The sequence below is a fragment of the Flavobacterium sp. GW821-FHT12A05 genome, assembly GCF_058807735.1.
In genome coordinates, this window is sequence record NZ_JBXAQY010000004.1 from 57,672 (window position 1) to 115,342 (window position 57,671).

General features: G+C 33.5%; 53 protein-coding genes and 1 tRNA gene. 24 read left to right on the top strand and 30 right to left on the bottom strand.

Annotated features, from left to right (window positions below; genetic code table 11):
- Positions 1-9: 9 nt before the first annotated feature.
- The 4 genes from AC1RRQ_RS09900 to AC1RRQ_RS09915 all read left to right on the top strand — a co-directional run bounded on the left by AC1RRQ_RS09900 (position 10) and on the right by AC1RRQ_RS09915 (position 6,526).
- Positions 10-1,041, top strand: a complete 1,032-nt coding sequence (locus AC1RRQ_RS09900; RefSeq protein WP_493022861.1) for a hypothetical protein — start codon at positions 10-12, stop codon at positions 1,039-1,041.
- 4 nt (positions 1,042-1,045) lie between these two features.
- A complete protein-coding gene (locus tag AC1RRQ_RS09905) occupies positions 1,046-2,068 on the top strand; it encodes a coiled-coil domain-containing protein (RefSeq protein ID WP_493022862.1) in 1,023 nt (340 codons plus the stop codon).
- A gap of 4 nt (positions 2,069-2,072) precedes the next feature.
- Complete coding sequence (locus AC1RRQ_RS09910; protein WP_493022863.1) at positions 2,073-3,065, top strand: hypothetical protein; 993 nt, start codon at positions 2,073-2,075, stop codon at positions 3,063-3,065.
- A 260-nt stretch (positions 3,066-3,325) separates the two neighbouring features.
- Positions 3,326-6,526 (top strand): cytochrome c biogenesis protein, encoded by a 3,201-nt coding sequence (locus AC1RRQ_RS09915; protein WP_493022864.1) that lies wholly within the window; start codon positions 3,326-3,328, stop codon positions 6,524-6,526.
- Positions 6,527-6,604: 78 nt separating this feature from the next.
- On the opposite strand, the gene arsB is transcribed toward AC1RRQ_RS09915, so the two are convergent.
- The 8 genes from arsB to AC1RRQ_RS09955 all read right to left on the bottom strand — a co-directional run bounded on the left by arsB (position 6,605) and on the right by AC1RRQ_RS09955 (position 11,752).
- Positions 6,605-7,672 carry an ACR3 family arsenite efflux transporter gene (arsB, locus tag AC1RRQ_RS09920; RefSeq protein ID WP_493022865.1) on the bottom strand — a complete coding sequence of 356 codons (1,068 nt, stop codon included), beginning with the start codon at positions 7,670-7,672 and terminating at the stop codon, positions 6,605-6,607.
- Positions 7,673-7,674: 2 nt separating this feature from the next.
- Complete coding sequence (locus AC1RRQ_RS09925; RefSeq protein ID WP_493022866.1) at positions 7,675-8,295, bottom strand: arsenate-mycothiol transferase ArsC; 621 nt, start codon at positions 8,293-8,295, stop codon at positions 7,675-7,677.
- A gap of 22 nt (positions 8,296-8,317) precedes the next feature.
- The gene (locus tag AC1RRQ_RS09930; protein ID WP_493022867.1) at positions 8,318-8,791 is read right to left on the bottom strand and encodes a DUF6428 family protein; all 474 of its coding nucleotides are present in this window, start codon (positions 8,789-8,791) and stop codon (positions 8,318-8,320) included.
- Between the two features lie 17 nt (positions 8,792-8,808).
- Positions 8,809-9,141: an ArsR/SmtB family transcription factor gene (locus tag AC1RRQ_RS09935; RefSeq protein ID WP_071638035.1), complete on the bottom strand. Its 333-nt coding sequence runs from the start codon at positions 9,139-9,141 to the stop codon at positions 8,809-8,811.
- 86 nt (positions 9,142-9,227) lie between these two features.
- Entirely contained in the window at positions 9,228-9,956 is a 729-nt protein-coding gene (locus AC1RRQ_RS09940; RefSeq protein ID WP_493022868.1) for a DUF3667 domain-containing protein, read from the bottom strand.
- An 18-nt stretch (positions 9,957-9,974) separates the two neighbouring features.
- Entirely contained in the window at positions 9,975-10,358 is a 384-nt protein-coding gene (locus AC1RRQ_RS09945; RefSeq protein ID WP_493022869.1) for a DoxX family protein, read from the bottom strand.
- Between the two features lie 75 nt (positions 10,359-10,433).
- A complete protein-coding gene (locus AC1RRQ_RS09950) occupies positions 10,434-11,222 on the bottom strand; it encodes an anti-sigma factor (RefSeq protein ID WP_493022870.1) in 789 nt (262 codons plus the stop codon).
- The gene (locus AC1RRQ_RS09955; RefSeq protein WP_053473258.1) at positions 11,222-11,752 is read right to left on the bottom strand and encodes an RNA polymerase sigma factor; all 531 of its coding nucleotides are present in this window, start codon (positions 11,750-11,752) and stop codon (positions 11,222-11,224) included. The genes AC1RRQ_RS09950 and AC1RRQ_RS09955 overlap by 1 nt, the downstream gene beginning before the upstream one ends.
- Before the next feature lie 278 nt (positions 11,753-12,030).
- On the opposite strand from AC1RRQ_RS09955, the gene AC1RRQ_RS09960 reads away from it, so the two are divergent.
- Together AC1RRQ_RS09960 and AC1RRQ_RS09965 are read left to right on the top strand one after the other, a co-directional pair.
- Positions 12,031-12,156 carry a hypothetical protein gene (locus AC1RRQ_RS09960; protein ID WP_493022871.1) on the top strand — a complete coding sequence of 42 codons (126 nt, stop codon included), beginning with the start codon at positions 12,031-12,033 and terminating at the stop codon, positions 12,154-12,156.
- A gap of 354 nt (positions 12,157-12,510) precedes the next feature.
- Positions 12,511-13,098, top strand: coding sequence for a glutathione peroxidase (locus tag AC1RRQ_RS09965; protein ID WP_493022872.1), 588 nt, complete (start codon positions 12,511-12,513; stop codon positions 13,096-13,098).
- Positions 13,099-13,356: 258 nt separating this feature from the next.
- On the opposite strand, the gene AC1RRQ_RS09970 is transcribed toward AC1RRQ_RS09965, so the two are convergent.
- Together AC1RRQ_RS09970 and AC1RRQ_RS09975 are read right to left on the bottom strand one after the other, a co-directional pair.
- Positions 13,357-13,854 carry a GNAT family N-acetyltransferase gene (locus AC1RRQ_RS09970; RefSeq protein WP_493022873.1) on the bottom strand — a complete coding sequence of 166 codons (498 nt, stop codon included), beginning with the start codon at positions 13,852-13,854 and terminating at the stop codon, positions 13,357-13,359.
- 72 nt (positions 13,855-13,926) lie between these two features.
- Complete coding sequence (locus tag AC1RRQ_RS09975; RefSeq protein ID WP_493022874.1) at positions 13,927-15,102, bottom strand: thioredoxin family protein; 1,176 nt, start codon at positions 15,100-15,102, stop codon at positions 13,927-13,929.
- A 176-nt stretch (positions 15,103-15,278) separates the two neighbouring features.
- Here AC1RRQ_RS09975 and menD point away from each other — a divergent pair, with 176 nt between their 5' ends.
- From menD to AC1RRQ_RS10015, 8 genes are all read left to right on the top strand, one after another.
- Entirely contained in the window at positions 15,279-16,943 is a 1,665-nt protein-coding gene (menD, locus tag AC1RRQ_RS09980) for a 2-succinyl-5-enolpyruvyl-6-hydroxy-3-cyclohexene-1-carboxylic-acid synthase (RefSeq protein WP_493022875.1), read from the top strand.
- 93 nt (positions 16,944-17,036) lie between these two features.
- Positions 17,037-17,381 carry a DUF2853 family protein gene (locus tag AC1RRQ_RS09985; protein WP_493022876.1) on the top strand — a complete coding sequence of 115 codons (345 nt, stop codon included), beginning with the start codon at positions 17,037-17,039 and terminating at the stop codon, positions 17,379-17,381.
- Between the two features lie 144 nt (positions 17,382-17,525).
- The gene (locus AC1RRQ_RS09990; RefSeq protein WP_493022877.1) at positions 17,526-18,380 is read left to right on the top strand and encodes a CvfB family protein; all 855 of its coding nucleotides are present in this window, start codon (positions 17,526-17,528) and stop codon (positions 18,378-18,380) included.
- A gap of 831 nt (positions 18,381-19,211) precedes the next feature.
- Entirely contained in the window at positions 19,212-20,045 is an 834-nt protein-coding gene (locus AC1RRQ_RS09995; RefSeq protein ID WP_017498510.1) for a 1,4-dihydroxy-2-naphthoyl-CoA synthase, read from the top strand.
- Between the two features lie 165 nt (positions 20,046-20,210).
- Positions 20,211-21,173 (top strand): 1,4-dihydroxy-2-naphthoate octaprenyltransferase, encoded by a 963-nt coding sequence (gene menA / locus AC1RRQ_RS10000; RefSeq protein WP_493022878.1) that lies wholly within the window; start codon positions 20,211-20,213, stop codon positions 21,171-21,173.
- Positions 21,174-21,204: 31 nt separating this feature from the next.
- On the top strand, positions 21,205-21,882 hold the full coding sequence (locus tag AC1RRQ_RS10005; RefSeq protein WP_493022880.1) for a metal-dependent hydrolase: 678 nt from the start codon (positions 21,205-21,207) through the stop codon (positions 21,880-21,882).
- Positions 21,883-22,115: 233 nt separating this feature from the next.
- The gene (locus AC1RRQ_RS10010) at positions 22,116-23,318 is read left to right on the top strand and encodes a tetratricopeptide repeat protein (RefSeq protein ID WP_493022881.1); all 1,203 of its coding nucleotides are present in this window, start codon (positions 22,116-22,118) and stop codon (positions 23,316-23,318) included.
- Between the two features lie 93 nt (positions 23,319-23,411).
- Positions 23,412-24,452 (top strand): o-succinylbenzoate synthase, encoded by a 1,041-nt coding sequence (locus AC1RRQ_RS10015; protein ID WP_493022882.1) that lies wholly within the window; start codon positions 23,412-23,414, stop codon positions 24,450-24,452.
- 470 nt (positions 24,453-24,922) lie between these two features.
- On the opposite strand, the gene AC1RRQ_RS10020 is transcribed toward AC1RRQ_RS10015, so the two are convergent.
- Positions 24,923-25,483, bottom strand: coding sequence for a hypothetical protein (locus AC1RRQ_RS10020; protein WP_493022883.1), 561 nt, complete (start codon positions 25,481-25,483; stop codon positions 24,923-24,925).
- Between the two features lie 16 nt (positions 25,484-25,499).
- On the bottom strand, positions 25,500-26,411 hold the full coding sequence (locus tag AC1RRQ_RS10025) for an OmpA family protein (protein ID WP_493022884.1): 912 nt from the start codon (positions 26,409-26,411) through the stop codon (positions 25,500-25,502).
- Positions 26,412-26,606: 195 nt separating this feature from the next.
- Between AC1RRQ_RS10025 and AC1RRQ_RS10030 the strand changes: the two genes are divergently transcribed.
- The gene (locus AC1RRQ_RS10030; protein WP_493022885.1) at positions 26,607-27,083 is read left to right on the top strand and encodes a CYTH domain-containing protein; all 477 of its coding nucleotides are present in this window, start codon (positions 26,607-26,609) and stop codon (positions 27,081-27,083) included.
- Positions 27,084-27,086: 3 nt separating this feature from the next.
- Positions 27,087-28,058, top strand: a complete 972-nt coding sequence (locus AC1RRQ_RS10035; RefSeq protein WP_493022886.1) for a YpdA family putative bacillithiol disulfide reductase — start codon at positions 27,087-27,089, stop codon at positions 28,056-28,058.
- Between the two features lie 37 nt (positions 28,059-28,095).
- On the opposite strand, the gene AC1RRQ_RS10040 is transcribed toward AC1RRQ_RS10035, so the two are convergent.
- From AC1RRQ_RS10040 to msrA, 4 genes are all read right to left on the bottom strand, one after another.
- Complete coding sequence (locus AC1RRQ_RS10040; RefSeq protein ID WP_493022887.1) at positions 28,096-28,695, bottom strand: hypothetical protein; 600 nt, start codon at positions 28,693-28,695, stop codon at positions 28,096-28,098.
- Between the two features lie 22 nt (positions 28,696-28,717).
- Positions 28,718-29,623: an OmpA family protein gene (locus tag AC1RRQ_RS10045; protein ID WP_493022888.1), complete on the bottom strand. Its 906-nt coding sequence runs from the start codon at positions 29,621-29,623 to the stop codon at positions 28,718-28,720.
- A 234-nt stretch (positions 29,624-29,857) separates the two neighbouring features.
- Positions 29,858-31,426, bottom strand: coding sequence for a protein adenylyltransferase SelO (locus AC1RRQ_RS10050; protein ID WP_493022889.1), 1,569 nt, complete (start codon positions 31,424-31,426; stop codon positions 29,858-29,860).
- Between the two features lie 208 nt (positions 31,427-31,634).
- Positions 31,635-32,168 (bottom strand): peptide-methionine (S)-S-oxide reductase MsrA, encoded by a 534-nt coding sequence (gene msrA / locus AC1RRQ_RS10055; RefSeq protein ID WP_493022890.1) that lies wholly within the window; start codon positions 32,166-32,168, stop codon positions 31,635-31,637.
- Positions 32,169-32,351: 183 nt separating this feature from the next.
- On the opposite strand from msrA, the gene AC1RRQ_RS10060 reads away from it, so the two are divergent.
- Positions 32,352-33,839: an aminotransferase class V-fold PLP-dependent enzyme gene (locus AC1RRQ_RS10060; protein ID WP_493022891.1), complete on the top strand. Its 1,488-nt coding sequence runs from the start codon at positions 32,352-32,354 to the stop codon at positions 33,837-33,839.
- A 564-nt stretch (positions 33,840-34,403) separates the two neighbouring features.
- Here the strand turns inward: AC1RRQ_RS10060 and AC1RRQ_RS10065 are convergent.
- From AC1RRQ_RS10065 to AC1RRQ_RS10090, 6 genes are all read right to left on the bottom strand, one after another.
- On the bottom strand, positions 34,404-36,146 hold the full coding sequence (locus tag AC1RRQ_RS10065; protein ID WP_493022892.1) for an APC family permease: 1,743 nt from the start codon (positions 36,144-36,146) through the stop codon (positions 34,404-34,406).
- A gap of 130 nt (positions 36,147-36,276) precedes the next feature.
- Positions 36,277-36,747 (bottom strand): nuclear transport factor 2 family protein, encoded by a 471-nt coding sequence (locus tag AC1RRQ_RS10070; protein WP_493022893.1) that lies wholly within the window; start codon positions 36,745-36,747, stop codon positions 36,277-36,279.
- Positions 36,748-36,801: 54 nt separating this feature from the next.
- The gene (locus AC1RRQ_RS10075; protein WP_493022894.1) at positions 36,802-37,326 is read right to left on the bottom strand and encodes a hypothetical protein; all 525 of its coding nucleotides are present in this window, start codon (positions 37,324-37,326) and stop codon (positions 36,802-36,804) included.
- A gap of 11 nt (positions 37,327-37,337) precedes the next feature.
- Complete coding sequence (locus tag AC1RRQ_RS10080) at positions 37,338-37,817, bottom strand: hypothetical protein (protein WP_493023340.1); 480 nt, start codon at positions 37,815-37,817, stop codon at positions 37,338-37,340.
- 6 nt (positions 37,818-37,823) lie between these two features.
- Entirely contained in the window at positions 37,824-38,501 is a 678-nt protein-coding gene (locus AC1RRQ_RS10085) for a peptidoglycan DD-metalloendopeptidase family protein (protein WP_493022895.1), read from the bottom strand.
- Positions 38,502-38,505: 4 nt separating this feature from the next.
- Positions 38,506-39,177: a spermidine synthase gene (locus AC1RRQ_RS10090; RefSeq protein WP_493022896.1), complete on the bottom strand. Its 672-nt coding sequence runs from the start codon at positions 39,175-39,177 to the stop codon at positions 38,506-38,508.
- 66 nt (positions 39,178-39,243) lie between these two features.
- On the opposite strand from AC1RRQ_RS10090, the gene AC1RRQ_RS10095 reads away from it, so the two are divergent.
- Positions 39,244-39,795 (top strand): 1-acyl-sn-glycerol-3-phosphate acyltransferase, encoded by a 552-nt coding sequence (locus tag AC1RRQ_RS10095; protein ID WP_493022897.1) that lies wholly within the window; start codon positions 39,244-39,246, stop codon positions 39,793-39,795.
- Positions 39,796-39,878: 83 nt separating this feature from the next.
- Here AC1RRQ_RS10095 and AC1RRQ_RS10100 read toward each other — a convergent pair whose 3' ends face one another.
- Positions 39,879-40,331, bottom strand: a complete 453-nt coding sequence (locus tag AC1RRQ_RS10100) for a helix-turn-helix domain-containing protein (RefSeq protein ID WP_493022898.1) — start codon at positions 40,329-40,331, stop codon at positions 39,879-39,881.
- Between the two features lie 312 nt (positions 40,332-40,643).
- Here AC1RRQ_RS10100 and AC1RRQ_RS10105 point away from each other — a divergent pair, with 312 nt between their 5' ends.
- From AC1RRQ_RS10105 to AC1RRQ_RS10120, 4 genes are all read left to right on the top strand, one after another.
- Positions 40,644-41,798: a M14 family metallopeptidase gene (locus AC1RRQ_RS10105; RefSeq protein WP_493022899.1), complete on the top strand. Its 1,155-nt coding sequence runs from the start codon at positions 40,644-40,646 to the stop codon at positions 41,796-41,798.
- A gap of 77 nt (positions 41,799-41,875) precedes the next feature.
- Positions 41,876-42,355, top strand: a complete 480-nt coding sequence (locus AC1RRQ_RS10110) for an Lrp/AsnC family transcriptional regulator (RefSeq protein ID WP_008468989.1) — start codon at positions 41,876-41,878, stop codon at positions 42,353-42,355.
- 91 nt (positions 42,356-42,446) lie between these two features.
- On the top strand, positions 42,447-45,032 hold the full coding sequence (locus AC1RRQ_RS10115; protein ID WP_493022900.1) for a phosphoenolpyruvate carboxylase: 2,586 nt from the start codon (positions 42,447-42,449) through the stop codon (positions 45,030-45,032).
- Positions 45,033-45,063: 31 nt separating this feature from the next.
- Positions 45,064-45,579 (top strand): DinB family protein, encoded by a 516-nt coding sequence (locus tag AC1RRQ_RS10120; protein ID WP_493022901.1) that lies wholly within the window; start codon positions 45,064-45,066, stop codon positions 45,577-45,579.
- Between the two features lie 331 nt (positions 45,580-45,910).
- On the opposite strand, the gene recQ is transcribed toward AC1RRQ_RS10120, so the two are convergent.
- From recQ to aroB, 5 genes are all read right to left on the bottom strand, one after another.
- Positions 45,911-48,025 (bottom strand): DNA helicase RecQ, encoded by a 2,115-nt coding sequence (gene recQ / locus AC1RRQ_RS10125; RefSeq protein ID WP_493022902.1) that lies wholly within the window; start codon positions 48,023-48,025, stop codon positions 45,911-45,913.
- Between the two features lie 137 nt (positions 48,026-48,162).
- Positions 48,163-48,573, bottom strand: coding sequence for a DNA primase (locus AC1RRQ_RS10130; protein WP_493022903.1), 411 nt, complete (start codon positions 48,571-48,573; stop codon positions 48,163-48,165).
- Positions 48,574-48,582: 9 nt separating this feature from the next.
- Positions 48,583-49,551, bottom strand: coding sequence for a deoxyhypusine synthase family protein (locus tag AC1RRQ_RS10135; RefSeq protein WP_071638004.1), 969 nt, complete (start codon positions 49,549-49,551; stop codon positions 48,583-48,585).
- Positions 49,552-49,658: 107 nt separating this feature from the next.
- A complete protein-coding gene (locus tag AC1RRQ_RS10140; RefSeq protein WP_493022904.1) occupies positions 49,659-51,062 on the bottom strand; it encodes a type III PLP-dependent enzyme domain-containing protein in 1,404 nt (467 codons plus the stop codon).
- A gap of 306 nt (positions 51,063-51,368) precedes the next feature.
- Positions 51,369-52,436: a 3-dehydroquinate synthase gene (gene aroB, locus AC1RRQ_RS10145; RefSeq protein ID WP_493022905.1), complete on the bottom strand. Its 1,068-nt coding sequence runs from the start codon at positions 52,434-52,436 to the stop codon at positions 51,369-51,371.
- A gap of 268 nt (positions 52,437-52,704) precedes the next feature.
- Here aroB and AC1RRQ_RS10150 point away from each other — a divergent pair, with 268 nt between their 5' ends.
- Positions 52,705-53,874, top strand: a complete 1,170-nt coding sequence (locus AC1RRQ_RS10150; protein ID WP_493022906.1) for a proline dehydrogenase family protein — start codon at positions 52,705-52,707, stop codon at positions 53,872-53,874.
- A gap of 106 nt (positions 53,875-53,980) precedes the next feature.
- On the opposite strand, the gene AC1RRQ_RS10155 is transcribed toward AC1RRQ_RS10150, so the two are convergent.
- Both AC1RRQ_RS10155 and AC1RRQ_RS10160 read right to left on the bottom strand, forming a co-directional pair.
- Positions 53,981-55,297 (bottom strand): porin family protein, encoded by a 1,317-nt coding sequence (locus AC1RRQ_RS10155; protein ID WP_493022907.1) that lies wholly within the window; start codon positions 55,295-55,297, stop codon positions 53,981-53,983.
- A 37-nt stretch (positions 55,298-55,334) separates the two neighbouring features.
- Complete coding sequence (locus AC1RRQ_RS10160) at positions 55,335-57,119, bottom strand: ABC transporter ATP-binding protein (protein WP_493022908.1); 1,785 nt, start codon at positions 57,117-57,119, stop codon at positions 55,335-55,337.
- A 265-nt stretch (positions 57,120-57,384) separates the two neighbouring features.
- On the opposite strand from AC1RRQ_RS10160, the gene AC1RRQ_RS10165 reads away from it, so the two are divergent.
- Positions 57,385-57,462 (top strand) — tRNA-Val (locus tag AC1RRQ_RS10165).
- The last annotated feature ends 209 nt before the right edge of the window (positions 57,463-57,671 follow it).

Sequence of the window (57,671 nt, forward strand, 5' to 3'; positions counted from 1 at the left end):
ATTTACCTAATGAAAAAAATAATATTGATTATTTCTTTATTTATCGCAGCAGTTGGTTTTTCGCAGCAAATTGGTGATGGATTTTCACCTATTATAAATGATTTCGCCACACCTTTGAAATCTGGTGTTTACAGTGGTTTAGTTAGCCGTGGGACAATTCCCGATCTAACTCATGATTGGAGTCATTTATTTGTAATTAGACATAGTAATCAAACTAATAACTATCAGTTACAAATAGCTTCTTCTTATACAGAAAACGATAGATTGTTTTTTAGAAAAATTGCAAATAATTGGGATTTGTCTCCAAAAAATACAACTTGGATAGAGCTTGCAACCAGAGGAGCAAATACTTATGCAGGAAACCAAATTATTAATGGTAATGTAGGTGTTTGGACTGTGACACCATCTTCTTACGAACACGGAGGAAATAATAGGTTTTTGGAGTTGAGTAATCCAAGCACAACTCAACATTCTCAAGCACACATTGTTTTATCTACAGGAGCAAATCTTGCTAATAGTTCTATAGGAACCCTAACATGGGCATTACCTAATACAACTTCAAATTTTAAAGGGGCAGGTTTTGTAGCTATGAGAACAGAAGATAGTTCGACAAGTTCAAAACCATCAGCAGCAATGATCTTTGCTACTAGAGGTGGTACTAATGATTTTTGGAGTGAACAAATGCAAATTAATGGTATTGGTAATGTAGGTATTGGTACATCAAATCCAAAAAACAAACTGGATGTAAATGGTACAATTCATTCTAAAGAAGTAAAAGTGGATATGACAGGCTGGTCAGATTTTGTATTTAAAAAAGAATATAACTTACCAACATTGGCAGAAGTCGAAAATCATATAAAAGAAAAAGGACATTTAGAAAACATCCCAAGTGAAGAAGAAGTGCTTAAAAACGGTATCAATTTAGGCGAAATGAATGCTAAACTTTTACAGAAAATTGAAGAGCTGACCTTATACATGATTGAGATGAAAAAGGAAAACATCGAAATGAAAAACAGATTAATAAAACTTGAAAATAAATAAAACCATGAAAAAAAATACATTACTATTTATTACGCTCATCTTAACAATAACGGCATCAGCTCAACAAATTGGCGATGGATTGGCACCTGGTATAAGTAATTATACAGGCGCTATTAATTCAGGTGTATACAGTGGATTTAATCCTATTGGTGGAATTCCGGATACGAGTTATAGCTGGAATCATCTTTTTGTAATTAGACATGGTAATCCTAATAACGTTTTTCAACTGCAAATTTCTTCATCATATACAGAAAATGATCGATTGTTTTTTAGAAAAACCACAGATCAAGGAAATCCTGCCTGGATGGAGTTAGCAACGAGAGGAACCAATACTTTTACGGGAAATCAAATTATTAACGGAAATGTAGGAATTGGAACTATTGCTCCAAGAGCGGTTTTAGATATAACGAAAAATACTGGAAATGGGATTTTATCGACTGTATTTGCTAGATTACCTGAAGGTGATAATATTGGTGATGGAACTTTTCTTGGAGTAAGAGGGTATAATACAACAGTTGTAGATGGGAAATCGTTCTCAATTGAGCACAGCTTTTATAATATTACAAACAGTTCTATTAATTTTTTTAGAGGTGGTAGTACTAGTGGCGGCGGTATATCTTTTAGCACTAATAACAATACAGAGCAAATGAGAATTGATTATTTTGGTAATGTTGGGATTGGTACTTTAAGTCCAAAGAATAAATTAGACGTTAACGGTACTATCCATTCCAAAGAAGTAAAAGTGGATATGACAGGCTGGTCAGATTTTGTATTTAAAAAAGAATATAATCTGCCAACATTAGCAGAAGTCGAAAATCATATTAAAGAAAAAGGGCATTTAGAAAATATCCCAAGCGAAGAAGAAGTTCTTAAAAACGGTATAAATTTAGGCGAAATGAATGCTAAACTTTTGCAGAAAATTGAAGAATTGACCTTGTATATGATTGAAATGAAAAAAGAGAATGCAGCGATGAAAAAAGAAAATGTTGAAATGAAAAACAGACTAACAAAACTTGAAAATAAATAAAATTATGATAAAAAAAATACTATCAATACTACTTTTATGTTTGAATATAACCAATATAAATGCACAAACTGCGAATTCCTTATTAATAAACGATACAAGGGCAGTAAATGATATGCCAAATTTTAGCTTATTAAATATGAGAGCTGATTTTAAGGAAAGAAGTGTTATTAACGTTCCGGGGGAAGGATATTATTCTACTAATTTAACTTTAGCTCCATGGATTGATAATACAGGTAATAAGAACCATCAATTAAATTTTAATGATGGAGGTATTTTTTATAGAAATGCATTTCCAACAGATGGACAATGGGGAGGATGGAAACAATTAATTATTGCAAATGAGAGCGGTAATGTCGGTATTGGCAAATCAAATCCAAATTCAAGATTAGATTTAGGATCTGGGTATGGTGTCAATGGAGCTAAATTTCTTGTTTACAATGATGATTCTACATCGGAACTATCAGGTACAAAAATGGGATTTTATATTGATAATTTTACAAGTAACAATTTAAATTTAGTTTTTCCCGAAGAAATTAATAATCCAGGCTTATTTACTATTACTGCAAAAAATGCTACTAATACCATATTAAAGCCTTATTTTTCAATTGCTGGATTAACTGGTAATGTCGGTATTGGAATTACAAATCCAAAAAACAAACTCGATGTAAATGGTACAATCCATTCCAAAGAAGTAAAAGTGGATATGACAGGCTGGTCGGATTTTGTATTTAAAAAAGAATATAATTTACCAACATTGGCAGAAGTCGAAAATCATATTAAAGAAAAAGGGCATTTAGAAAATATCCCAAGTGAAGAAGAAGTCCTTAAAAACGGTATTAATTTAGGCGAAATGAATGCTAAACTGTTACAGAAAATTGAAGAGCTGACTTTGTATTCTATTCAGCAATCAAAAGAAATTGAGGCATTAAAAGAAGAAAACAAATCGTTTAAAACACTTTCAGAAAGACTTTCAAGAATTGAACAAAAGGTAAAATAATTTTTAGAAATAAGAATACTTATTATAATTAGGCGTAGAAAAGTTTGCCCACAGATATCAAGATTAAACGGATTTATACGTCTTTACTATTTTAGTTCAAATAAATAAAAACTGAATAAAAAATAATCCGTTTAATCGGTGTAATCTGCGGCCTATATCCTACATCGTTATATTTGGTTTTTATTAACAAATTGTGCCTATCTCTAATCAACATTTTTAAGTATTTTTGTGGCACTTTTATACAATGTAATTCCTTAATAATGGATAAAAAAATATTCTCTTTTTTGTTTTCTACACGATTAATGGCCGTTCTTTTTATAGCATTCGCAGTTGCAATGGGTATTGGAACTTTTATCGAAAGTAAATACAATACCGACACAGCCAGAATTTTAATTTACAATACGAAGTGGTTTGAAGCAATAATGTTTGTGTTTATGCTTAATTTCTTCGGAAATATCAAACGTTACCAATTGCTTAAAAAAGAAAAATGGGCCACATTATTACTTCACCTTGCTTTTGTTTTTATCCTTTTAGGAGCATTTATTACACGTTATATGAGTTATGAAGGAATGATGCCAATTCGTGAAGGAGCGGCAGAAAACCAAATTTATTCAGATAAAACTTTTTTAACCGTTTTTGTTGACGGTGAATATAAAGGAGAAATGAAACGTAGAGTTTTTGAAAAAAATCTTTTACTTTCTCCGGTTACAAACAACGATTTTTCTATTTCAGGAAAATTCGACCAAACTCCTTTTGAAGTTACCTATTCTAATTATATAATGGGAGCAAAAGAAGTAGTTAAAGCAGATCCTAACGGAGCTTTATACCTTAAATTAGTGGAAGCCGGTTCTGGCGGACGTGAAGAACATTACCTAAAAGAAGGTGAAGTTCAAAACATTCACAACGTTTTATTTGCTTTAAATAAACCTACCGAAGGCGCGATTAATATCAATACAACGGGAGAAAAATATACAATCCAGACTCCTTTTGAAGGAGAGTTTATGCGAATGGCAGATCAGTTAAAAGGAAAAGTTACGAAAGATAACGTACAGCCTTTAATGATGCGTTCTTTATATAGTATTGGAGACATTAGAATCGTTTTCCCTGATCCTGCAATGAAAGGAAAAATTGATTATGAATCGAATAACGATTTTAAAGCAAAATCGCATACAGACGCTTTAATTGTAAAAGTAAAAGCAGAAGGACAGGAAAAAGAAGTAATGGTTATGGGCTCCAAAGGAAGTGTTGGAGAACCTAAAACTGTTAAAATTGGTAATATTGAATATTCTTTATTCTTTGGAAGTAAAGCTTATGTTTTGCCTTTCAAAGTGAAACTGAATGATTTTATTGCTACAAAATACCCAGGAACAGAAAAAAGTTATTCGGCTTTTGAGAGTAAAGTAACCGTTTTGGATTCTACAGAAACTTTTAATGCCGATATTTATATGAACCACGTTTTAGATCATAAAGGATATCGTTTCTTTCAATCTTCATTTGATCCGGATGAAAAAGGAACTGTATTATCTGTAAACCACGATTTTTGGGGAACTAACATAACGTATTTAGGGTATTTTATGCTGTACATTGGTTTAATGGCAATTATGTTTACAAAACATTCTCGTTTTGGTGATTTAAAAAGAAAATTGGATGTTGTTAAAAAGAAAAAAGAAAAACTAATTACACTTTTGGTTTTACTTTTAAGTTTAAATGGTTTTGCTCAGGCACCACATGTTCATACTCACGATCATGATCACAATCATACGGCAGATCCAGACGATCATGCTAATCACGTTACGGCACCGCCAAGTCAAAAACAATTAGATTCGTTATTGACAATTTATAAAGCTCCGGAATCTCATGCAGCCAAATTTGGACGTTTGATTATTCAGGATGCCGGAGGAAGAATGAAACCTGTTAATACATTTTCTTCTGAATTACTTAGAAAAGTAAGCCAAAGCGATACATACAACGGAATGAACTCTGATCAGGTATTTTTGTCTATGACACAATATGCGCAGGTTTGGATTCAGGTGCCGCTTATACATTTAAGATCTGGAAACGATAGTATTCGTAAAATAATAGGAGTGGATAAAGAGGCTAAGCGTGCTCCATTTGTAAATTTCTTTGATGCTAACGGAAATTATAAACTATCTCCTTATTTAGATGCCGCTTATAAAGCAGCAAACCCAAATCAGTTTGAGAAAGATTTTGTTGAAACAGATAAAAGAGTAAACTTAATGGAATCTGCTTTAAGCGGCAGTATCCTGAAAATTTTCCCTATTCCAAATGATCCAAATCATAAATGGGTTTCGTATTTAGAACGTGATAATAATAGTTTTAAAGGAATGGATTCAACTTATGTAAAACAAATTCTTCCTTTATATTTCAGCGCTTTAAACAACGCTTCTATTTCTAAAAACTGGGATACAGCAGATCAATTAGTAGAAAGTATTAATGGTTTTCAGAAGAAATTTGGAGCTAAAGTTCGTCCAAGCGAGCAAAAAATTGATGCCGAAATTGCCTATAATAAATACGACGTTTTTAAAGTATTGCCATATTGGTACATTACCGCTTCTATCCTGATGTTGATGTTTACCATCATCAATATCTTTTTTGAGAAAAAATGGCTTCGAATTACCGTAAACGGTTTCCATATTATTATAGGACTATTATTTGCCCTTCATACATTAGGATTAGTGGCACGCTGGTACATCTCGGGCCACGCGCCGTGGAGTAATGCTTACGAATCGATTGTATATGTAGCCTGGTCTACAATGTTCTTCGGACTGGCTTTTGATAGAAAATCTAAACTTACCGTTGCATCATCTGCTTTCGTAACGGCTATGATTTTAATGGCAGCGTATATGAACTGGATCGATCCGGAAATTGCAAACTTACAGCCAGTTCTTAATTCGTATTGGTTAATGATTCACGTTGCAGTAATTGTAGCAAGTTACGGTCCAACTGCATTAGGAATGATTTTAGGTTTTGTGGCTTTAGTATTGATTTTCTTTACTACGGAAAAGAACAAAGCTAAAATGAGCTTAAATATAAAAGAGATTACGTATATCAACGAAATGGCTTTAACAATTGGTTTAATTATGCTTACAATTGGTAACTTCCTTGGAGGACAATGGGCCAACGAAAGCTGGGGACGCTACTGGGGATGGGATCCAAAAGAAACTTGGGCTTTAATCTCGATAATGTTTTATGCTTTTGTAATTCACGCTCGTTTTGTTCCTGCTTTGAGAGGAAAATGGTTCTTTAACTTGATGAGTATGTTTGCTTTCGTTTCGATTTTGTTTACTTATTATGGAGTAAACTTCCACTTAGTAGGTTTACACTCGTACGCAAGTGGAGAAGCACATTCATTAAACTGGATTTATTATTCATTAGGAGTAATTACACTAATTGGAGCTGTAACTTATCCTAAATACCGTAAATACTATAAAAACAAATAATCTTTGATTTTAGATACAAAAAAGGTTCAACGTAATTGTTGAACCTTTTTTTATGAATGAATATTTTGTTTTACCTTTCTATGTTTTAGAGAAATATTTTTTCCGAAACCAAAATGCAACGTTTACCAATGCAATTAAAGCAGGAACTTCAACTAACGGGCCAATTACTCCTGCAAATGCCTGTCCGCTGTTGATTCCGAATACTCCAATTGAAACTGCAATAGCCAATTCGAAATTGTTTCCCGTAGCAGTAAAAGCAATTGCGGTGCTTTTAGAATAATCGGCACCAAAATATTTCCCTATGAAAAAGCTCAAAACAAACATAAAAGCAAAATAAATAACGAGAGGAATAGCAATGCGAAAAACATCCAAAGGAATCGTAACAATCAATTCTCCTTTTAAACTGAACATTATGATAATGGTAAACAACAATGCAATTAAAGTAATAGGAGAGATGAACGGAATATATTTTTGTTCAAACCATTCTTTGTCTTTTACTTTTATTAATCCATATCGTGTAATTATACCAAGTGCAAACGGAATTCCCAGATAAATGCCAACACTTTCTGCAATTTGGCCAATACTTATGTTTACATTAAAACCTGTATAACCAAAAACGGGAGGCAAAACAGTTATAAATAAGTATGCATAAAAACTATAAAGAAAAACCTGAAAGATACTGTTCAACGCAATTAATCCTGCGGCATATTCTCTGTTTCCATCGGCTAGATCGTTCCAAACTACAACCATAGCAATGCAGCGCGCTAATCCAATTAAAATGAGCCCAATCATATATTCCGGATATTCGTTCAGAAAAAGCAATGCTAATGCAAACATTAAAACCGGGCCTATTATCCAGTTTAAAAATAAAGAGACCCCCAGAACTTTTACGTTCGTAAAAACAGTTTTAAGGCGTTCGTATTTTACTTTTGCCAAAGGAGGATACATCATCAAAATTAACCCAATGGCCAGCGGAACATTTGTCGTTCCAGAAGAAAAGGAGTTTATGAAGTTTTTGCTCGACGGAATGAAATATCCAATTGAAACCCCAACAGCCATGGCAAGAAAAATCCAAATGGTTAAATAACGATCCAGAAACCCGAGCTTTTTGGGTTTATTTGCCGGAAAACAATTAGCTGCAGACATGATTATTTCTTTATTTGAGAAAAGACGTAAAACATTTCAGCTGCTATCTGCAGACTTCTTTCTGTATATTTTTTGTCTTGTTCTGGTGAATTATCAAATGCTTTTGGATCCTCAAATGTAATTGGAATGCGCTTTTCAGCTCCAGCTATAAACGGACAGCCGCCATCTGCCTGCGAACAAGTCATTATAGCAGCAAAACCAGTTTCAGGATTAAAAGCATCGTCATAAGTTTTAGAAAAACCAATTACCGGATTTTCATTTGATGCAAATTTTATGGCATATACCGGATTTTCTCCTTCAGCTATTTTTTTAATTCTAAATCCTGATTTCGAAAGCGTTTCAGCCACTTTCGGGAATAATGCTGTAGCTTCGGTACCTCCAGAATAGCAGCTTACATTTTTTACATTATAATAATAAGCCGCCGTTTGTGCCCAAACCTGCGATAAATGACTTCTTCTTGAATTATGAGTGCAAATTAGATTTAATCGTATTGCTAAAGCAGCATCACTTTTAGATTGGATAAAATCGATTAGAGGCTGCAGAATGTTTTTACGTTCAATGGTAATGGTTTCAAAATTAAAGAATGAAACTACTTCTTTAATCTCAGGGAATACAGTATTCATAATTAGATTTTAAAATTAGTTATTAGCAGCAAGAACCGCCTGGCGTACAGGAATTACCGCTATCAGGGCTCAATTGTGTTAGATTTAATTTTGTCTTTTCAGTAGGAATCCCGCATTGTTCTTGTGCCAGACAAGCTGTCATTTTATTTAAAAGAAGAAAATCTTTTCCGTTAAAGGCTAAATCGTATTTACCAATTGTAGTGTCTTGGTATTCAACTTCAATTTCAAAATCTTTTATTCCTAAAACCTTTTCAGAAAGTTCAATAATATGAATTAGTTTTTTAGGTTTCAATCTATGTTCAAAATCGTTGGCGTCCCAAAGCTGAAAGTTTACAACTGTTTCATTGCGCACAACACCGCCGCAGTCAATAAAGTTTTTGGTTATTAAACCAACCTCGGTTACATGAAAATGTTCCGGAACAAAATTTCCGTTAGGAAGCTGAAAATTTACGGCTTCAACTGTAGTTAGAATTTCTTTAATTTCTGAAAGTTTCATAATATTCTATTTAATAATTAACAGCATTCGTTATTTCGTTTTTCTAGATGAAGCGATACAACACCCAGAAAACCTTTTATTTTTTCAAAGCCTTTTTCGTTAATGCAATAACAAATGGCATTTCCTTCGACATTACCTTTAATTAATCCTGCATTTTTTAATTCTTTTAAATGCTGTGAAATTGTAGGCTGCGAAAGAGGAAGTTCATTTACGATATCTCCGCAAATACAAGTATTTACTTTTAATAGATATTCTATAATCGCAATTCGGGCAGGATGCCCAAGTGCTTTAGTTAAAACTGCCAATTCATTTTGGCTTTCTGTAAAGTGATCTGATTTAGTTGCTCCCATTGTGTTATTTTTATATTGCAATATTACGATATAAATAAATCCGAATATATTTTTTAACAGTATTTTTTCAAAAAAAATAAGTTATATCATTTTCCGATCAATAGAATAACGAAAATTACAATAAGGTAAAAGAGAATCAAAAAAATAAAATGACTCAATAGAGATAATAAAAATGCCTTACTTTTTTTAATTCGATCAAAAAATTGAATATTGGTCCAAAAAATAAGCACAACGTCAAATGCATATAAAATTTTAACAAGAAGTGAGATTTCGGGCGTTCCATTAAAATAATACAAAAGCGGAAAGGTAAGAATATGAGCAAATAATCGTTGAGAAGCTTTGAACGTATTTAAAACAAAAAACTCAACAAAATTATAGCCTTGTTTTTTAAAGCAGATAAAAGTTCCAACAGTATAAAGAGGTATCGTGCCAATTGTAATCCACGAAAAATGAGTTGATGTCCATTCGTTAAACTTCAAATAATCTATACCGCTCACATCTTTGGTTTCAGAATATAAATTGATATGGAAATAATGGTATAAAAATCCGTACAAGGTGGCCAAAACTACAACCAGCGAAAGCGGTTTAAAATGATTAACTCGTTTGCCTTCAATAAATTCACGAATAGAATGTCCAGGCCTTGTAAATAATTGCTTTAAAGAATACAATATGCCTTTATCAAAATGCAATAACCCATGCTGAATGTCATGCCATAAAAAGTGCACGTTTATTTTATGCGTATCAGCACTTTGACCGCAATTATTGCAATAATTTCCTTTAAAAGAATGCCGACAGTTTTTGCAAATTATTTCCATACTTTAAAGCAATCGTCATCAATTCGTTTTAGCGGTAAAACCATTTGGATACATAATGGCTAATAAAACGAAAATTAATAAAAAATTGTATTCAACACCGTTTCTTCCGCCGCCCACAACAAACCATCCTTCCTGAAAGTGAACCAAGATAATGCCCATAATCAATACAAAAATGGTTACAAAACCAGCTGGCTTAACGTATTTATTTATCAATAATAATACAGCGGCCACAACATGCGAAAGTTTAATAGACCAAGCCAAAAAAACGCCAAAAGGAGCAAAGCCAATTTGATTTAAATACAAATTCCCAAAATCATTTACTCCGTTGTCAAACATTCCAAAAACAGAATGAGTCAGTAAAATTATGGCAGTAGCAATTCTTAAAAGTAAATTTCCGTTCATAGTTTTAGCTGATATAAAAAAAGCGCATATTAAAAGTAGTTAATATGCGCTTTATATTTAATAGTAATTTAGTTTTTAAACTTTTCCTAAAGTATACAGTTGTTCCATTGTAGGTGTTAAACTTCCTCCGGCTGGCTCTAAAGTAATACCAAATGCCTCAGCCGAATCTGTCTGGCTTACAGCGAATATTTTTTGAGTATTTCCTTCAAAGTTATCCAGTAAACCAATACTTGTTGGCGTAAGAACCGGGCTTAATTTTAAAGACCAAACCTGATACACCATTCCTTTTGGAGGCGTTGGTAAACCTGCAGCATCAATATAAGTCGTTTTAGTTTCTTTATTCCAGTACACTTTTGCAAACGATGTTGGAGAAACGGCCTGACCGCCAAGTGTTACACCTGTATTTTTAATATCTCTAACAATGCTAAGGTTTTTCTCGGTTTGTTTATTCTGCTGATCTAAGAATGCATATTCTCTTTGGATTTTATTTTTTTCAGTTCCAACAGTAGAAATAGCTTCTTTTGATTTCGTCAATTCTAAAGTCTGATATCCAAAACCTAACAGTAATAATACCGCAGCTGCCCAGCCCACATATTGGGTCCAGTTTGACTTAGGTTGTAATTCGACAACTTTACCATGTTTAAGTTCTAAACGGGCTTTAATTTTTTCGAAGTTTTCAACAGAGTGGAAAGGAGCAAAGCTTGATGATAATGCTACAATAGCTTTTTCGATCGCAATAATTTCCTTGTCTACTTCTGGATTATTCTTCGCCAGTTCGGCTATTTCTATATTCTCCTTTTCGGTTAATAAACCGTAAACATAAAGTTCTAGAGTTCCTGATTCAATATATTCTTGTGCTTCCATTATATTTTTAGATAATTTCTTAAATCGTTAATACAGTTTCTGTTTTGAGTTTTGATAGTTCCCAGTGGCAATGCCAATTCTTCTGAAGCTTCTTGTTGGGTATATCCTTTAAAAAATAACAAATCAATAATTTCTATACATTTTGGTTTCAACTTCTTAACGAACTCCTGAATTCCAATTGTATCAATTCTATTAATTAATTTATTACTGTCATCTAACAGATTTACGAAATTATCCGAGGAAAGGTTTTTTTGGCTGTTATTAAAATTTTTTGATCTCAGCTTATCAATTGATGTATTCCTAGCTATATTAAGGATCCAGGTATAAAATCGGCCTTTACTTTCGTTATAAGAATCGATGTTTTTCCAGATTTTTACAAAAACTTCCTGCAAAACATCTTCGGCTTCTTCTCGATTTTTTATTAGAACGTTTATCACCGAAAATAAACTCTTTGAGTACATATCGTACAAATGGGTAAAAGCTCTTTCGTCTTTTTTGTAAATTAAAACTAATAATTCTTCTTGACTCATAGATTTGGATTTAAAGCTTAAACAAAAAATTATAAACATTATTTTATAACCTGAGATAAAGATAATTTATTTTTTTGTGAAAAATAATATTTTTTTTAGTAGTCCAAACCTTAGGAAAATAAAGGGTTGACAGAAAAAAGCATAAAAAAGTGCAATTTTTTTTACTTTTTTTAAATCCAAAAGCAAACTGCTTACGTATATAACATTATAAAAGAAAATGAAGAAGCAAAACGCTTTAGAGAATTAATTAAAAAATATTTTTTTAGAATAACGTATTTATGACTGGAATAGAAAAAATAAAAATTTTAATTGTAGGGTTAACCTCCGTTTTGTCACTTATAAATTTTAATGCAAGTGATTTTAAAAAAGAAATAACTCAAAATAAAGTAGAAGTAGTTTTATAAAGAAAGAACAATAAAGAAATTGATTAGTTGATGTCCTCGGACTTCCAATCGAAAATTATTTAATATTATGTTTGATCACGCAGTATAAAAGAACAGAAATTTCCACTTATAAACGCCATTGAAAGATAGAAATAGTGTGATTGAGATGAAGTAAAATTTTCAAATATAACCGGGGCATCAACTATAATTTAAAAAATATAAAAGAAACAAAGATTAATTCATGGTTTGATTTGTTTGTATGGGGGGAAGCCCGGCGTCTGATTAACGCCGGGCTTCATTTATTTAACTTATAATTAATAAAAATAATGAAGCACAGTAAATCAGATTTTAACTAATTTTATAAAAAATTATCCAATGAAAAAATTACTATTTATAGCTTGCAGTGCGGTCTTTTTTCTAAGCGCACAGTCTCAGGCTCAAACAAGCAAAAACAAATTATCTAAATCAGATAAGGCTATGACAAAAGAAACAATTTATCAGTTTAAGGTTGAAGATTTATCAGGTGACACTTTTGATTTTGCGTCTTTAAAAGGCAAAAAAATCCTGATTGTAAACACAGCATCAAAATGCGGTTTAACACCTCAGTACAAAGATCTTGAAGCAGTTTACAAACAATACAAAGACAAAGGATTTGTAATTGTAGGTTTTCCGGCAAACAATTTCGCTTCTCAGGAGCCTGGAACCAATAAAGAAATCGAAACTTTCTGCCAGCAAAATTACGGCGTAACGTTCCCAATGATGAATAAAGTTTCTGTAAAAGGAGATGATATGTGTGATGTTTATAAATTCCTTACACAAAAATCTAAAAACGGTTTACAGGATTCAGAAGTAGAATGGAATTTCCAAAAATACTTAATCAACGAAAAAGGGGAGCTGGTAAAAGTAATCAAACCTAAAACATTAGTAACAGAACCAGAAGTTATTAACTGGATTAAAAGCTAATTAGAACTTTCTAAAAATATAAATCCCCAAATTTGAATTTCAAATTTGGGGATTTTTTTTAGGTTCAAAGAGATAGAGTTGCAGAGGGGCAAAGGTTGTCATTGCGAGGAACGAAGCAATCACACTGTCGTAAGTGCTGGTTATAATTGCAAAATGAGATTGCTTCGTTCCTCGCAATGACAAAATCCGCGTCAATCCGTGTTTTCGCTTTAGCGAATCCGTGTCATCCGTGTGCCAATGCGCATCAGCCAATAAAAGTTAAGTCAAAATAAGCTGCATAAAAACCAGATCAAGCCAGTGATCAAATTTATAACCAACTTCACGGATTGTTCCTGTTGCTGCAAAACCAAACTTTTCATGAAATGCAATACTTCCGGCATTATCAGCGTCTATTGCGCCAATCATAACATGAAATCCCTGCTCTTTTGCCAAGCGGATTAATTCCGTTAATAATTTCGATCCAATACCTTTTCCAATTATATTATCAACCACATAAACAGAATGTTCTACGGTATATTGGTAACCAATTTTTTCCCTGAATTGCCCATAACTTCCAAAACCAACCACTTCACCATCTAAATCGGCAACTACAACTGGTAAGTTTTTTGCTTTTTTATCCTCAAACCATTTTGTTTGTACTTCAAGAGTTTGAATATCATAACTATAATTTGCAGTTGTATGCAGAATAGAATGATTTACAATTTCAAGAATTTTTTCTAAATCATTTACAGTTGCAGGTCTAAGAATAAGGCTCATAGTTTTGTTTTTTGTCACAAATGCACATCACAAAAAAATTAGTGCTAATTCGTGAAATTCGTGTTTTTAGGTTTATTTGGAGTTTAATTCGGCAAGTAAAGTATCGACATCTTTGGTGTTCCAGCCCATTTCTTTACCAATTGCTTTAGCGTCTTTGGCATATTTTAATGCCAGTTTTTTATCTTTTATTTTATTGTAAAGTTTCGAAACGAGTAAATTTCCATCGTAAGAATCATTTAATTCTAAAGAATGTTTCACCCACGAAATAGACTTTTTTAAACTTTCGGTATCATTAATATGTTTTAAATATGTCTGACCGATATCTTTTAAGAAGCTGGCATCATTCCAGACCAATTTTTCAGTGTCTTCAAGGGTTACCTTTTTATAGAAATTCCATTTTTCAGTACGTTCAGCCAGCGTTAAATCAAATTTAAAAACAAGAGAATCCGTTTTTTGCAGTCGGATAGATTTTGCTACTTCTCTCTGTTTATAATAGTTTATGGTATCTAAATTATCAACCAAAGGACGAAGCAATTCGTTTACAATACTTTCTACCTTGCGATCTACACGATTTTGCGAAGCCACGGCAGCAAATTCTTTTTGATGGCTTAAAACATATTGAAACTCTCTCGAATTGATATCAGTAACGCCATTTGCAATAACACGCCAGTTGGTTTCGCTTACCAATTGCGCATCAGATTGTGTCTCCAGATAAATATGCGTTGGAATCGATAATGCCGTTCTGTCTCTTCCTTTCTTTAAAGTATTCAAATAATTAAAATACTTGTTAGAATTACTCGGATCAGCCAAAAATTCTTTTTCTAAATAAGGCAGCTGAAATTTAGGATTCAAAGCATAATTGGCTTCGGCTAAAAAATCAGCCGTTTTCATTTCGCCTTTTAAAGCATATAAAAGCGTTTCATTCGAATCTAAAAACAAAAATGCCGGAAGTGAAGTGGTTTTAAACTTGTCTTTAAGCGCCATTCCTTCTTCTTTTTCAATATTTTTCCAAATACAGATATAATGGCTGTTCAAGAAATCCATCACTTTAGGATCGCTGAAAACTTCTTTTTTCATTAAATTACAATGCGGACACCAATCGGCATAAAGCATAACAAAAACAGGTTTGCCTTGTGTTTTAGCATTTTCCAGTGCAGTTTTGTATGATATTCCGTCAACAGAAAATTGATTTTGAGATTGTACAGCTTGCAGCGAAACGAAAAGAAAAAATAAATATAAGAAACGCATAAACGGTTTATTTTAATAAAGAAAATTCTGTTTTACAAATATATCCCCTTTTTCTAAAAACAGTCTTAATATCTTCCTAATATATAAGTTAAATGAGACGCGAAGTTTGTAACTTTGTAATTGTAAAAGAAAATTTTGAAGTATAAATTTTCTTAGAATATTATACACTATTTAGAATGATTTACCCCAAAATAGCGCTTGCACAAAGCATTATCGAGATTTGTTCAGCAAAAGGAATTCACAATATTATAATTTCTCCAGGTTCACGAAATGCGCCTTTAACTATAGGTTTCGCGCAAAATCCCAATTTTACATGTTATAGTATTGCCGATGAACGCTGCGCCGCTTTTTTTGCGTTGGGAATTGCCCAGCAGACAAAAAAGCCAACTGCCGTCGTGTGTACATCTGGTTCCGCCTTATTAAATTATTATCCGGCTGTAGCCGAGGCTTTTTACAGCCAGATTCCTTTAATTGTTATTTCTGCAGATCGTCCGCAGAGTAAAATTGATATTGGCGACGGACAAACCATTCGTCAGGAAAATGTCTTTTTAAATCATTCTGTTTTTAATGCTAATTTAACCGAAGATGCTTCTGTTGAAAATGATTTAAAAATCAATCAAGCCATTGAAACCGCCATTCTTCAAAAAGGACCAGTTCATATTAATGCACCTTTTGAAGAGCCTTTATACGAAACCGTTTCAGAACTTTCTGTTGAACCAAAAATTACTAATTCAGAGGAAACTCTCGGAACAAAAATCATAGATAACGAAGCCGAAGCTGTTTCTATTTGGAATACTTCAAAAAGAAAATTAATCCTTATTGGCGGCATAAACGAAGCTAATTCTGTTGATCAGGAAATTCTGGAAAACTTCGCCAAAGATCCGTCAATTGTAGTGCTTACAGAGACCACATCAAATTTACATCATCCAAGCTTTATTAATAGTATAGACAGTTTAATTACACCTTTTGACGATTCTGATTTTAAAGAATTAGAACCAGAAGTTTTAATCACTTTTGGAGGTATGATAGTATCGAAACGTATCAAAGCTTTTTTGCGTAAATACAAACCTGTACATCACTGGCATATAGATACTTTACGTGCTTATAACACATTCAATGCTTTAAGTAAACATTTTGTAATGGAGCCTAATGATTTTTTCAAAGAACTGCTTCCAAAAACAGCATTTGTTTCGAGTAAATATTTCTCAAAAATTGATAAAATTTACGATTTAAGAAAAATAAAAAAAGAAGAATATTTACGTAAAATTACTTTCTCAGATTTTAAAGTATTCGAAAAAGTAATAGAATCACTTCCTAAAAACAGTCAGCTGCAAATCAGCAATAGTTCGGCGATTCGTTATGCACAATTAATAGAAATAGATCCTTCAATCGAAGTATATTGCAACCGCGGAACAAGTGGAATTGACGGCAGCACATCAACAGCTGTAGGCGCAGCCGTAGCAAGCGATAAACAAACCATTTTTATTACGGGCGATATCAGCTTTTTATACGACAGCAATGCCTTATGGAACGCTTACATTCCTAAAAATTTCAAAATTGTTTTAATTAACAATGGAGGAGGAGGGATTTTCAGGATTTTACCGGGACATGAAGAGAAACCTGTTTTTAATACCTATTTTGAAACCTCACATCATTTAACAGCAGAACATTTAGCCAAAATGTATCAATGCAATTATTTTAAGGCAGATGATACTAATTCGTTAAATGAAAGCTTAGAATTGCTGTACAACTCAAACGAAGCACCTGGAATCTTAGAAGTTTTTACACCTACTTTAGAGAATGACATTATTCTAAAACAATACTTTAAAGAGCTTGTTTAAATTATTGTAAGTTAAATAGTGTTAAAAATTAGTTTTACCTCATTTTATTATTTAGATTTGGCTGCATAAATAGTAACCAATATTAAATTTATTATGAGTAAAAGAGACGAGTTAATTCAAAAGTATGCAGCAGATTTAAAAGAGAAATGCGGAGTAACTCCAAACATGGATTTGTTGAAAAAAGTAACCATTGGGTGCGGACCATCAATTTATAATGCAGATGCGTCTACAGTAGCAGGAACACAGGATTCAGAGATTCATACCGTTAAAAATAATTTTTTAATTAAGAAATTAGGTTTAGCCGATACTCCAGCTTTACATGATGCTATTCACGAAGTTTTAGAGAAATACGGTAAATCTAATAAACACAAATACAGAGCCGTTGTATATTACCTTTTAACAGTTCATTTTAAAAAAGAAAGTGTTTATAATAAATAACAAAAAACTAAAAGCGTCATAGAAATAGGACGCTTTTTGCTTTTATAGCCCATCTTTAAAACATTTTTCTGTTTACCATTTTCAAACTTCGTACATTTGCGCCTTAGAAACTTAGTTGCTTATCAGCTTAGAACCTTAAAGAATATGCTTGAAATAGGAAAATACAATACACTTACTATATTACGTGATACCAAAGTTGGTCTTTTTTTAGGAAATCCTGAAAAAGATCCAGACGGGATTCACGATGTATTATTACCAAATAAATACGTTCCAAACGAATTTGAAATAGGCGAAGAACTGGTTGTTTTTGTTTACTTAGACCACGAACAACGTCCGGTTGCCACTACGCTTGAACCTTATATCTTATTGAATGAATTTGCACTTTTAAGAGTAAATTACATCAATCAGGTTGGTGCTTTTATGGATTGGGGAATGGAGAAAGACATTCTGGTGCCGTTTAAAGAACAGGCACGCCCAATGGAAAAAGGAAAACGTTATTTAGTTTACCTTTATAAAGACGAAAAAACCAATCGTTTGGTGGCTTCAAGTAAAACCAATCAATTTTTGAGTAATGATCATTTAACTGTAGAAAAAGGCGAAGAAGTCGATTTGATCGTATCGCATATTACAGAAATTGGAATTAATGTGATCATCAACGAGCAGCACAAAGGACTTTTGTACAAAGATGAAGTGTATGACGATGCTATTAGAACCGGAGACAGAATGCGTGGTTATATTAAAACCATTCGTCCTGATAATAAAATAGACGTTGCTTTGCAAATTCAAGGTTACCAGAGTATAGAACCAAATGCCGAAAAAATTTTAGACGAATTAAGAGCTAATAGAGGTTTTTTACGTTTAAATGATAATTCGCATCCTGAAGATATTAAAACAGTATTAAAAATGAGTAAAAAGACCTTTAAAAAGGCTGTAGGAGCCTTGTACAAAGAGAAACTCATTGAGATTAAAGAAGATGGAATATATCTGGTAAAAGAATAATTTTTTTTAAAATCCAATATTCTAAAATCCCAAATTCCAATGTAATGCTTATATATTGGAATTTGGGATTTTAAAACTTTAGAATTTAACCTTTGGAATTTGGTATTTAAATATTGAAAATTCAAACACGTTGTAACAAGAAAGGCTGCTCATTACAAGCAGCCTTTCTCTTTTTATTCTAGTTTTAAAAAAAATTGTAATTAAAAAAAAACAGAAATAAAATAATTCGAATTCATATTGAAAGTAATAGCCTTACGAATTTTTGAAACTACTTTCTTTATGGTATGTCTTTAACAATTGATGCGTTTATCTTAAAATCAAAAATTTGATTTCACGGCTAATCCATTTGGTTTAATAAAATAACTTATAGAAGTTTTAGTTAGCATTTTTTCCTCTTTTCGTAATCATTTTGATACTAATTACTAAACAATTCTAGCGTTTAACCTTAGGTGTTACTATCTCCTCTTTGAAGTCTTGACAAACGAATAAATCATTTGCTCATTCATAGAAGGTTTACTATTTAAAACCTTAAAAAAATGAGCGACAAATTTTTTAAATTTTCTCAAAAAAATCATTTTTTAGGTTAATAAATCAGTGAAAGAAAATCAATCTTAGTATCAACTAAATAACTTGTATCTAATTGATTTCTAGGGTGTAAAATTACTCATTATTTTCTAAAACCAATGTTAAAAAGTGTTATTTTTTGTCAGGGCACCCCATTTGTTAACATTGAAACAAAAATTAGCAGGCACTTAAACAAAAATCAATAGGTAAAAATGTAAAAAATGCTTTATTTTTACACTATAATTTTTTAAAATAAAACAAATAGAAATGGATTGGATTACTGCCAGAGAATTTGAAGATATAACCTATAAAAAATGTAACGGAGTTGCGAGAATAGCCTTTAACAGACCAAATGTTAGAAATGCTTTCAGACCCAAAACAACTTCAGAATTATACCAGGCTTTTTACGATGCACAAGAAGATACTTCAATTGGAGTAGTATTGCTTTCTGCAGAAGGTCCTTCGACAAAAGATGGTGTTTATTCATTTTGCAGCGGAGGCGATCAAAACGCACGCGGCCACCAGGGATATGTGGGCGAAGACGGTCAGCACCGTTTAAATATTTTAGAAGTACAACGATTAATTCGTTTCATGCCAAAAGTAGTTATTGCAGTAGTTCCGGGATGGGCTGTAGGCGGCGGACATAGTTTGCACGTAGTCTGCGATATGACTTTGGCCAGTAAAGAACACGCTATTTTTAAGCAGACAGATGCTGATGTTACCAGCTTTGACGGTGGTTACGGATCTGCTTATCTTGCTAAAATGGTAGGACAGAAAAAAGCACGCGAAATATTCTTTTTAGGAAGAAATTATTCTGCTCAGGAAGCTATGGACATGGGAATGGTAAATGCTGTAATTCCTCATGACGAGTTAGAAGCAACAGCTTACGAATGGGCACAGGAAATTCTTCAAAAATCACCAACTTCTATCAAAATGCTAAAATTCGCCATGAATTTAACCGACGACGGAATGGTAGGACAGCAGGTTTTTGCCGGAGAAGCCACTCGTTTAGCCTACATGACCGAAGAAGCAAAAGAAGGAAGAAATGCCTTTTTAGAAAAAAGAAAACCAAATTTTGGCGAAAATAAATGGCTGCCATAAATATTTTAGATTTTAGATTGCTGATTTTAGATTTTTTAAATCTCAAACTGGCATCTCAACTCTAGATTAAAAAAACAATATTTATTTAGATTACAGATTTTAGATTTTTAAAAATAAAAGAATCCAACAATCTAAAATCTAAATTCTAAAATCTAAAATTAAAACATGAAACATTGGATTGAAGCCGCCAGACTGCGCACATTACCTTTATCAGTTTCCGGAATTATAGTTGGAAGTATCTATGCACTTTCAAACCCAACAGAAACCATCAATACACCAACCGAAGTTTTCAGCTGGAAAATTTTTGGATTCGCACTTTTAACAACACTTGGTTTGCAGGTTTTATCCAATTTTGCCAACGATTACGGAGACGGAGTAAAAGGTACAGATAATGCAGACAGAGTAGGCCCGCAGCGTGCCATACAAAGTGGTATTATCACGCCGCAAGCCATGAAAAAAGCCATTATAATCACATCGGTATTGACATTATTGTCAGCTATTATCCTGATTTATTTTGCTTTTGGACAAGACAATTTCGGTTATTCAATCTTTTTCCTGTTATTAGGAATCGCAGCTATTATTTCAGCAATTCGTTATACAGTAGGAAATTCAGCTTACGGATATAGAGGATTTGGAGACGTATTCGTTTTCATTTTCTTCGGATTAGTAAGTACATTGGGTGTTAACTTTTTATATTCAAAAGAAGTAGATCCGCTTTTAATCCTTCCGGCCGTTTCAATTGGTTTATTAAGCGTTGGAGTATTAAACCTAAATAATATGCGCGATGAAGAATCAGATAGAAAATCAGGTAAAAATACCATCGTAGTGCAAATGGGAGGTGCAAAAGCTAAGATTTATCATTTTACGATCATTATAACAGCTATGCTTTTGGTTGTCATTTTTGCTGTTTTAAGCGATTATAATTTCGATCAGTATTTGTTTTTATTGGCTTACATACCTTTAACTAAACATTTAATTACTGTTTATAAAAATCAAAACCCTAAGCTTTTAGATCCGGAATTAAAAAAACTGGCACTTAGCACTTTTTTACTTTCAATCCTTTTAACAGTATGTATGATTTCCTTGATTTCAGACATTATTGTTAACCTTTTCCTGGGCGGAAGATAAACTTAAGTTCAACTTTTAAAATCTTTTAAAAATGAAAATTACATTTTACGGACACGCATCTTTAGGCATCGAAGTTGGAGGAAAACACATCATTGTTGATCCCTTTATTTCTGGAAATCCAAGAGCGGCATCAATTGATATAAATACATTAAAAGCAGATTATATTTTACTAACCCACGCACACAGCGATCACGTTTTAGACGTTGAAACTATTGCAAAAAACACCAATGCAGTAATTGTTTCAAATGCCGAGATTACGAGCCATTACGCAAAAAAAGGGTTTAACTCACATCCAATGAATCATGGCGGAAGCTGGAATTTCGATTTTGGAAAAGTAAAATATGTAAACGCAATTCATTCAAGTTCTTTTTCTGACGGTTCGTATGGCGGAAATCCAGGCGGATTTGTAATCGAAGGCGAACACAAAAACATCTACATTGCCGGCGATACAGCCCTTACAATGGACATGAAATTAATTCCGTTAAGAACAGAATTAGATTTAGCTGTTTTTCCAATTGGAAATAATTTCACAATGGATGTCGAAGATGCCATCATCGCATCTGACTTTGTAGAATGTGATAAAATCCTCGGATATCACTTTGATACCTTTGGTTACATCGAAATCGACCACGAAGATGCAATTCGTAAATTCTTTGATAAAGGAAAAGATTTGATGCTTTTAAATGTTGGAGAGTCTATAGAATTATAATAGTATCCTGAACATAATCAAAATAAGGAGCTAATCCCGCTATCCGCTATATCTTTTACGGCGAACGCCGCCGTAAAAGGATATCACTTCTATCGGGGCTAGGGCATTCGGTTTCATTAAAAAAAAATGGCATAATATATGTCATAGAATGAAGCAGTGAATCACTTTAATCTATGCAATCTGTGGCAAATAAAAAATTAGTGAAAATTAGTAGCAAAAGATTTAAAACATATATGAATCTTAAAAGAATATTTTTAATCCTATTACTTAGTTCAGCCTGCCATTCTTTTGCTCAAAAAGATGGTTATTGGGATAAAGAACGCGCTACTACAAAAGAAATTCAGGTTTCTGCCGGCGATCGTATTGTTGTAAAAACAGAAGATTTACCAGTAGGAACAACCGAAATTGTGTACAGAATTACACTTCTGGACAAAAATCAGCAAATGGCCAACAGTTTGGTTTCGGTACTAAAATCTATTCCAGATCCTTACGGAATAGGACAGGGTTCTGCAGGAGCAGTTTTCTTAATGTCTAACATTTCCGGAGATGATCAATGTACTTATTCGCTTTTTACTTCAAGCGAAAGCACTAAAAAATACATCACCGACGGAAAAGTTGACGATGCCTGCTATTCTCAAAAAGAACCTGTAAGCAAAGATGCTAAACGTATTTCACTAGATAAAAACTCTTGTTTAAAACAAAATACGACCAACATTTGGTTTGGCTTTGAAAGCAAGAACTGGTTTTTGAGTCAAAAAGTAGTTTTAGAAGTGGTGCCGTGGGTCGATATCAAATTGAATCGCGGTTGGAATCAGGACAACAAAAATGAAATTATCAGTTTATGTAAAACATCTACAATGGCTCAAAAAATGGCCAATTCTGATGATTTTTGCGTTTGTATTCTGGAGAAAATCATGAAACAATACCGTTATACCGAATTTCAAAAATTATTAGCGGTCGAAAAAACAAAAGTTTACAAGGACTTCGGAAACGCTTGTTATAAAGATGCCGATATCTCGAAAAACGTTTATAACGACTTAAGAAATCAGGTTTCCGGCTTAATAAAACAGCAAAAATACAACGAAGCAATTCCTAAATTAAATACCATTATTAACGACGGAAAAGCTAGTGCATTAGATTACAATTCTATTGGTTTCTGCTATATTTTGACCAAGCAATACGCAAAAGCATTGAAGTTCCTTCAGGAAGGCGAAAAATTAGATAATACAGAATTGCTGATCAAACTAAATTTAGCACACGTTTATCTGGTGAGCGATAATTACAGCGATGCTAAAGCAATTTATAAAAAATATCAAAACCAAAATGTTACTGACATTTTAAGCTGGAAAGACAAAACAAAATCTGATTTTGTGCTGTTCGAAAAAGCAGGATTACCTTCAAAAGACTTCGAGAAAGTTTTAAAATTATATAATTGAGGTGCTAAGGTGCTGAGATACTAAGGTACTAAGTTTTAGTTTTTTGACACCTTAGTCTCTCAGCACCTTAGTACCTTAGCACCTTAAAAAAAAATGAACGCATCTTATCACAAATACATGCTCGAGTTTAAGCGTCCTTCTGGAACGTCTCGAGGTGTTATGACCGAAAAAGAAACCTGGTTTATCATTCTTGAAGAAAACGGTAAAAAAGGAATAGGCGAGTGTGGTATTCTGCGTGGCTTGAGTGCCGACGATCGTGACGATTATGAAGACAAACTAAAGTGGGTATGCGATAATATTCATTTAGGAGAAAAAGCACTTTGGGAATCTTTATTAGAATTTCCTTCCATACAATTCGGAATCGAAATGGCTTTTTTATCCTTAAAAAGCGAAAATCCGTATTTACTTTTTCCATCTGATTTTACTAAAAATACACAATCTATCGAAATAAACGGTTTGGTCTGGATGGGCGAACCGGCTTTTATGAAAGAGCAGATTGAAGAAAAATTAGCCGATGGTTTTAGCTGTATCAAACTTAAAATTGGTGCAATCGATTTTCAAAAAGAACTCGAATTATTAGCTTTTATCCGCAGTCATTTTTCAGCAGATGAAATAGAAATCCGCGTTGATGCCAATGGTGCGTTTCCTTTAAACGAAGCTTTAGATAAACTCAATCAATTAAGTAAATTTCAGCTGCATAGTATTGAGCAGCCCATAAAAAAAGGAAACGTTTCCGTAATGGCTGATTTATGTAAAATTACGCCGTTTCCAATCGCATTAGACGAGGAATTAATAGGCGTTTTTTCATTCGAAGAAAAAGAAAAACTACTGCAGGAAATCAAGCCGCAATACATCATTTTAAAACCAAGTTTCATAGGAGGTTTCAGAGGAACTCAAGAATGGATTACATTGGCAGAAAAATACAATATTGGCTGGTGGATTACTTCTGCTTTAGAAAGCAACATCGGATTAAATGCGATTGCGCAATGGACATTCCTTCAAAACTCAAAAATGCCTCAGGGATTAGGAACCGGAGCGCTTTATACCAATAATTTCGATTGTCCGCTAAAAGTTTTAAAAGGACAACTGCGGTACGATACAAGCGAGAACTGGGATTCAAAAGGTTTTGTTTGAGGGGCAAAGGTTCAAAGGCTCAAAGGTTCAAAGGCTCAAAGGTTCAAAGGTTCAGAGAGACAAAGTAGAAAGGGCAATTTTTAATTAAGTTGAGATTTTAATTCTATATTAGCTATTTCCACATTTTCTATTTGCTGTGAAAGCTCCAGAGGAGCTGTATATTTATAGCGTAATTTATTTCCATGCACGAAAAAGCTCCAGAGGAGCGACATATTTTTAAAGAATACATGTTTCGCTCCTCTGGAGCTTGAAATCACGTTATACATAATTGCTATAAATATTATGCTCCGTTGGAGCATTTTTTATTTAAATAATCAAATTTCAATGAAATAAATGTTGATTTTACGCAGTTTTTGTAGTTTTTAAATCAAAAAGCTCTTGGAAAAAAGGTTAAGGGAAATAAAAAAGTTGCAAAAGAACAAAGTAAAAACTTTGAACCTTTGCAACTCTGCATCTTTGAGCCTATCTCTTTACTCTTTTCCACCAATCAGGTTTTCCTGCCATTCTTTTAGCTCTTTCCATTTTCCTTCATAAGCAAACAAAGCTTGTTTTGCCCAGGTGCTTGGATTATGAATCGCATAGTTTTCTCCGCCCGAATCCAGAATGGATTGTAGTCTTTCGGTAGAAGATTGTGATAAATCGTACCAGCTTTTAATTCCCGCATCGTTAAACAAAGCTTCGATTTTTGGTCCAATTCCTTCCACAATTTTCAAATCGTCTTGTTTTATTTTCTTGCCCAATACAGTTGCTGCCAGCGCACTGTCGAATACAAATGCAGGAGCTTCTGCTACAAATGATTTAGGAGCCGATGCTGAAGCTTTAGCTTTAAGATTGGCTGAAACCAAATCTGCCTCCAAAGAAGATATTTTGGCATTCAAATTCTTCGTATTGGCTTTGCAGGCATCTAAATCTGCTTGTAATGATGCTGCAAGTGAATCATCTCCTTTTGAATTTAATTTTCCTAGTAAGTAACCCAAAATTCCACAGATTAACCCCACTAAAATCGGTATTAAGATACATGGTATATTCATAATAAGTATTTTTTAATTATTTGATTGTAATTACTGTTCGTCTATTGCTGGCTTTTCCTTCGGCCGTCGCATTGTCACCAACTGGCTCGTCAGGACCTTTAGATTCTGTTTCTATTCTCGAAGCCTCAATGCCATTTTTAATTAAATAGTTTTTAGAAAATTCAGCTCGTTTTTGTGCCAGAACGATGTTAGGCTCTCGATTTCCTACGTTATCACTATGACCAACTATCAAGACAGAAGCATCTTTTACAGCACCTAAATATTTAATAATATCAGCTATCTTTTGTTTGTCTTCTTCATTTAAATTTAAACTCGATTTATTCGTATTAAAATGAAGGGTTAAAGGATTCGCATTGATTTTTTCTTTTAACGCAGACCATTCGTCATTAGCGGGGGGACTTGTATCAGCAGCTTCAAAGTTATATTCTACTGGGCCTAGAAGCGTATCAGCGCTTGTTTTCCAGCTATTGATAATCTCTCCTTTGGTATCAAACTGAGAAGAAGCTAATCCTTTAGAAACAAAGAAGTTCTTAACATCATTTGCCCTTGCCAAACCAAGATTTTCAAATTTGGTCGTATTCGTTTCATCAGAAGTGGCATAACCCGTAATGGTTATTTTCTGTTTTGGATTTGAAACTAAAAAGGTTTTAAGATTTTCAATTCCAATTGCTACAGAGTCGCTTACTGGCTGAATTAAGGCCGAATTGTTTTTCAGGAATTTCAAATTATCATGGGTTTGATATTCAAATCCAGAGCCATTCAATACAAAAGGGACAAAATTATCGCTCTTAATTGCCGTTGGCGGTACTTTTTCGGTATCAGCCGCCGGTTCAGTCACACCGCAATTACAGCACAACTTTACGTACAAAAAAGTACCTAAAATTATGGTTATCGCAATGCCTAATAGGTAAAGTGCTTTTTTAGACATAAGTATAGAAATTAAGATTCAATCAAATTTAACGAAAATAAAAATGCACAACATATTAATAATCAGTTAAATTGGTTGCATTTTAGACCGCTAAAAGTTTAAATTGAAACGAATTAAAATGATCAGAATTTTAAAAAGCTGATTTCATGGCTGAATTAAATTAAGTAACTTGCAGTAAAATAAATTAAAACTAAAATGCTCGAAATAGAAAGAAAATTTCTTGTAAAATCAGATGATTTTAAAGAACAGGCATTTGCAAAAAATAAAATTGCACAGGGTTATTTGAGTTCGATTCCAGAGAGAACGGTTCGGGTTAGAATTAAAGGCGATAAAGCGTTTTTAACCATAAAAGGAATTGGGCATCAAGGCGGCATGTCGCGTTTTGAATGGGAAAATCAAATTCCTCTTGATGAAGCTGTTGAACTGTTGAAATTATGCGAAAAAGGCAAAATTGAGAAAACCCGTTATGAAATTAAGTCAGGTAATCATGTATATGAAGTAGACGAGTTTTATGGAGAAAATGAAGGACTGACTATGGCCGAAATTGAACTGCAGTCTGAAACGGAAAGCTTTGAGAAACCGGATTGGCTGGGAAAAGAAGTTACAAATGACGAAAGATACTACAACGCTTATTTGAGTAAAAATCCTTTTAAAAATTGGGAAAAAGAATAATTTATGACAGACCAATATGATGTAATTATTGTAGGAGGCGGCCCAATTGGACTGGCCTGCGCAATCGAAGCTCAAAAGAAAAACCTACGTTATTTAATTATAGAAAAAGGTGCGATTGTAAATAGTATTTTCAATTATCCCTTGTATATGACTTTTTTTTCCACTGCTGAAAGACTGGAAATTGGAGATATTCCGTTTAATTGTTTAGCACCAAAACCAGGACGTCAGGAAGCCTTAGAATATTATCGAAATATTCACCGCTACTTTAATTTCAATATCAATTTATTTGAGAAAGTAACCGAAATTAAAAAAGTAGAAGATGCTGTTTTTGTAGTTTCTACTGATAAACGTTTATACAAAACCAAAAATGTCATCATGGCAACTGGTTTTTATGATATTCCTATTTTAATGAATGTAAAAGGCGAGGAGCTTCCTAAAGTTCGTCACTATTATAAAGAAGCGCACGAATACGCTTTTAGAAATATCTTGGTTGTTGGAGCAAATAATTCTTCTGTAGATGCTGCGCTGGAATGCTGGCGAAAAGGAGCCAATGTAACCATGGTAATTCGTAAAAACGAAATCAACAGCAGAGTAAAATATTGGGTTAAACCCGATATTGAAAACCGAATTGCTGAAGGAAGCATCAAAGCTTATTTTGAGTCGAATATTTCTGAAATCCGAAATAATGAAGTTGATATTACAACTCCAGATGGAAAAGTTACAATCGAGAATGATTTTGTCCTGGCTTTGACAGGATACAAACCAGATCTAAAATTTCTTGAAAATACCGGAATTCATCTTTCTGATGATGATTTAAAAATTCCAACTTATAATCCGGAAACAATGGAAACAAATGTAGAAGGTTTATTTCTTGCTGGCGTTGTCTGCGGTGGCATGCAGACGCATAAGTGGTTTATAGAAAACTCAAGAATCCATGCCAATATGATTGTGGATTATATTTCATCTAAAAAATAAATAAAGCTGGCTTTTAGCCAGCTTTATAATTTAAGTTTTATTCTTTTCCTCCATCGAGAATATCCTGCCAGTCTTTAAGATCCTGCCATTTTCCTTTATAAGCTAAATCTGCTTGTTTAGACCATGTTCCCGGATTGTGTATAGTAAAATTGTCTCCGCCGTTATCTAAAATCAGCTGACATTTTTCAACAGAAGTTTGAGATAATTTAAGCCAGGTATCAATTCCGGCATTTTTAAACAATTCTTCTATTTTTGGACCAATTCCTTCCACTACTTTTAGATCATTTTCTTTGAATTTTTTCCCAAAAACTCCAAAAGCTGCTTCACTATTAAAAAGGATTCCTGAGGGTGCATTTTCAGAAAAAGATAGAATTTTATTTGCTGTTCCCTTTTCTAATTCATCGATTTTAGATTTAAATTTTACGTTATTTTTACGGCAGATTTCTAAATCTTCTTCAAGTGAATTTATTCTGGCATTTAATTTTTGCGTATTTGATCTGCAATTATCTAAGTCAGATTCTAAACTTAAATAAGGAGAATTTTCATTGTTTTTTGAATTCATTTTTCCAATTAAGTATCCCAAAATTCCACAAATTATACCTACTAAAGCAGGTATTAAAATACAAGGTATATTCATAATATTTTTTTTATTTTTATTTTTATTTTATTGTAACTACAGTTCTTCTGTTTTTAGCTCTTCCATCGGCAGATTCATTTTCAGAAACAGGTTCATCAGGACCTTTTGATACTACTTCTATATTCCAAGTTTTTATTCCATTTTTTACTAAATAATTTTTAGTAAAATTGGCTCTTTTTCTGGCCAGAGCAATATTTGCCTCACGATCACCAGTATTATCAGAATGTCCGGTAACCAAAACTTTTGAATCTCGAACATGATTTACATACTTGGCGATAGTCAAAACCTTTTGATGTTCTTCTTTACTTAAATTATCGCTTGATTGATTCGTATTAAAATACAAAACAAGCGGATCAGCATTTATTTTCTCTTTGAAAGCATTCCAGTCGTTAGTAGGGGCAGCAACAGCTTCAAGTTCATTAAATTGAAATTTAAGAGGACCAAAAAGAGTATCTCCAGAGGTTTTCCATGAATCTGTTATTTCATCATTTATGTCAAGTTGAGATTCTGGTAATCCTTTAGAGATTAAAAACGTTTTAATGTCATTTGCACGTGCTACTGCAAGGTTGTCAAATGAAGTTGTGTTTTTCTCATTTGCCAATGCGTATCCTGTAATTGTAATTTTTTGTTTTGGATTTTTGATCAAAACAGTTTTTAGATTTTCGAGTCCAATTTCAATAGAGTCACTTATGGGCGTGATTAATGATGGACTGTTTTCTAAGAAGTTAAAATTATCACTGCAATGATAATTTATTCCCGGACCAAAAAGGATAAAAGGATTTGGATTTCCTTTTGATCTTGAAACTGCAGTTTTATGATCAAATGTTTGCGTGGCTGTGCAGCAATTACAACAAAATCGTAGATACAATATTGTTCCTATAATTATAGTTACCGTAATTCCAGCCAAATACAATAGTTTTTTAGACATAATTTCATGTGTTATAATTCTTATAAAAGTAAATGATAAGAAAAATAAAAACAGCCACAATACGTTTTTTTAGTATCAAAATTGGAACTATAAAAACGTCGAAAAAATCAGCGATAGAAAATTGTATTTTGATTCAGTATAAGAATCTATTGCTTTGAAGATAATAAACAAAAAAAGAGGAATCTCTTTTTTTAGAAATTCCTCTTTTTATATTTTTAAGCAGAACTGTAAAATCTAAGAACTGCAGGAAAGCATGGAGCAGCCTACCTTAGATCGTGCCCAATCTGGTCGTTTTGCGAACCATTTTTCGTATTCCGGCTGTTCGTCATACGGTTTTTGCAGTAATGTATAAAGTTCGTCTATTAACGAATAATCTTCTTTGTCTGCAGCATCAATCGCTAATTGCGCCATATAATTTCGAAGAACATATTTAGGATTAATCCCGTTCATTTTTTGAGAACGGTCTTCATCCAGCAATTCTTCGGCTTTTAATCTTTCAAGATAGACAGCAAACCATTTTTGCCAAGCCTCTAAAATTTCTCCCGAAACTTCTTCTGTTTTATAAAATGCAAACTGAATCTTTTCGATAGCTTTTTCAACTGAATCAGATTTTTTAACCAAGCTTAAGTTTCTAAAAAAGATCGTCATATCAGTTTCTGTTAATTGTAAAACAGCTTCTAGATTGTCGATTAAGTCATTATCAGTTTCAGTTGAAGTAAATATCCCTAATTTACTTAAAAACATTTGTTTATAATCTACAATAAAATCATCCATAAACGATTCTAAGATTTTTTCCAGCTGTTCTGTTTCGTTAATTAAAGGGTAAATTGCATTGGCCAATTGATACAAATTCCAATGTGCAATTTGCGGCTGATTGCCAAAACGATATCTTCTGTTTTGACTGTCAGTTGTATTGGGTGTCCAGTTTGGATCGTAATTTTCGAGCCAGCCGTAAGGACCATAATCTATTGTAAGACCATGAATCGACATATTATCTGTATTCATTACGCCGTGAACAAAACCCACGCGCTGCCAGTTCAAAATCATTTCGCGAGTTGTATCGGCTGCTTTTTTAAAGAACTGTAAATATTGTTCTTTGGGTTCACCTGTAATTTCCGGGAAATAATATTTGATATTGTACTCTACAAATTGTTTCAAATTTTTAAGCTCGTTTCTGGCAGCCAGCATTTCAAAACTTCCAAAACGAATAAAGGAAGGAGCCACGCGGCAAACCACAGCGCCTTTTTCGTAAGCGGGATTTCCGTTGTATAAAACATCACGCAAAACCTGATCTCCGGACAGTATTAACGAAAGCGATCGGGTAGTGGGAACTCCCAAATGAAACATGGCTTCGGCACATAGATATTCCCTGATGGAAGATCGTAAAACGGCTAAACCGTCGGCAGTTCTGGAATAAGGCGTTTTTCCGGCACCTTTTAACTGAAGCGTAAAAAACTGATTGTTATTTTCTACTTCTGTTAAATTGATTGCGCGGCCATCGCCCAATTGTCCGGCCCAGTTTCCAAACTGATGTCCGGCATAACACATCGCATACGGCTGTGTTCCAGGAAGAATTTCTTTTCCTGAAAAAACATTCAAAAATTCCTCAGACTGAATTTCGTCTTTTGAAATCCCAACCAATTCTGCCACTTCTTCAGAAGCGTGAATTAGTTTTGGATTTGAAGGTTTTGTTGGATTTACATACGAAAACGAGGTGTTCTTAACCTGGCGAATTTCATTCGTTAAGTCAGGATCTGCGGGTAATTCGGTAGTAAATCGATTATTTATTTTTAAATTTTTCATTTGTGATTTAATGTTTAGCCACAGATTTCACAGATTAAACGGATTAAAAAGTTTTCTATTCCAGTATTTGTCAGGCTGAGCGAAGTCGAAGCCAAAGTCCAATTGGAACGCCCTTCGACTTCGCTCAGGGTGACAATCTAATTTATAAATAATTCTAATTTATAAATAATTCTAATCTTTAATCTGTGTAATCCGCGGCCTATTTTTTTTAGCTGATCAATTTATCAGCGTACATTTTTTTAAGTTTTTGAACTTTAGGATCGATTACAACCTGACAATATCCAGCTTCCTGATTGTTGTTGTAATAATTTTGATGATAATCCTCGGCTTCATAAAATACTTCAAAAGGTTTTAACTGCGTTACAATTGGGTCTGCATAAACGGACTGTACTTCGGCAAAGACTTGTATCGCAATTTCTTTTTGCGATTCATCGTGATATAAAACGATAGAACGATATTGTGTACCGCTGTCGCCGCCCTGACGATTTAATGTTGTTGGATCATGACTTGTCATAAATACCGTGATTAGATCATGATATGAAATTATGTCAGGATTAAAAGTAACCTGAATAACTTCTGCATGTCCTGTTCGTCCTGTGCATACTTCTCGATACGCCGGATTCTTTATAAAACCATCTGAATAGCCAGATTTTATTGTTTCTACCCCTTTTAAACGCTGAATTACAGCTTCTACACACCAAAAACATCCACCACCAAAAGTAGCTGTTGATAAATTTTCCATAAATGTAATTGTTTAAAGTTTACATGCCCTATTAATCCGATAGAATATTATGATAATTTAATTAAAAAATACCTTTTTAACTAAAGATACCAAAAGTTTATTCAATGTTTGAAGTTTATAATTGATAAATTCTCAATATTATAAAAAAGCAATATATTTGCAGTCAAACAAAAGGCACACCTAATGAATAGCAAAAATAGTACCATCAGTCTTGAAACTTATTTTCAAGATTTCAGACAACATATTGTTGGCATAGATCAGGAATTTACTTCTCCATTTGGCAAAAAAAACATCGTTTATACTGATTGGACTGCCAGCGGCAGGCTGTATCGACCAATTGAAGAGAAACTTTTGAATCAGTTTGGGCCTTTTGTAGCCAATACGCATACTGAAACTACTGTGTCAGGTACTGCCATGACAAAGGCATATCATCATGCCAGACATATTATTAAACGTCATACCAATGCAAATGAAGATGATGTTTTAATTACCGACGGAACAGGAATGACTGGTGTAATTAATAAGTTTCAGCGTATTTTAGGTTTGAAAATTCCTGAAAACCTTAAAAATTTCACTACAGTTCCGGCAGAAAAGAAACCTATTGTTTTTATTTCGCACATGGAACATCATTCTAATCAGACTTCGTGGTTAGAAACTATTGCCGATGTTGAAATTATTCCGTCTTGCGAGAAAGGTCTTTTTTGTTTGGATAATCTGGAGTTGTTATTACAGAAATACAGTGACAGAACGATAAAAATTGCTTCGATTACTTCTTGTTCGAATGTTACGGGGATAAAAACGCCTTTTCATGAAGCGGCTAAATTAATGCATCAATATCATGGGGTGTGCTTTGTAGATTTTGCCTGTTCTGGTCCTTATGTTGAAATCAATATGCACCCAAATGATCCTGAGGCTTATCTGGATGCTATTTTCTTTTCGCCGCATAAATTCCTTGGCGGCCCAGGAACTTCGGGGGTTTTAATTTTCAACAAGAAATTATATAATAATATGATTCCGGATTGTCCGGGAGGAGGAACGGTGAGCTGGACAAATCCTTGGGGTGAACATAAATATATTGATAATATTGAAGATCGTGAAGATGGAGGAACTCCTGGATTTCTTCAGGTTATTAAAACGGCTTTGGCTATTGAGCTGAAGGAAGAAATGGGAATTGAAAATATCTTACAGCGTGAACATGAAATTGTTGATTTTGTTTTCAGTCAATTAGATCCTGTTGAGAATATCAAAATTTTAGCCGGACAGCATAAAAACCGTTTGGGCGTAATTTCATTTTTTATTGAAGATTTACATTTTAATCTTGGTGTAAAATTATTAAATGACAAATTCGGGATTCAGACTCGAGGCGGATGCAGCTGTGCGGGAACTTACGGACATTATTTATTACACGTAGATCAGGAAACTTCGAATAAACTGGTTAACGAAATTACGATTGGTGATTTAATCAAAAAACCGGGATGGATTAGAATGTCGATTCACCCAACGACAACTGACGAGGAGATTGCTTTTGTTTGCGAAAGTATTAAAGACTTGGCTAAAAATCATAAAAACTGGGCTTTAGAATATTCTTACAATAAAGATACCAATGAGTTTGTGCATGAAAATGCTACTTCGTTTGAAGATGAATTGGTAGAGAGCTGGTTTAAATCTTAACTTTTTATTGCTGCGTTGATTTAACCGCAAAGTGCGCTATCCCGATAGCTATCGGGAACGCAAAGTTCGCGAAGTTTTATATTATAGAAATATTTTTAAAGATCGTAAAGTTTCGTTTTTAGAATAATCAATTATAAAAGTAAACCCGACAGGTTTTTAAAACCTGTCGGGTTTGTTATTTTTACTCGTAAACTTTTCAAAGATAGCCCGTGGTTTCAACCACGGGAACACAATACAAGGCGTGATAATATTGCATCCCCGTGGTTGAAACCACGGGCTATGTTTTAAGATAGGAATTAAATTAAGTTACAGTTTACATTGAAATAACAATGATTGTGTGGTTTTTGTGTAAAATTAAAGTTCCTTACAGTCTTGGTTTTGAACTTTGAAAAAGGTCTTCTAAGAGAATAATTTTGTTGTTTTTATGAAAATGATATTTCTGGCTTAGCCCCGATAGAAGTGGAAATCTTTTTGTCTCTCGTTTCTTTAACGAGAGACAAAAAATTGAAACGGATAGCGGGACTATAGGTCTAAAAAAAACGAATATTTTCTGCTGCTAAAAAATTACATAATTAATCGTACACCGCCAAGATCAGAAACACGGTAGGAGAATTTATTTCCGGGTGAGCCTATAAACATGAAGTTTTTAGGGATTTTCCATTTTTTAGATAATTCGTCTATAATTTCCGGTCCGAAAACACCTTGAATTTCAAGGTATTCAATGTCGATATTGTCGTAAGCTCGATCCAGAACTTCAAGGTCTTTTATTAGGGCTTCATTGGTTTGTTCGTCTTTTTTTACATAAACTATTTTAAGTTTTTTGGTCGTTTCATTGCCTTCGACATATTGCAATACTTTGTTTAAAATGGCAATATTATCGCCTTTGGTAAAAAAGACAAATTCCTGAGAATTAATTTCGGTGCTTAAATTTTGTAAATATCTATTGCTGAGTATGACCATTTTACGAAGCGGCTGATAGAAATATTCTAAAATTTCGATTAATACTTTTATTAGGATAACGCGGTTGAGCATTATTCCGATAAAAATAAGTGCAGGAACCATGTATTGCAAAAAGGTATAAAAAGCACGAATGTTTAATTTCATGTTTCCAATAAAGGCTATTATAATAAAGGAAACAGCGGCAAAAACGGCCAAACCGTGCGCTCGCTCGGGTCTTGGTAATTTTCGTCGTTTAAATTTGAGGAGTAAATTCCCGATTCCGAAAAGGGCCATTACAGCCAGAAATGAAAAAGTATAAACTCCTGCCAGAGATTCTAAATGTCCGTTTGTAGCAAAAAGAACGGAGATACAGAGAATTAAAAAGCTGATTACGATTCTGTAATGTGAGCCTCTATTATTTGTTTTTAGAAAATAGTTGGGAAGAATTCTATCTAAAGTCATTCGGTTTAATAATCCTGAAACACCAACAAATGAAGTTAATACGGCTCCGCATAAAACTAAAACGGCGTCGATAGAAATAAGCCACGCAAGCCAGGAACCTCCGGTGGTTGCTCCTAAATGTGCCAAAAGTGATTCTTTATTTTCGCCAACTTGCGTAAGCGGAATAATACTGATTAACAAAATGGCAATTACGGGATTGAAAAAACTAACAAGCGCCCACATATTACGCAGTGTTTTTGGGAAAACGCCCGGCTGCTGTTCTTCTACAAAATTGGCTGAACTTTCGAAACCTGAAATTCCGAGCATTGCAGCTGAGAAACCCAGAAAAAGTGCTGTTTTGATATTTCCGTAAGCAATAGGGGTTTGCCAATTGATATGAAAAACATCTAGTCCGTTATTGAGTATAAACCAAAGCGAGGCCAGAACTAATAAAGTTAGGGTTGTAATATGAGTTACGAATATAATAACGGCCACAAATGCCGATTCGCCGATTCCGAGTATTGCCAAAAAAGTAAATAATACTAAAACGACGACCGTAGCAATGGTTACGTTTAATCCTTCGAAAATTCCGTGCAGGTAATGCATTCCTTCTGATGCCGAAATTACGGCGGTTGCCATATAAGACAAAACGGTTAATGTGGCGGCGAGTGATGCCAGACGTTTTGTAGAGGTGTTTAACAATACATTGTAAGCTCCTCCGTTTAACGGAATTGCACCAACGACTTCGCCATAAATTTTTCGGAACAAAAATAAAACTACGGCTACTATTAAAAGAGAAATCCAGGCGTATTGACCTGCGTATAAAATGGTTAGTGCCGAAACGTAAAGACAGGAAGAACTAATATCGTTGCCGCAAATTGCCGTTGCCTGTAATTGATTTAACTTTTTGTGTATTATTTCTTTCATGTTTTTTATTATTATAACACGATTAACTCAGCAGCAAGTAATTATAATCTTTACAGAAGGCAGATATATTAAATGTAAACTAAAATATATTTTTAGTTAATGTGGTATTAATATATTGAAGTTACGCAAATTATTTGGATTCCTGAAATTTCTTAAGAGACAGTAATGCCTGCTCCTGAATTTTGTTGTGGAAAAATCCTGTCCATCCTAATAAATATCCGGTTGGTCCAAAAGCTTGTTTCGACCATTTCCAAACATCAAAACTATCTGTATGTTTGATGATTAAGCCGTCCTGAAAAATAAATTCGGCATAAATTTTATTTACGACTCTGCGATTTGTTTTACTGAAATTATAAGTGGCCACCCATTTTGCAGAACCTGTAGATTCATCTGCTTTTACATCAGAAAATTCAATTTTTATGTTTCCTTTGCTTTTAATAAGCAGCATTTCCCACATTTTAGAAACCTGTTCTTCTTTTAATAAACCAAACGCCGGATCGATAAAATGAACTTTTGGATGATAACATTCTGCCATTGTTTTAGCATCAGAATTGGCAAAAGCAGTATAGAACTTTGTAATTAAAGCTTCGTTAGGAGTCATAATAAATTTGAAATTAGATTATAAATATAAGGTTTATTTTATAAAAAGTTTTATTTATAAAACACTAATTTCTTTTGCGGTGTCGTAACTTTTCTTAGATTTATCGTAAGCCGTTGAAAAATAATTCTTTTTGTTGTGAGCGGTAAAGTATCCGGTTTCGTTTCCAAAAGTATTCGAGCCTCCGTTTATAATAAATCGAACAGCGTAAATGTCATTTTTTTTCAGTTTGGCAAATTCTGCTGGAGTAAAATAGTAGTAAGCCGTTGTTTTCCCATCGGCAGATTCTTTTACGTTTTTGTCCACGCAGGCAATAACATCGGCGTTAGCCAAATCTACATAAAGACCTCCGGCAATTCGAGCCTTATCGTTTGAAGTCGCAATTGTAATTTTTAAAATGCCGCCTTTATCTGTTTTTGCAATCTGAATATCTGTTTCGCCTGTAAAAGCATATTTTTCGCAGATAAAAGTATAATGCTGTGTGGCCGGAAAGGGCTGAGAACCTTTTACACTCATTGTTTCCTGAGCATTAGCAAAGGCTGACATAAACAGTAATAAAAGCAGAGGCATTTTTAATTTCATATAATTGTACTTTATTGTTCGGCTATTTTAGCATCAAACTTTTCATCCCAATCCATTGATTTAATGGCAGATATTAGATTCTCTTCATTTACAAAAATGCGAAGTTCTTTGTTGGCCACTTTTTTGCTGTATAAAGCATGATAGCGGTAAATAACTTCGTGTTTGGTTTTGTAAACGCCATCTAATTTCAAATCTATAAAACTTCCGTAATATTGTCTAAATCTGGTACAGGTTTTAGTCAATCGATCTTCAGTTGTGTTTTCTCTTACAGACTGAGTAACTTCGGTTTCATTAAAAGGTTTAAATTTTGATGTATTACAGGTTTCTAAAACTCGCTTTCCTAATTCATAAGCTTTTCTTTGCTGCTCTGAGCTAATATCGGCGCTGGAAACTTTCTTTATTTTTAAATCTTCAGTATCTCGGCTTACAGTTTTCGATTTACATCCAATCAATAATAACAACAAACATATAATCAATCCCGCTTTCTTCATAATCATTTAAGTTATTTTTAATAATAAGTTAGGGTTGGGACAGTTTTCGATATAAAAATTCAAATCATTTGTGCTGCATACTCCGGGATAATCACCCCATTTGTCTTCCAAATTTTTTATTATTTGAAAGTGCACATGCGGTGCGTAATCTCCGTTAACAGCTGAATTTCCTAAAGTTGCAATTTGCTGGCCTTTCTTAAAAGTTGTCCCAACGGTAAGGTTTTCTATACTTTCTAACGATAAATGTCCGTATAAAGTATAAAAAATTTCATTTTCGGCTTCATGTTCTAAAATAATAGTAGGGCCGTAATCGCCTAAACCTTCGTTGTTTTTAAAGCTGTGTACTTTTCCGTCAAGCGGAGCCAGGACTGCAGTTCCGGCTTTTGTCCAAAGATCAAGGCCAATGTGAATATTTCGTTCCGGGACAGAATCGTTTTTAAAAATGGTGCTTCTTTTATATAACGTACGGCCTTCAATATAACCGCCATAAGCAATTTGAGCGTTGTTTTCCTGAAGATAATTAGAGATAAACTCTTCAAATTCTGCAGAAGTTTCGGGTTTGCTTTCTACCAATTCAGTATTGGTTACAGATAAATCTAAAGGAAGGTATTTTGAAAATTCAATAGAGGCATCGATAATTTTAGTAGGTGGTAAGGCGTTTAGGATAGATACAAGGGATTTCATAAGACTAAATTTTTAACTGCTTTTCGATTATTATTAATTCATTATGAACTTCAATGCGGGGCAGCATTTTTGAAGTAAATAATTCTGGATTTATTTCAGATATATACTTTCTGTTTCGAACATTGTGCGCTTCGTCTAAAATCATGGTGTTGAATAAAACAAAACCCTGATCTTTTAAAAGAAAGCAGACTCTCTCGCTAAAAAACTTTTCAAACAAAAAGTTAGGCATATTGGTATCTTCAAAAATATCAATAATTATTAAATCATACCTATCTTTTGTTTTTAAAACAAACTCAAAAGCATCATCAATTACAATTTGAAGCTGTTTTATCTTATTTAGGCTAAAATATTGATTCGCAATCTGAATCATATCAGGGTCAATTTCAACACCTGTAATTTTACCTTTATATTCTATTTCGTCTACTAAGGTCTTAATTACACTGCCACCGGCAACGCCCAATACCAGAATATGATTCATCTTAAGAACTCTATCATATCCAATATTTCGAAGACCATACCTTAATATACGCTGCAAACTTCCGTATGAATAATTTGTGTTTTCAGAATCTAGAACTAACTCTCCATTTGTCCAGGTAACTTCGATTGTTTTGCTTCTGGCCGAATTTTTCTTGAAGATTTTAATTGGATACAGATAACTGAATAATTTTTGAATCATTTTGTAATGCTTTTACTCAAAAATACCATTTTAAATCTTTTATTTTGCAAGAAATATCAAATTTTAATGAAGAAACGACTATACAAATTCATCTTTTTTAAGCTAATGGGCTGGAAGATAGTGGGAATGGAAAATGCTGAAGTAAAAAAATGTATTTTAATGGTTATGCCTCATACGAGCAATCATGATTTTTATTTAGGGATTTTTACCCGAGGTATTTCGGGATTACAAATGAACTGGGTTGGAAAGAAAGAATTATTCAAATTTCCGTTTGGCTATTATTTTAGAAATGTTGGCGGCGAACCACTCGATCGTACCGGCGGCTTAAATAAAGTAGACTCGATTGCTTCGATTTTTGACCGCAAAGAAGTTTTTCGTTTGGCCGTTGCGCCAGAAGGAACCAGAAAAGGAGTAAAGGAAATTAAAACTGGTTTTTATTATATCGCGCTTAAAGCGAATGTGCCAATTGTGCCTGTAGCTTTTGACTGGGGTAAAAAAGAAGTTAGTTTTGGAAAACCATTTTTCCCGACAGGAGATTATAATGCCGACTGGGAAATTTTAAAACAACATTATATAGGTGTTTTAGGTAAAATTCCGGAAAACGGAATTCAAGTCTAAATTTTCGATATTTTTTCTGATTCGTGAGAATCCCTTAAATGAAAAATAATTTTAAAAATTTTCAAATACGCGAAAATTTCGAATCAGGGTATATATACTTTAAAAGTTCCGTTTTTGTAGAAAAATACAATTTTCTCAATTTCGTCTTCTTCGAAACTTAAATTTGCTTTTTTTGTTTCTGTCAAATTTTTGACGGATGGTTTTTTTTCGTTGTAATTTAATGGAGAAAATAAATCTGTTCCAGGATTTTCATTTGATAGAATAGGAGAGTCTGTCGTTTTAAAAGCCGGAATGTTTTCTTCTTCTTCAACTTTAGGGAAATTTCCTTTTCCCATTAGAATCCAATACAAATCTACTTCCGGAAAAACTTCCGAAATTTTCATGACAAAATCGAGACTTGGTTTGTTTCTTCCAGAGAGCAGGTGAGACATACTAGAACGCTGCACGCCAATTTTATCTGCAAAAGAAGAAGCATTTAAACCATAATAATCGAGTATTATTTCTAAGCGTTTTACAAAATCATCTATGTTTACCATTGTAAATTCTATTTTAAATCAGCCTTGTTTACAAATGTAACTAAAAAGATTTGATAATACAATTTTACAGTTGTAAATCACTCAAATAAAGTTCATTTTATTTAACTTAAACTTCATATAGAGACATATAACTTATTGAAATATAATTAATTGAATTTTAATACTTAAAGTAATAACAATTGTTAATTGTATTTGCTTTAAAAGCTAAAAATCAAACTTTAAATCTGTTTACATTTCTAAATTTCTAATCTTTTTCAATGTTTACAATTGTAAAAATAAAGATGTTTACTTTTGTAAACTAATCAAAACACAATGAATTTAGAAGAATTATTTAACCAATACAAAGAGCAGTCGATAGAAGGTCGTTACTTAACTTTAGATCATATTCAGCCTTTATTAGACAAACTAAATACGAATAATCAAGTTAAGGTTATAGGTAAATCTGTTCTGGGCGAACCTATATATAGTTACGAAATTGGTACAGGAAAAACCCGTATTTATTTATGGTCTCAAATGCACGGAAACGAAAGCACAACGACTAAAGCGCTTTTTGACTTTATTAATGTATTAAACAGCAAATCTGATTTTGCCGAAAAAATGCTTAATACCTTTACTTTTTATTGTATACCAATCTTAAATCCGGATGGTGCGAGACTTTACACACGCGAAAATGCCAATAAAGTCGATCTAAATCGTGATTCTCAAAACCTGACACAGCCCGAAAGTAATGTGCTAAGAGAAGTATTTGAGTCTTTTAAGCCTGATTTTTGTTTTAATCTTCATGATCAGCGAACTATTTTTGGTGCTGGTGATACAGGAAAGCCTGCAACTGTTTCTTTTTTAGCACCTTCTTATAATGAAGAAAGAGAAGTGAATGAAAACAGGCAAAAAGCAATCAATTTAATCGCCGGAATTAACGATGTTTTACAAAAATATATTCCCGGTCAGGTAGGCAGATTTGACGATTCATTCAATATAAACTGTATAGGGGATACTTTTCAGTTTTTAGGAGTACCTACTATACTATTCGAAGCAGGACATTTCCCTAACGACTACGAAAGAGAAATTACAAGAAAATACATATTTTTCTCACTAATTTCAAGCTTCGAACTTATAAGCGAAAACGATTTAGTTGTCAATAGAAATTATGATTATTTGAATATTTCACAAAATAAAGTCGTTTTTTATGATTTTATGTATAAAAATATCAAAATAAATTATGATGGTATCGAAATTATTACGAATTTTGTCGCACAATACAAAGAAGAATTGATTGAAAATAAGATTCATTTTAACGCCTATATTGTAGAAGCGGGCGAATTGGAAAATTTTTTTGGTCATTACGAATACGACGGAAAAGAAGCTGTTTATTCTGATGATTATTCTAATATTCCGAAAATGAACCAAAAAGCAGATTTTTATTTAAATAAAAATATCAAATTTGTTAACGGGTTGATAAAAAGTTAATTTTTATGTGAATTTGTTATTTTTTATATATATTTTTATACTTTGTAATAGCAATTAGTAATATTAATTAAAGAATTATGAGTAAATTTCGTTTAGATGAAGTAGATCACCAGATTTTAGATATGTTAATAGACAATACGAGAGTTCCGTTTACTGACATTGCAAAAAAACTATTGATTTCTGCTGGTACAGTACATGTTAGAGTAAAAAAGATGGAGGATGCCGGTATCATCATGGGGTCTTCATTAGCCTTAGATTACGATAAATTAGGTTATTCATTTATTGCTTATGTTGGGGTTTTCCTTAACAATACATCACAAACTAAATTTGTATTAGAGCGTATCAATCAAATTCCATTCGTAACAGTGGCTTCTGTAACGACAGGAAAATTTAATATCTTTTGTAAAATTAGAGCAAAAGATACTAAGCATGCAAAAGAAGTTATCTTCATGATTGATGATATCGATGGTGTTTACAGAACTGAAACTATGATTTCATTAGAGGAAAGTATTAACGATAAGAAGCGTTTGATGCATACTATTTTCAAAAATATGTAATAATTCCTCTTGAATGCTATATTAAAATATACCTCAAGTTTATTCTTGGGGTTTTTTTATGACTAATTAACCAACCAACTATAACACAATTATGTACACGTTGCCTAAAATAGAGCGTTTTAACAAAGACGTTCTTTCTAAATACCACATTTACAATAGTGTTTTCATAACATTACCATTTGATTCTATAGATAACACAGGGGTTTTACTGCCTTTATTTACAGAAACGTGCGAAACGGGTTTTAAAAAACAGGAAACTCCTAAAGAAATTTTTGATTTCTTTTCGAATAAGTTCCTAAATAATGCTTCAGAAACAGAGAAAATCGATCTTATGTTTCGTTTTATTCAATATATAGAACGTCAGATTGTATTATTTGATGCAATTGAAGATGCAGCCTTCCCTGAAGTAAATAATATGGAAGGACGCGGCTCTCTGCGCGATATTAAAGAGAAATCAGACGCAAAAGAAAAAGACGATGAATTAATCGAATTTTTAGAAAATTTCAATGTTCGTACCGTTTTAACGGCGCATCCGACGCAATTTTATCCTGGACCGGTTTTAGGAATTATAAACGATTTGACCGAAGCAATTCGTCAGAACGATTTATTACAGATTAAACAATTACTGGCGCAGCTGGGAAAAACTCCTTTTATTCAGAACGAAAAACCAAATCCTTACGACGAAGCGGTTAGTTTGATCTGGTATCTGGAAAATGTATTCTATGCAACAGCGGGAGAAATTGTACATTATCTTCAAAAAAATATTCTAGAAGACAATGCCATTAAAAACCAATTGATAAAATTGGGATTCTGGCCGGGAGGTGACCGTGACGGAAATCCATTCGTTACAACAGAAATTACCCTTAAAGTTGCAGATCGTTTGCGTACCTCAATTTTAAAGTGCTATTATGTTGAAATGAGAAACTTAAAACGTAAGCTAACTTTCTCAGGTGTAGATACTTTAGTATCAGAACTTGAACATAAACTTTATCGTTCTGTTTTTTATTCTAAAGGTGAAATTTTCATCACTTTAGAAGAATTATTGACGCAGCTGGATAAAATTAGAACTATAATTATTGAGAAACACCAGTCTTTATATTTGGATGAATTAGAAGCGTTTTTAGTAAAAATCAACTTATTCGGATTCCATTTTGCCACTTTAGATATTCGTCAGAATAGTAAAATTCATAATGCGGTTTTCAAAGATGTGGTGAACTTTTACCTGAATTCAGGATCTGATATTTTTCCGAAAAATTACTATGACTTGACAGAAGATCAAAAAATTGATGTTTTATCAAAAGTACAGGGGAATTTAAATCCTGCTGATTTTGAAGACGAAATTACCAGATCTACTTTAGAATCTGTTCAGGCAATTAAAACCATTCAGCAAAATAATGGGGAAGAAGGGGCTAATCGTTATATTATTAGTAATAACGAAAGCGCACTGAACGTTATGGAGACTTTTGCCATGATTCGCTTGAATAATTGGGAAAATCCTACGGTTGATATTATTCCGCTTTTTGAATCGGTTGACGATTTACAAAATGCCCATGCTATTATGGAGCAGTTATACACTAATCCGGAGTATTCTAAGCATTTACAAGCAAGAGGAAACAAACAAACTATTATGCTTGGTTTCTCTGATGGTACAAAAGACGGTGGTTATTTAATGGCAAACTGGAGTATTTATCAGGCAAAAATTTCATTAACTGAAATTTCAAGAAAATACGGAATTAAAGCCATTTTCTTTGACGGACGCGGCGGACCTCCGGCTCGTGGCGGCGGAAAAACACATAAATTCTATGCGTCTTTAGGTCCAAAAATCGAAAACAACGAAATTCAAATTACAGTTCAAGGTCAAACGATCAGCTCTAATTTTGGAACTTTAGATTCTTGCCGTTATAATATCGAAAATTTATTGAGTGCCGGTGTTACCAATCAGGTATTCAGCAAAGGAAAAAACGAATTAAGCACCGAAGAAACGCAAATTTTAACTCAATTGGCCGGATTAGGTTATGATAAATATTTAAGCTTTAAAAATCATCCTAAATTTATTCCTTATTTAGAGAAGATGAGTACGTTGAAATATTATTCTAAAACGAATATAGGAAGCCGTCCTTCAAAAAGAAGTAAATCTGAATCGTTAGACTTTGCTGATTTAAGAGCCATTCCTTTTGTGGGTTCATGGAGTCAGTTGAAGCAGAATGTACCGGGATTCTTTGGAGTAGGAACTGCTTTAAAATATTTTGAAGACAACGGACAATGGGATAAAATGCAAGATTTGTATCATAATTCTTTGTTCTTTAAAACGCTATTGGAAAACAGTATGATGTCATTGGCAAAATCATTTTTACCTTTAACAGCTTACATGAGAAAGGATCCTGAGTTTGGTGAATTCTGGCAGATTATCTACGATGAGTTCTCTGAAACAAAACGTCTTTTATTGAAAATTGCAGGTCATAAAACCTTAATGGAAAATTATCCTGATGGTATAGCTTCTATTCAGGTAAGAGAACGTATTGTACTGCCATTGTTGACAATACAACAATATGCTTTGTTAAAAATCAATGAATTAAACAAAGAAGAGGCACCAAACGAAGAGCTTATTAAGGTTTATGAAAAAATCGTAACCAGATCTCTTTTTGGAAATACAAATGCAAGTAGAAACTCGGCTTAAAACCGAGTTTATCACTTTAATTTTATAAAAAATGAACGCAAGCGAATTATTAGAAAAGGAATATTCTGGTCATTTTGGCAATTATATAAAACAAGCCGGAGACGGAAAACTGATTGAAGAATTAGAAATTTCACTTCATGAGTTTATTAGGTTTGTTCAGAACATACCAATGGATAAGTTTGATTACCATTATGCCGAAGGTAAATGGACAATTAAAGACATTATCCAGCATATAATGGATTCTGAGCGAATTTTTGCTTATCGTGCCTTGAGATTTTCAAGAAACGATTTAACGCCTTTACCAAGTTTTGAAGAAGATGATTATGCAAATAACACCAATTCAAACGGTAGAAGTATTCAAGATTTGCTGACTGAGTTCTCAGCATTAAGACATTCTACTTTGTTGTTCTACAAAAGTTTGTCCGATGAACAATTAAAAAGAATAGGAACAGCTTCTGGAAATCAAATTTCGGTTCGTGCTTTAGGTTTTGTTCTAATTGGACATCAAAAGCATCATCAAAAAGTTTTTGAAGAAAGATATTTGTAAAGCTTGAAGACTTAAAAATTTAAAATCCCAAATTCCAAATTCCAATTTCGTTGGAGTTTGGGATTTTTTATTGATTTTGCGTTTAGTAAACCCGACAGGTTTTTAAAACCTGTCGGGTTTGTTGTTTTACGTATACGAACTGTTTGTCATTTCGAGGAACGAGAAATCTTCGCAAGAAATTCCACCAAGAAATTTGACAAACTTTGGCGAGTTACTTGCGAAGATTTCTCGTTCCTCGAAATGACAAGATTGAGGTGAGATCCGTGTAAATCCGCGTCATCCGCGTTCTATATTAGAACCCAATTGTTTCCCGAAATGACAAAATAAGTATTTATTGAATAGTTTGATGCTTTCTCTCAATAAAAGCCAAACCAAATCTTATTTTATCATAAGACATTTTTTCTTCAAAATACTCGAAATATGGTCTTAAGGCAGCTGGTTTTTCTAATTCTGTTTGGGCTTTTTCTATGGCGTCGATTTCTTTATCAGTAACAAATGGACTTAAATCTAAATCGTGACCATCAACATATAGTTTTGCTAAATGTGATACAATGGTGGTTTCACCCAGATTTCGCTGTCCGGCTATTTCTTCGATAGAAAATCCGCTTTGAAACAATTCCAGCGTTTTTTTATAGGTGTTTTCTTTTTTCTCTTTCTTGACTGATTTATTTCTGTGAAACTCAATAATAGCATTGATAAAATCTGTTCCGTATTTTTCGAGTTTTGCTTTTCCAACACCTTCTACGGCAAGGAATTCTTCATCGGTCATGGGTCTTAAAACTTCCATTTGACGTAATGAGGCATCACTAAAAATGACATAAGCCGGAACTTCTTCTTCCTGAGCAATTTCGTAACGCAGTTTTCGAAGTGTTTCAAAAAGAGAATTTTTGGTTGCTTTTGCTTTTTCTTGTTTAATTTCGTTTTTATCAATTACTTTCTTAACAACGGTTGTCAGCTTTACTTTTTCACCTTCAAATAAAACTTTCTTGGCGAAAGGTGTCAGTAAAATTTTATTATGCTGATGAAAGGCAATTTCACAATACCCTAAATTGATAAGCTGAATAAGATATTGATTCCAGTCGTACCAGGAAATGTCAGCGCCAATTCCGTACGTTTTTAGCTCCTGATAATTTTTTTCGTAGATATACGCGTTTCTCGAGCCTCTTAAAAAATCTACAATTACGGCCAAAGGCTCAGATTCTTGTAATCTCTTAACGGCCGACAGTGCTTTTTGCGCGAGAATCGTCCCATCGAAAAATATCGGCGGTTTTTTGCAAATATCGCAGTTACCGCAATTTTCATCTACTAGTTCACCAAAATAAGAAAGCAAAATTTTACGTCGGCAGCTTAATGCATCGGCGTATTGTTTCATGCGTTCTAATTTGGCTAACTGAACATCGGCGTTTAATCCCTCAGATGCAAATTTTTGAAGCTGAATTACATCAGCATAACTTTCAAACAAAACAGTTTCTGCCGGAAGTCCGTCTCGTCCTGCACGTCCAATTTCCTGATAGTATCCTTCGATATTTTTTGGAAGATTGTAATGAATTACCCAGCGTACATTCGATTTGTCGATTCCCATTCCAAAGGCAATCGTCGCACAAACTACCTGACAATCATCATTTATAAACTGATCCTGCGTTTTTGCACGAGTGTTATTGTCTAAACCTGCGTGATATGCTTTTGCAGAAATACCGCTTTTAGACAGCTTTTCGGCCAATTCCTCTGTAGTTTTTCTGCTTAAGCAGTAAACAATTCCGGATTCATTTGGTTTATTCGAAATAAAATCAACAATTTGTTTTACACGATCTAATGCCGGCCGCACTTCTAAACTTAAATTTTTACGATCAAAAGAAGCTACAAATGTTTTTGGGTTCTTTAAGTTTAATTGTTTCGTAATATCGGTACGCGTTGCTTTGTCTGCAGTTGCTGTTAAAGCCAGAACCGGAGTAGAAGGGAAGCGGTTTTTTAAATATCCTAAATTGGTGTAAGCTGGTCTAAAATCATGACCCCAAGACGAAATACAGTGCGCTTCGTCGATTGCAATTAAACTAATAGTCAATTGATTAAAGATATTATCTAAATAAGATAAACTTTCGGGAGCGATATAAACGAGTTTAAAAGTATTCGATTTTAAATTATCGATATAATACTGCTGTTCTTCAGACGATTGGCTGCTGTTGATGTAACAAGCTGAAATTCCGTTGGTTTTTAAACTGTCAACCTGATCTTTCATCAACGCAATTAAAGGTGAAATTACAATTGTAATTCCGGGTAATATTAAGGCCGGTAACTGAAAGCAAATAGATTTTCCGCCACCTGTAGGCATAATAGCTAATGTATCCTGACCTGACAAGATTGTGGTAATAATGGTTTCCTGATTAGGTCTGAACTTTTCAAATCCGAAATTTTCTTTCAGTTTGGCGTGTAGTAATTCTGAATTCATACGGCGAACATCTTATGCTTTTTAATACTATTTTGAAACTGTAAAAATAGTAATTTTCTTATAATTTAATTCTTTGTCTGCAATAAAAAAAGGAACTCCAAATAGAGTTCCTTTGTCTTTATTTTACAAGAAAATGATTAATCTTCATCGTCTTCATCCTCATCTTCGTCAGCTATATCATCTGGGTCTCTGTCTTCATCATCATCATCGTCTCCACCGTCAGCGTCTGGTTTATCCTGGTTGTCATCATCATCGTCATCATCTGCATCGTCATCAAGATCAAGACCTTTAACTGGCTCGATTGTATCAACATCAAGATCGATATCATCATCTTCATCATAATTTTCGATTCTGTCAGCAAGTTTAGTACTAATTTTTACTAAATAAATAGTGTCTTCAGTACGAACTTCAACAGCTTCTACTAATTCGTTTTTAGCGTTTCTAAAACGGATAACATCCGAATCATCATAACCATCAGGAAATTTTTCAACCAAAAGGTTTAAAATTTCGTTTGTCAGTTTGGCGTAGTCTACTATAACTCTTTTCATAAAAATATCCTATAAATCTAATAAATATGCAAAAATTAACGGTGCAACAATCGTAGCATCCGATTCTATAATGAATTTAGGGGTCTTGATATCTAATTTACCCCATGTGATTTTCTCATTTGGAACTGCTCCGGAATAAGAACCGTAACTAGTTGTTGAATCAGAGATTTGGCAGAAATAGCTCCAGAAAGGAACATCATGCATTTCCATATCCTGATACAACATTGGTACAACACAAATTGGGAAATCTCCTGCGATACCACCACCAATTTGAAAAAATCCAATACCGTTTTGGCTGTTTTTAGAATACCAGTCAGCAAGGAAAGTCATGTATTCGATACCAGATTTCATTGTTGATGCTTTCAATTCTCCTTTAATTACATAAGAAGCGAAGATGTTACCCATTGTACTATCTTCCCATCCTGGAACGATAATTGGCAGGTTTTTCTCAGCAGCAGCATACATCCAGCTGTCTTTTAAGTCAATTTCGTAGTATTCTTCTAAAACACCTGATAAAAGCATTTTATACATGAATTCATGCGGGAAATAACGCTCTCCTTTATCATCGGCATCTTTCCAGATTTTATAGATGTGTTTTTGCAAACGTCTAAAAGCTTCATGCTCAGGGATACAAGTATCTGTAACACGGTTTAGTCCTCTTTCAAGTAAAGCCCATTCGTCTTCTGGTGTCAAATCACGGTAGTTAGGAACTCTTTCGTAGTGAGAGTGCGCAACTAAATTCATGATATCTTCTTCTAGATTGGCTCCAGTACATGAAATAATTTGTACTTTATCTTGTCTAATTATTTCAGCAAAAATTTTACCTATTTCAGCTGTACTCATAGCTCCAGCCATACTCACTAACATTTTAGCACCATTTGCTAATTGTTGCTCATATTCTTTGGCTGCATCTACTAATGAAGCAGAATTAAAGTGCAAATAATGTTTTTCAATAAACTGACTGATTGGTCCTTTCATTTTGTTTTTGTTTTTTTGTTTTTTTTGAATTAAAAGTTTTAACCTTTTTACTGTGTATGCAAATTAATAAATTTCTAGATATTAACTTTTAATTTGCAGTTCTTTTTTTACAATTTTTTCTTGTACCCTAAAATCTTCAATACATCATCAGAAGTTTGCTGTTCTGAGAAAACTTCTGTTGCCAGAATTCCGTTTTCGTCACGATCTATTAAAATATGTTTAGGCTGTGGAATTAAACAGTGGTGTAACCCTCCGTAACCTCCAATAGTTTCCTGATACGCACCAGTATTAAAGAAACCAATATAAAGCGGTTTTTCTTTGTTGTATTTAGGCAGGTAAATTGCGTTCATATTTTGTTCTGAATTGTAATAATCGTCACTATCACAAGTTAAACCTCCTAATAAAACCCGCTCGTATGTATCATTCCAGCGATTAATTGCCAGCATAATAAAACGTTTATTTATCGCCCAAGTATCTGGCAAAGTGGTAATGAACGATGAATCGATCATGTTCCATTTCTCTCTATCGTTTTGTTGTTTTTGATACAAAATCTGATAGATTGCACCGCCGCTTTCGCCTACTGTAAATGAACCAAATTCAGTAAAAATATTTGGAACATCAACTTCAGCTTCATCACAAGCAATTTTAATCTGATTGATAATTTCATCAATCATATATTGATAATCATATTCAAAAGCCAATGAGTTCTTAATTGGGAAACCGCCGCCGATGTTCAAACCATCCAGAGTAGGGCATTCCTTTTTAAGTGCAATGTATACTTTAATACATTTTACAAGCTCATTCCAGTAATATGATGTATCGTTAATTCCGGTATTGATAAAGAAGTGAAGCATTTTAAGCTCTAACTTATCATTTTCCTGAATTTGTTTTTTATAGAACGAAACAATGTTTTTATAACCAATTCCTAATCTTGAAGTATAGAACTCAAATTTAGGTTCTTCTTCGGCAGCAATACGGATTCCAATTTTGAATTTTCCTTTGATTTCTCCCTGAAGCAAATCAAGTTCTTCGTAATTGTCAATAATTGGAATAGTATTCTTGTGTCCGTTATTGATTAATCTCGCAATGTTAGCAATATATTCGTCTCTTTTAAAACCATTACAAATAACATAGGTGCTTTTGTTGATTTTACCGTTTTCTAATAAATTCTCAACAATATTAACATCAAATGCTGATGATGTTTCGATGTGAATGTTATTCTTGAAAGCCTCATTCATAATGTATTCAAAATGAGAACTTTTTGTACAATAGCAATAGTAATATTTTGCTTCGTACTTATTCTTTTCCATTGATTTTCTGAACCAGGCTTTTGCCTTATTAATGTTTTCAGAAATTTGAGGCAAATAAGTAAATTTTAATGGCGTACCATATTGCTCAACCAATTTCATCAAATCGATGTTGTGAAACTGCAGGTTGTCTTTATTTAATTTGAACTCTTCTTGTGGAAAGTAATATGTTTGATTAATTAGATCAGAATATTTTGTATTCATTTATATGTCAATATTTTAAGTTTGTTATTTTGTGTATTAAATTTAGTGATTTTATGCTAAATCTAATATTCAAACTCTAATATTGGCAAATATAATCTGCAGTTTTTCGTGTTCTGCTTTTGAGCATTGGAAAACATCAAAACAAAACGGACTTTTACTATTGTAAAAACGGTTCAACATTCTAAGTAAAGAACTGTTGAGACGGTTTCTGTAAGAGCTGAATTGTCTTTGTTTACTGTTTGTTTTCATCGTGGCAAATGTAAAAAATAATATATACCAAAAGCAATGGTTTTTATTAAAAAATATTTAAGATTTATAATCTTGAAACGCTTCTAGAATTAATTTATTTTCAACGGATTGGTTAATTTTTATTTTCCCGATTCCTTCGATTAAAGCAAATTGAATTAAACCGTATTCATTTTTTTTGTCATGAACAAGCAATTCAAGAATAGGATCGATGTCATTTTCTTCAAATTCGATCTGATCGTAGATAGCCTGAATCGCGGTTTTTATTTCAGAATATTCTGTAGGAGTAATTAAATTTTTATGCAGCGAAATGTAGCTTTCAAGTATCATTCCTACAGCAATCGCTTCACCATGCAGTAAAGTTGTTTTGTTTTCGCTTTCTAAAAAGTAACTTTCGATAGCGTGGCCCAATGTATGTCCAAAATTTAACGCTTTACGAATGTTTTTTTCTGTTGGGTCCTGAATTACGATTTCGTTTTTAATTTCTACCGAACGGTAAATCAGTTGATCTAATGCATTATAGTCAATAGCCCCCAGATCAAGAAACTCTTTCCAGTAAGCAGCGTCGTAAATTAAACCGTGTTTTAGCATTTCTGCCAATCCGGAACGCATTTCGGTTTGCGGTAAAGTTTCAAGGTATTGTGTATCAATTAAAACCATTTGCGGTACATTGATAACCCCAATCTGGTTTTTTAAGTTTCCTAAATCAACTCCGGTTTTTCCTCCAACAGAGGCATCAACCATAGATAATAGAGTAGTTGGAATATTTATAAAATCTACACCTCTTTTAAAGGTCGAAGCTACAAATCCGCCCAAATCTGTTACAACACCTCCGCCCAAATTAATGATAAGCGATTTTCTGTCAGCACCAAGCTCTGTTAAAACATGCCAGATCTGGATACAAGTTTCTATATTTTTATTGGCTTCACCGGCTTCAAATTCAATAATTTCGATATTCAAATCGGTTTCAAGAACAGGAAGTAATTTTGGAAGACAATGCTCATTTGTCTCAGTATCAACAATAATAAATAAATTAGAATATTTATTTTCTTTTAAATGTTTATTTAAAGCTTCGTAAGCATTCTCATTAAAATGTACTAGATAATTGTTTGCTTGGATAGATTGCATAATTCCTCGGTTAATTGAAACCGCAAAATAAGGGATTTTTCAACAAATAATATTCAAACTTTAAGCCTTATTTGTTTTAAAACGAATGATTCTAAGTAATAAGTAAGGAAAGGTTTCTGTTTTTTGAAAGAGTCGATTTACTAAACTGCAAACTTTTACTTCTTAATTTAATATTTCGCATAAACTTATTAACGATTTGAAAAAATATGGCATCATTTAGTAAATAATATTCAAAACACTCTATATCTTTGCACAAAAACTAAACTTAATGGAAAAAATATTCGATAACACTCAAGTTGCTTTTTCACTTAAAAGTGATACCGAACTTGACAGGGCTTATTTTCTTTTTAAAATGATAGACAGTGAACCTCTGGTACGAATTGGTACTGCGGTTACTAACTTTGCTATCAAAGCGCATCTTCCGGTTGAAGGATTAATTCGTGCAACTGTTTTTGACCATTTTTGCGGTGGTGTAAACGAAAACGACTGTTTAACTGTAGTAGATAAAATGTTTACCAAAGGCGTTTCATCTGTATTAGATTATTCAGTTGAAGGAAAAGAAGAAGAAGCACAATTTGATGCTGCTTTAGAAATGACCTTAAAAACTATTGAATTTGCAAAAGAACGTTTAGCGATTCCGTTTGCAGTATTTAAACCAACTGGTTTAGGACGTTTTGAATTGTATGAGAAATTAGGCGAAAAACAAACTTTAAACCCGGCTGAACAAGCAGAATGGGATAGGGTAGTGGCTCGTTTTGATCAAGTTTGCAGCGAAGCTCACAAAAAAGATGTGGCATTATTAATTGATGGTGAAGAAAGCTGGATGCAGGATGCTGCCGATGATTTGGTTACGGATATGATGCGTAAATACAACAAAGAAAAAGCGATTGTATTTAATACGCTGCAAATGTACCGTTGGGATCGTTTGGATTATTTGAAAAATCTGCATGATATTGCGAAAAAAGAAGGTTTCTTTATTGGAATGAAACTGGTTCGCGGTGCTTATATGGAGAAAGAAAATAAACGTGCAGAAGAAAAAGGATATGTTTCGCCAATTTGCGTTTCTAAACAAGCTACTGACGATAATTATGATGCAGCGGTAAACTACATGCTGGATCATTTAGAAACAATGTCAATTTTTGCAGGAACTCATAACGAATTAAGTTCATACAAATTGATGGAAATGATGGCTCAAAAAGGAATTGCTAAAAACGATCATAGAATCTGGTTTGGGCAATTATACGGAATGAGCGATAATATCAGCTACAACTTAGCCGAAAATGGGTATAACGTTGCTAAATATCTTCCGTTTGGACCAGTTAAAGATGTTATGCCGTACTTGATTCGTCGTGCCGAAGAAAATACTTCTGTAGCCGGACAAACAAGCCGCGAATTATCGATGATTAAAGCAGAACGTAAACGTAGAAAGGGAAAATAGTTTTCAGTCTCAGTATCAAGTTTACAGTTTGAACTTATAAAAAAATCCAAATTCCAATTATAACACTGGAATTTGGATTTTTTTTTATTGAAATTTTTTAAATTTTTTAGAACGAAACCTGGCATTGTAAAACAACCATTCCTAAGCGATCCGTTTGAATGTATTTAGGATTCAAAAGTGATTTATCATAAACAGGTCTGTTTTGATAATTTAAGCTGAATTTTGGACCAAAAGTTCCTGTCGTGTAATAATTAGCTCCAATTTCATACATCGCCATTGGTGTGTTTAAAGCTTCCAGATCGGCGATTTGAGTGGCCAGATAAGGCTGAAAACGTCCTTTTTTTGCAGCGTTTTCTGGGTTTTTGAATAAATATCCAACCTGAGCATAATAAATATTTCCTGTTCCAACGCCAATAAAACCAGTTCCTGAGCCATTTAATAAGGCAGGGTCAGCTATGGCAGGATTTGGAATAGAGATAAACTGAGTATAGTTTTTTCCGTACTGAGCATTATTATAAGCTGCATAAGCCGTAATTGCCGAACCGTTATCACCAATTGGACTATCATAAAAAACATCCAAACCAAGAACTTTCATATCATCATGATGAACCAAGCCTGAACCATCAGTATCTAAACGCCACATTGCATTGGCCTGCGTCATATAGCCTAATCCAAGATTAAATACTTTTTTGGTTCCTAAATAAGTTCCTCTGTTATACGCTTCAAGATTTTGCTCTTTTTCTAAAAAATGGTAGGTTAAAATCCCAGAAAATTGGGCTCTTGGAGTTTCCGGACTTACCGTAGAATTAAAACCAATATATGTGTTTGTATTTCTGTATGGATTGGTAACCGCTACTCTGTAACTTAAATCCCCTAAATAACCTTTTGCATAAATACTTAAATTTCGATTACCAAAAGTAGAAGATATGTTCGCAATTTGCTGATACATTGGCGTGTCTAAACTCAATTGTGCTGCTGAACTGTTGGATGAATAACGTGTAGTTCCGGATCCCCAGCTTGTTAGTCCGCCGCCAATATGCAATTTATCGCTAAAATGATATTCTCCCAAAGCATCCATAACAGAAATAGGTGCGTTTGAAGGACCGTTATTTTGAGTAAAATTGATGTTATTTTGTCCTAACTGGAGATGAAAAAAGATATTATCCGTAAGCATTCCCATTGCTTGCAAACGCAGACGCCTGATGACAATATCGTAGGCATCATTAACTTCTGTCGTACCAATTTTACTATTTGGATTTAATTCTGAATATCTTCCCCAAATTTGAAGATTCATCCCAAATTTGATGTATTTAGTACCGTCAGGGCTAATATTTACAACGTTAAAGGGTTTTTCTTGTGCAAGAACTGTAATTGTATTTAAAATAATGAATATTAAAATTAAGGCGAGTCTTAAATGTGGCATTTATTTTTATTTAAAATTGATTATAGGCTTTTACTTTTTAAGAGTTACTAAACTGTAGATTGCTTAGGTTTTTATAGATTCCGTTTTCTAAATTAATTAATTCCTGATGTGTTCCTTCTTCAGAAATTTTTCCATTATCCAAAACTAAAATTTTATCAGCATTTCTAATAGTCGAAAGTCGGTGAGCAATGATTATGCTGGTTCTTCCTTCCATTAATACTTCTAAAGCTTCCTGAACTAGTTTTTCGCTTTCGCTGTCTAAAGATGAAGTGGCTTCGTCTAAAATCAATATACTTGGGTTTTTAAGCAATGCTCTCGCAATGGCAATACGCTGACGCTGTCCGCCTGATAATTTCACGCCGCGTTCTCCAACCAGCGTTTCGAATTTTTCCGGGAAACCTTCAATGAAATTGAAAGCATTTGCTTGTTTGGCTGCCAGGATTATTTCTTCATCAGAAGCATCTGGTTTTCCATACGCAATGTTTTCTCTGATAGTTCCTCCAAAAAGAATAACATCCTGCGGTACAATACTCATATTGCCACGAAGATCTTCTAAGTCGTAGTCGTAAATATTTTTTCCGTCAACCGTAATTTCTCCCGAAGTAATATCGTAGAATCGCAGCAACAGCGAAGAAATAGTAGATTTTCCGGCACCGCTTGGCCCTACAATCGCTATTTTTTGACCAAATTCTGCAGTAAAATTTACATTTTTCAAGACCTCAATTTCCTGACGCGTAGGGTAACTAAAAGCAACATTATTAAAGGTTACATTTCCTTTTATTTTTTCTTGTTTTCTATTGGCATCAGAATTGATTTTCTCCGGATTTTCGTCTAATAATTCAAAAACTCGTTCTGTTGCTCCAATTGCTTTTTGAATTTGCGCATATAATTCAGCAATACCGCCAAAAGAAGCCCCAACAAAAGTAGAATACAATACAAAAGAGATTAATTGACCTACGCTCATTTCGCCGGCAATACTCAAACGTACACCAAACCAAACTACAGCTACAATGGCGCCAAATAAACAGAATATAATAAACGAGGCAAAATAACCACGGTATTGACCTCCTTTAATAGCCAGTTTTACAACATCGCTTATTTTGCCTTTATAACGGGCAATTTCGTACCATTCGTTAGCAAAAGCTTTTACAATACTGATTCCCTGCATGGTTTCTTCTACAATAACCTGACTTTCGGCAACCTGATCTTGCACTTTTTTAGAATATTTTCTAATAAATCTTCCAAAAACAACCGCTGCAATAGCAACCAAAGGCACTACAGAAAGCATTAATAAAGTCAGTTTTAAACTTTCGGTTGCTAATAAAATAACACCTCCAATAATTAAAATAAACTGACGTAAAAATTCAGCAATTGTAGTGGTCAGCGTATCTTGAATCTGGGTAATATCGGCACTGATACGGCTATTTAATTCGCCGACTCTTTTTTGAGAGAAGAATGTCATTGGCAGTTTTACCAAATTAGTGTACAATGCCAAACGAAGGTTTGCTAGTGTGTTTTCGGTAAAATTGACAAATAAAGACAATCTGAAAAAAGAGAAGAAGGATTGTAAAAACAGAATTACAATTAATCCTAAAGCAATTTGGTTTGCTTCGCCGTTATCTTTGTTTTTAACGCAGTCTACGAGCATTCCCATTAATTTAGGAAAGGCGAGGGCAGTAGCTCCTGTAAGCAGCAGGAAGATTAAACCTATGAAGAATTTCCATTTATGGTTTCCTGCGTATGTAAATATTGTTTTTGCTTTGTTTAGTGAAGTAGCAGTTATTTTCGATTTTGGTAAATCATTTTCTTTAAATCTTGCCATTAGAGTATACTATTTTAGGTATACAAATGTATGATTCTAGCAAATCAATACAAAGCGATATTAAGATTTAGAGATCCAGATTTTGTTTTTTAACTAAATTATAAGAAAACCGTAAAATTTCTTCGTTTTTTAAGAAGCTGAAAAATAGAACAGTAAAGAAAAACTTAAAAAAAAGTTCAATTTTTTTTCTAAATATGCTTGCAAATACAAATTGCAGTTGTATATTTGCACTCGCAATCACGAACGATAGCAGCCTAGTAAAATAGGGCGATTAGCTCAGCTGGTTCAGAGCACCTCGTTTACACCGAGGGGGTCGGGGGTTCGAACCCCTCATCGCCCACCAAGAAACTCCTTAAGAAATTAAGGAGTTTTTTTTATGTCTTTATTTTTTGATTTAGTGTTGTGGGCACGGATTGCAAATCCGCGCTATCGGTATAGCTTTTCTTAAAATTTTGTCAACAAGCACTAATCGTATTGTCAATTTTTTGTGTAATATTGTAAAACCTTAATAATTAGTATCGTATAAGTATTTCTAATTAAATAGATACACAT

Bases quoted from the DNA above. Each gene is read 5' to 3' on its own strand.
- AC1RRQ_RS09900 (WP_493022861.1), top strand. From the start codon at position 10: ATGAAAAAAATAATATTGATTATTTCTTTATTTATCGCAGCAGTTGGT.
- AC1RRQ_RS09905 (WP_493022862.1), top strand. From the start codon at position 1,046: ATGAAAAAAAATACATTACTATTTATTACGCTCATCTTAACAATAACG.
- AC1RRQ_RS09910 (WP_493022863.1), top strand. From the start codon at position 2,073: ATGATAAAAAAAATACTATCAATACTACTTTTATGTTTGAATATAACC.
- AC1RRQ_RS09915 (WP_493022864.1), top strand. From the start codon at position 3,326: ATGGATAAAAAAATATTCTCTTTTTTGTTTTCTACACGATTAATGGCC.
- arsB (WP_493022865.1), bottom strand. From the start codon at position 7,672: ATGTCTGCAGCTAATTGTTTTCCGGCAAATAAACCCAAAAAGCTCGGG.
- AC1RRQ_RS09925 (WP_493022866.1), bottom strand. From the start codon at position 8,295: ATGAATACTGTATTCCCTGAGATTAAAGAAGTAGTTTCATTCTTTAAT.
- AC1RRQ_RS09930 (WP_493022867.1), bottom strand. From the start codon at position 8,791: ATGAAACTTTCAGAAATTAAAGAAATTCTAACTACAGTTGAAGCCGTA.
- AC1RRQ_RS09935 (WP_071638035.1), bottom strand. From the start codon at position 9,141: ATGGGAGCAACTAAATCAGATCACTTTACAGAAAGCCAAAATGAATTG.
- AC1RRQ_RS09940 (WP_493022868.1), bottom strand. From the start codon at position 9,956: ATGGAAATAATTTGCAAAAACTGTCGGCATTCTTTTAAAGGAAATTAT.
- AC1RRQ_RS09945 (WP_493022869.1), bottom strand. From the start codon at position 10,358: ATGAACGGAAATTTACTTTTAAGAATTGCTACTGCCATAATTTTACTG.
- AC1RRQ_RS09950 (WP_493022870.1), bottom strand. From the start codon at position 11,222: ATGGAAGCACAAGAATATATTGAATCAGGAACTCTAGAACTTTATGTT.
- AC1RRQ_RS09955 (WP_053473258.1), bottom strand. From the start codon at position 11,752: ATGAGTCAAGAAGAATTATTAGTTTTAATTTACAAAAAAGACGAAAGA.
- AC1RRQ_RS09960 (WP_493022871.1), top strand. From the start codon at position 12,031: ATGACTGGAATAGAAAAAATAAAAATTTTAATTGTAGGGTTAACCTCC.
- AC1RRQ_RS09965 (WP_493022872.1), top strand. From the start codon at position 12,511: ATGAAAAAATTACTATTTATAGCTTGCAGTGCGGTCTTTTTTCTAAGC.
- AC1RRQ_RS09970 (WP_493022873.1), bottom strand. From the start codon at position 13,854: ATGAGCCTTATTCTTAGACCTGCAACTGTAAATGATTTAGAAAAAATT.
- AC1RRQ_RS09975 (WP_493022874.1), bottom strand. From the start codon at position 15,102: ATGCGTTTCTTATATTTATTTTTTCTTTTCGTTTCGCTGCAAGCTGTA.
- menD (WP_493022875.1), top strand. From the start codon at position 15,279: ATGATTTACCCCAAAATAGCGCTTGCACAAAGCATTATCGAGATTTGT.
- AC1RRQ_RS09985 (WP_493022876.1), top strand. From the start codon at position 17,037: ATGAGTAAAAGAGACGAGTTAATTCAAAAGTATGCAGCAGATTTAAAA.
- AC1RRQ_RS09990 (WP_493022877.1), top strand. From the start codon at position 17,526: ATGCTTGAAATAGGAAAATACAATACACTTACTATATTACGTGATACC.
- AC1RRQ_RS09995 (WP_017498510.1), top strand. From the start codon at position 19,212: ATGGATTGGATTACTGCCAGAGAATTTGAAGATATAACCTATAAAAAA.
- menA (WP_493022878.1), top strand. From the start codon at position 20,211: ATGAAACATTGGATTGAAGCCGCCAGACTGCGCACATTACCTTTATCA.
- AC1RRQ_RS10005 (WP_493022880.1), top strand. From the start codon at position 21,205: ATGAAAATTACATTTTACGGACACGCATCTTTAGGCATCGAAGTTGGA.
- AC1RRQ_RS10010 (WP_493022881.1), top strand. From the start codon at position 22,116: ATGAATCTTAAAAGAATATTTTTAATCCTATTACTTAGTTCAGCCTGC.
- AC1RRQ_RS10015 (WP_493022882.1), top strand. From the start codon at position 23,412: ATGAACGCATCTTATCACAAATACATGCTCGAGTTTAAGCGTCCTTCT.
- AC1RRQ_RS10020 (WP_493022883.1), bottom strand. From the start codon at position 25,483: ATGAATATACCATGTATCTTAATACCGATTTTAGTGGGGTTAATCTGT.
- AC1RRQ_RS10025 (WP_493022884.1), bottom strand. From the start codon at position 26,411: ATGTCTAAAAAAGCACTTTACCTATTAGGCATTGCGATAACCATAATT.
- AC1RRQ_RS10030 (WP_493022885.1), top strand. From the start codon at position 26,607: ATGCTCGAAATAGAAAGAAAATTTCTTGTAAAATCAGATGATTTTAAA.
- AC1RRQ_RS10035 (WP_493022886.1), top strand. From the start codon at position 27,087: ATGACAGACCAATATGATGTAATTATTGTAGGAGGCGGCCCAATTGGA.
- AC1RRQ_RS10040 (WP_493022887.1), bottom strand. From the start codon at position 28,695: ATGAATATACCTTGTATTTTAATACCTGCTTTAGTAGGTATAATTTGT.
- AC1RRQ_RS10045 (WP_493022888.1), bottom strand. From the start codon at position 29,623: ATGTCTAAAAAACTATTGTATTTGGCTGGAATTACGGTAACTATAATT.
- AC1RRQ_RS10050 (WP_493022889.1), bottom strand. From the start codon at position 31,426: ATGAAAAATTTAAAAATAAATAATCGATTTACTACCGAATTACCCGCA.
- msrA (WP_493022890.1), bottom strand. From the start codon at position 32,168: ATGGAAAATTTATCAACAGCTACTTTTGGTGGTGGATGTTTTTGGTGT.
- AC1RRQ_RS10060 (WP_493022891.1), top strand. From the start codon at position 32,352: ATGAATAGCAAAAATAGTACCATCAGTCTTGAAACTTATTTTCAAGAT.
- AC1RRQ_RS10065 (WP_493022892.1), bottom strand. From the start codon at position 36,146: ATGAAAGAAATAATACACAAAAAGTTAAATCAATTACAGGCAACGGCA.
- AC1RRQ_RS10070 (WP_493022893.1), bottom strand. From the start codon at position 36,747: ATGACTCCTAACGAAGCTTTAATTACAAAGTTCTATACTGCTTTTGCC.
- AC1RRQ_RS10075 (WP_493022894.1), bottom strand. From the start codon at position 37,326: ATGAAATTAAAAATGCCTCTGCTTTTATTACTGTTTATGTCAGCCTTT.
- AC1RRQ_RS10080 (WP_493023340.1), bottom strand. From the start codon at position 37,817: ATGAAGAAAGCGGGATTGATTATATGTTTGTTGTTATTATTGATTGGA.
- AC1RRQ_RS10085 (WP_493022895.1), bottom strand. From the start codon at position 38,501: ATGAAATCCCTTGTATCTATCCTAAACGCCTTACCACCTACTAAAATT.
- AC1RRQ_RS10090 (WP_493022896.1), bottom strand. From the start codon at position 39,177: ATGATTCAAAAATTATTCAGTTATCTGTATCCAATTAAAATCTTCAAG.
- AC1RRQ_RS10095 (WP_493022897.1), top strand. From the start codon at position 39,244: ATGAAGAAACGACTATACAAATTCATCTTTTTTAAGCTAATGGGCTGG.
- AC1RRQ_RS10100 (WP_493022898.1), bottom strand. From the start codon at position 40,331: ATGGTAAACATAGATGATTTTGTAAAACGCTTAGAAATAATACTCGAT.
- AC1RRQ_RS10105 (WP_493022899.1), top strand. From the start codon at position 40,644: ATGAATTTAGAAGAATTATTTAACCAATACAAAGAGCAGTCGATAGAA.
- AC1RRQ_RS10110 (WP_008468989.1), top strand. From the start codon at position 41,876: ATGAGTAAATTTCGTTTAGATGAAGTAGATCACCAGATTTTAGATATG.
- AC1RRQ_RS10115 (WP_493022900.1), top strand. From the start codon at position 42,447: ATGTACACGTTGCCTAAAATAGAGCGTTTTAACAAAGACGTTCTTTCT.
- AC1RRQ_RS10120 (WP_493022901.1), top strand. From the start codon at position 45,064: ATGAACGCAAGCGAATTATTAGAAAAGGAATATTCTGGTCATTTTGGC.
- recQ (WP_493022902.1), bottom strand. From the start codon at position 48,025: ATGAATTCAGAATTACTACACGCCAAACTGAAAGAAAATTTCGGATTT.
- AC1RRQ_RS10130 (WP_493022903.1), bottom strand. From the start codon at position 48,573: ATGAAAAGAGTTATAGTAGACTACGCCAAACTGACAAACGAAATTTTA.
- AC1RRQ_RS10135 (WP_071638004.1), bottom strand. From the start codon at position 49,551: ATGAAAGGACCAATCAGTCAGTTTATTGAAAAACATTATTTGCACTTT.
- AC1RRQ_RS10140 (WP_493022904.1), bottom strand. From the start codon at position 51,062: ATGAATACAAAATATTCTGATCTAATTAATCAAACATATTACTTTCCA.
- aroB (WP_493022905.1), bottom strand. From the start codon at position 52,436: ATGCAATCTATCCAAGCAAACAATTATCTAGTACATTTTAATGAGAAT.
- AC1RRQ_RS10150 (WP_493022906.1), top strand. From the start codon at position 52,705: ATGGAAAAAATATTCGATAACACTCAAGTTGCTTTTTCACTTAAAAGT.
- AC1RRQ_RS10155 (WP_493022907.1), bottom strand. From the start codon at position 55,297: ATGCCACATTTAAGACTCGCCTTAATTTTAATATTCATTATTTTAAAT.
- AC1RRQ_RS10160 (WP_493022908.1), bottom strand. From the start codon at position 57,119: ATGGCAAGATTTAAAGAAAATGATTTACCAAAATCGAAAATAACTGCT.